Genomic DNA, 41,771 nt, shown 5'->3' with positions numbered 1-41,771 from the left:
GCCCCCCCCGCCCCCCCCCCTCACCACCCCAGCCGCCCCCCCCCCCCCCCCCGGTCCCCACTACCGGTCCGGCGGGGCGATCGCCTTTTGTGCGGGCTACTGCTGCGGCGGGGGTGGCGGCTGGTGCTGCCACGGCTGCCCCTGCTGCGGGGGCTGCTGCCCCTGCCCCTGCTGGGGGCCGGGCTGCCAGGGCTGGCCGGGCTGGGGCGGCTGCTGTGCCTGGTGCGGCGGCTGCTGCCAGCCCTGCTGCGGTCCGGGCTGACCGGGCTGTCCCGGCTGTCCCGGCTGGGGGTAGCCGCCGGGCTGCTGCGGCGGCCCCTGCTGCGGATAGCCGTACCCGTACGGCGGCGGCTGCTGGCCCTGCTGCGGCTGCTGAGGCGCGTACGCCCCCGGGTAGGGCTGCTGACCGTGCCCGGGCAGCGGCGGGGCCTGCTGCGGCGGCTGGGCGCCCTCCCCGGCCGTCCACAGCCCCTGTGCCTGCTGCGCGCGGGAGAAGTCCTCGGCGACCATGGCGGAGAGGTTGAAGTACGCCTCCCGGGTCTTCGGGCGCATCATGTCGAGGTCCACCTCGGCGCCCGCCGACAGATGCTCGTCGAACGGCACGACGACCACCCCGCGGCAGCGGGTCTCGAAGTGCGACACGATGTCCTCGACCTTGATCATCTTGCCGGTCTCGCGGACCCCCGAGATGACCGTGATCGAGCGCGACACGAGGTCGGCGTAACCGTGCGCGGACAGCCAGTCGAGCGTGGTGCTCGCGCTGCTCGCACCGTCCACGGAGGGCGTGGAGATGATGATCAGCTGGTCGGCGAGGTCGAGCACCCCGCGCATCGCGCTGTAGAGCAGACCGGTGCCCGAGTCGGTGAGGATGATCGGGTACTGCTTGCCCAGGATGTCGATGACGCGGCGGTAGTCGTCGTCGTTGAACGTCGTCGAGACCGCCGGGTCCACGTCGTTGGCGAGGATCTCCAGCCCGGAGGACGACTGCGAGGTGAACCGCCGGATGTCCATATAGCTGTTGAGGTACGGGATCGCGGTGACCAGGTCGCGGATGGTCGCGCCGGTCTCACGCCGCACCCGGCGGCCGAGCGTGCCCGCGTCGGGGTTGGCGTCGATCGCGATGACCTTGTCCTGGCGCTCGGTGGCCAGGGTCGAGCCGAGCGCGGTGGTCGTCGTGGTCTTGCCGACGCCGCCCTTGAGGCTGATCACCGCGATGCGGTAGCACGAGAGCACCGGCGTACGGATCAGCTCCAGCTTGCGCTGCCTCTCCGCCTCCTCCTTCTTGCTGCCGAGCTTGAACCGCGAACCGACGGCGTTGTTCTTCTTGGGCTTCTGCTTCCCGCGGATGAGCCGGTCGGACGACAGCTCGACCGCCGCCGTGTACCCGAGCGGGGCGCCCGCGTTGCCCTGTCCGGCACCCGGCCGCTGGTCGGGCGCGGCGGCGGGCCAGCCGCCGCTACGGGGATCGGCGGCGGGGGCGGCGGCGTCGGGGCGCGGGTAGGCGTAGCCGTCCTGCGGCTGTGGCGGCTGCGGCTGTGGCGGCTGGTGGTGCTGCGGGGCGGGCGCGGGCGGCGGGTACGGCCCCTGGCCCTGCTGGGGGCTGGGATACGGCTGCCCCGCGTCGGGACGCGGATAGCCGTATCCGTCCGGCGTGGGCGCCGGAGGCTGCCCGGGCGCACCGGGGTGCGGGTAGCCGTACTGCGGTGCCTGTGGGGCCTGAGGCGCCTGCGGGGGCGGCGGTGCCTGGGGCCCCTGCGGGTTCTGCTGCGCACTCTGCGGCCCCTGGGGACCCTGGGGCCCGTGCGGACCCGGCGCGGCGGGGCCGCCGTGAGGGTAACCACCCTGCGCGGGGGCCGGGTTCGGCGCCGGGGGCTGCGGCCCGGGCGGCCCGGCGGCCGGGCCGGGGGCGGGCTGGCCCTGCGGGCCCGCCGCCGGCGGCGCCCACGGCCCGGTCTGCGGCGGCAGCGGACCACCGGCCGCGCCGGGCCCGCCCGTACGCTGCTCCGGAACCGGTGCCGGACCGCCGCCCGTACCGCCCGACTCCGGCGCGGCGGGCTGGAAGTCGGGCGGCAGCGGCGGCAGCCCGGACTGCGGAGCGGCGGGCGGTGCCCAGTTGTTGCCCGTCTCCTGCGGCGCCGTGGAGCCGGACGCCCCGTCCTGCCGCTCGGCCTCGGCGCGCTCCTCGGCCTCCCGGCGCAGCGATGCCGCGGAGAAGCGCATGGTGCCCTCGCTGCGCACGTCGCCGCTTCCGGCCTCGGCGTCACCGTCCGACCCGGCGGCGGCTTCCGCGTCGGCGGCCTGCTTCCGCTCCGCGATCTCGCGCCGCATCGAGGCGGTGGAGAACCGCACTGTGGAGTCGCTCGGCACGCCGTCGCCCTCGTCGGCGCCACTGTCGGCACCGGCACCGGTCTCGGGGGTGGCATCGGGGGCGGCGACCGGCGGGGGCGCGGCGGGCGCCAGCGCGTAGTCGTCGTCCTCGTCCGCGGCGGCGTCGGGAAGATCGGAAGCGTGCTGCTCGACCCGGTCGCCTTCCGGCGTGCCGTCAGCCGGGGCCGGAGCGGCCGGGCTTGCGGCGAAGCCGGACAAAGAGGGTGTTCCGTCGGCCTCGTCGCCCCGCGATCCGGCCTCCGCGTCCCCCGCGTCCTCCGCGGTCCCGTCCGGCGCGGCCTGGTGCACGGAGGCATCAGCGGGCGCGGGCTCGACGGAAGGCGCCTCTGGCGGAGGCGTCCACGTCTGGAAGCCCTCCGGCTCCGGCGGTCCGGGCACGTGCACCGGGTTGCCCACCGGCGGCGGAGGAGGCGGCGCCGCCCCGCCCCCCGTGTCCGCCCCGGTCCCCGCGGCGGGTGGTGCCGACGGCGAAGCGTTCTGCGTGTACCAGGCAGGTGGCGTGTAGTCGATGGTGAACTCGCCGGTGTGCTCGGTCTCGGCGTCGGACCGATCATCGCCGGGTGTGGTTCCGCCCGTGCGGATCTCGTCCCGATCGCTGCTCACAATGCCTCCTGGTGTGGTCGAACACCCTTGAAATTCATGGCGAGGCCGATCTGTTGCCGATCGCTACTGTCGTCCGACCGTTCGGCTTTCCCCTTTTGCGGCGCCGGGGACACCTGATCAGGTTCGTCACCGTGCGCACACCAAGCCTAATCACCATGAGGGACCCTATGGCAGGCCCGTCCCGGTACTCGCCCTGTCCGCTACCTCACGGTCTTCCGGAGGGACCGTGACCGGGCCGCACTCGACAACCGCTGGACCACCGGGTAGGGGCTCATGACCTGCTGATAATCGCACGACGGGGGTCGAGATTCTGCCGCCGCGTACCCGTCGGCAGGGCGAGAGGGCGGAAGACGAGGCGCTCCGGGAAACAAACGCCGCGTACAAGGCGACAGCAGCGGAACGAGGGCAACCGCGGCGGAAACCGATGGACTGCCCGCACCCCGGCAGGGACGCCGCGAAGGAGACGCTGGCCTGTGCCCCGGCTGCGGTCCTCCCCGAAGGAAAGGGGGCGCACCGCACGGTGTCCGCCCCCTCAGCACTTCACCGAACCGGCTCAGCGCACGTCGAACTCGCCGTCCCGCGCACCGAGCACGAACGCACGCCACTCGGCCTCCGTGTAGCGCAGCACCGTGCCGGGGTCGGCGGAATTCCGCATGGCCACGGCCCCGTTCGGAAGATAAGCGATCTCCACACGTTCTTCGGTGGTGCTGTCCGGCGCGCTGTGCCACGTGACATCGGAGATGTCGAGCGCGTACAGCTCAGCCTTCTCTTTGGCGTCAGCCATCGGTGGAGAATCCCTTCCCGTTACTGCGGGTGCCCGCACCCGCACAGACCTTGTCGACAGTCTCATCCACCCTGCACGCGGCGGCAATCGAACACCGTCAGTCCATCCGGCGGGCCGCCCCCAGCAGCCCGGATTCCACGTCGGTCGGATGCGTCGCCACGTATACCCGCGACTGACGATCACACCAAAGAGTGACTCCGTCCGGCAGAGCGGACAGCGACTCGACGTCTGCCGACGGCAGCCCCATGATCCGCCCGACCTGGGCGGCCTCATCGGGCGACACCCGCTGGATGCCGACCAGGTCGGCGTTCTCCATCAACCGCGGGGCGACCGGGCTGAGGTACGGCAACAGCGTCAGCACCGACTGCCAGGGAGCCGACGTCACCCGCCCGCGGGGCGGACGCATACCCGCGTCACGGATCACCAGGACCGGGCTGCCGATCGAGGGTCCCTGCGGTGGCACCCGGCCCACGTCATGAAGCGTGAGGCTCTGATGGCCGCTGTTCGCCGCCTGCGCCAGTGAGGTCCACATGTGCTGGCGACCGGTCTCGACGGTGACCCGGGCGCCCGTGGCGACCGTGCGCAGCCCGAGCACGTGCGCCGTCCACAGCCCCCCGATCAGCACGACGTTGAAGGGCATGGGGCGGTGCAGGCCGAGCACCGCCGGTTGGTCACGCGCACCGACCCCGATGATCACACCGTCGTCGCCGACGGGCAGAGACAGCGCGTCGAACTGCTCGGGCGACAGCTCGTGCCGCTGCCGCCGCGGCCCGATGAGCCCGAACCCCCTCCGCTGCCTGCGCGGTGCGGTGGCCGCCTGACCAGGGGCCAGGCCGGGCCCTGCCGCCGGGGCGGGCGACGGCCCGTTGAAGACGCTCGTGGGCGTGGCCATCAGCGGGTCCCTCCCAGGGGCAGAGTGGCGAGTACACCGGGTACCTGCTCGCGATCCAGCCGTACGAGCCCCATCCGCACCCCGCGGGCGGTGCGCTGCAGCTCCCGCCGCAATGCGACCAGGTCATCCGCGCTGCGGCCGGTGATCCGTACGTGCCCGGCCACCGTCGGCGCGTGCCGACCGCCCTGCGTGCCGCCCCGGCGCAAGGTGAGGCTCAGGGTCGTCGCGAGCGCGGGCAGCGAGGTGAGCAGCGCCGCCAGCTGCGGCAGCGGCGCGCCCCCCGGCCCCAGCTGTGGCCAGCGGCCGATCCAGTACGTGGTGTGCCAGCGGTCGTCGCAGCGCCAGGCCCGTGCGCTCTCCAGCGTGCGCCGGTTGTGCGTGTTCGTCTGCCGGGCCTGGGCGGTTGCCCTCGGATTCACGCTCGCCGCGGTCGCGACCGCGGCGGTCACGCCTTCCTCCGACAGCAGCGTCACGCCGAAACCGGCCCCTTGGAGCCTGCTCGACAGCTGATCCGCGGCACGCAGCACGCACCGCTGTGCGCCTTCCATGCCCCCGCCGCGCGCGGCGACGGCCTCCGGGCACAGCTCCGGGTCGAACTTCAGAGCCACCCAGGTCAGACGGACCGACGGCGCGCCGGTCCGCTCCTGCAGCGGCCCGTAGTTGCGCACGGGGACGGTCTGCGCCGACAGGTCGGGCGTGGGCGCGGGCAGCGCGTGCTGCACGATCTGCACCGACTCCAGCAGAATCCCGTCCACGTCCATGGCGTCGCGCAGCAGTGCCATCGGCAGCGGGCGCTGTGCGCGCGGCGGACGCAGGGGCGAGTCCACCGCCTCGACCCGCAGCACGGTGGTCAGGAAGGTGCCGTCCCCGACCAGGCCCACCGCGCGCCGCTCCCGGTCGGTGAACGTAAGGGTGCGCAGAGCCGGTTCGCACTCCACGGCAGGTGTGAAACCGGGGTCCGTGTCCGAGTCGACCGGCTTCGCGGCCTGTCGCTGCCGCCTGCGCAGCGCACCCGTGGTGCTGAGCCACTCCGGTACCGGCTGCTGATGGCGGTGGACCACGGCGAGGAGGACGAGGACCACGCCGACGACCGCGGCGGGCACCACGAGCAGCTTGTCGACGACCCAGGCGACGAGCACGAGCGCGGCGGCCACTTCCACCAGCACGAGCTGCTGCAGCCGCAGGGGGCCCATGCTGCCGGGCCGGGACATCAGCCGCGGGGTGACGGAGGCCGGGGCCGTCGCCTGCGGGGGAGTGGGGGCAGATGATCCCGAGCCGTATCCGGTCGGTGTTTGTCGGCCGGACGCGCTCCTCGCGCTGCGTCCGCGCGTGGCGGCAGCCATCCCCGTCAGCCCCTTAAAGTCTGAAACCCGCCCGAACAGCCCGGTCGTTGGGTGTGCTCACGAGTGTCCCCGGGCTACATGAGTCAATTCACTACCGGCATAGTAGAGGGTCGGTACGACACCAGGACCGAGGGCAGGCCACCTGACTACCGAGGCCGAAAACCGGGGAGAAGCGGCTAAACATGGCATCACGGCGGGATGAACTCAACGCCTATACCTTTGCGAAGAAGCGGACAGTCGCGGCATTTCTGCAACCTACGCTCAGCGGTACCGAGGAGGGCGCGCCGCGTCCCCTGCGGGCGGCTCTCCCCGGTGTCATCGTCGGTGCCCTGATTCTTGCGGGGTTCGGGGCCTGGGGGATGTTCAAGCCGGTCGCGCCCAAGGGCTGGGACGATGTCGCCTCGCATGTCATCGTGGGCAGCGACTCGACTACCCGCTATGTCGTCCTCAAGACCGACGGGAAGGTCCAGCTCCACCCGGTACTCAACTTCGCCTCCGCCAAGCTCCTCCTCGAGCCGGGAAAGTCCGGCATCCTCAAGGTGAAGGAAACCGAGCTGGACAACGGGCACATCCCGCGCGGCCCCACCATCGGCATCCCGTACGCACCGGACCGCATGCCGACGTCCGATGAGGCGAAGAAGCAAAAGGCGTGGGCGGTTTGCGAACAGCCGGGCGGCAATGGGAAGACCACGCAGAAGGCGGTCTTCGTCTTCTCGGAACGCGATCCCAAGCTGAAGAAGCTCCGTGGCCCCCAGGCGCTGCGGGGCGGCCAGGCCCTCTACGTAGAGGGTCAGGACGGCGCCCGTTATGTGGTGTCCCCGAACGGCACCAAGTACCTGATCGGCGGCCCGGACTGGAAGCAGAAACCCACCGCGGACACGAGTCTCCTGCTTCGCTCGATCTTCCATGACGGCGCCCGGCCCCAGCGGGTGACCAGCGACTGGCTGGCCACCCTCCGGGACGGCTCCCCCATCGACTTCCCGCAGGTCCCCGGCTCGATCGGCGGTGACGCCGGAATCCCGAGCCTGGGTGAGCGGGCCAACCGGGTCGGCATGGTCATCGAAGCGCCGAGCGGAACCGGAACGCAGAAGTACGTGGTGCTGCGGGACAAGGTGCAGCGCGTCTCGGAGTTCGTCGCCAAGCTCCTGATGCGCAGCAAGAGCTCCATCAACGACGCGAGCTCGGCGGTGCGGGTGAAGCCGGGCTCGTTCAACCCGGACCCCGACGAGTTCTACGGCACCAACCACTGGCCCGGCGAAATCCCGGATCAGTCCAACTCCGTCAATGGCGCGGCGGGCGGGAGCGCCCGCGACACCAGCTGCAACATCTTCAACGGAGTGACCCCCGAGGGCGATCCGAAGCTGACCACCTGGGCCGGCACGAACTTCCCCGCCACCATCCCGGACGGCGCCACCAGTGCCTACGTCACCCCGGGCTCGGGGCTCCTCTACCGCCAGGTCACCGGCCGCCAGATCAAGGACGGCCCGGTCTTCCTGGTGACGGACACCGGCCTTCGCTACGCGGTTCCGTCCAACAACGACAGCGATTCGGGGAAGTCCAAGATCGGCGGGGAGGACAAAACCGGGAAGGCCGCGACCGCCGAGTCCCAGCAGGATGTGAACAGGGCCCAGCGGAGCCTCGGTTACGAAGGCGCGAAACCCGTTCCGGTGCCCGCCAACTGGTCCGGATTCCTGCCGACGGGGCCACGGCTCGACTACAACAGCGCCAGGCAGCCGCAGGGGTCGTGAGACATGGGGCACTCGATGAACACGAAGTCGGTGTGGAGCGTGACCAAACCATTCGCTCTGTCGGCGGCCATGCTCCTCACGGCGCTGACCACGGCAGCCGGTCCGCCCCCGGCGCCGCACGTCCAGGACATGTCCCTCGCGGGCAGCGGTGAATGCACCTACCCCGCCAAGCAGATCAAGGGCACGCCCTGGTCGCTGCAACGCGTTCTTCTCGACCAGCTGTGGCAGGACACCAAGGGGAAAGACGCCGAGGGCCGTCCCGTCAAGGTCGCGGTGATCGACACCGGGGTGGACAACACCAACCGGCAGCTCAAGGACGCGGTCGACACGAGCGACGGCAGCGAGGTCCGCAAGGGCGGCAAGAAGAGCCTTTCCAAGGGGAAGAAGGGCGACGGCACGGACGATTCGGTCGGCCACGGCACCAAGGTGGCGGGCATCATCGCGGCACGCCCTCACTCCGGCACCGGATTCGTCGGCATCGCACCCGAATCCAAGATCATTCCGATTCGGCAGAACGACGAAAAGGGGTCCGGCACCACCGACACCATGGCCATCGCCATCGACCGGGCGGTCGCGGCGGGGGCCGGTGTCATCAACATCTCCCAGGACACCGTCAAACCGCTCGAAGCCAACAACAATCTGCAGCGGGCGGTCCAGGACGCGCTGAACAAGAATGTCGTCGTGGTCGCCTCGGCCGGAAACGACGGGCTCGACGGCAAGGTCAAGGAGACCTACCCGGCCGCCTACGACGGCGTTCTCGCGGTCGGCGCCTCGGACCGCAACAACGAGCGCGCCCCGTTCTCCCAGTCCGGTGACTTCGTCGACGTGGCGGCGCCCGGTGTCGAGATGGTCTCCACGGTCCCCAAGGGCGGCCAGTGCGTCGACAACGGCACGAGCTTCTCCGCCCCCTACGTCGCCGGCGTCGCCGCCCTGATCCGGGCGAAGCATCCCGACTGGAAGCCGCGCCAGGTCGTCGCCCAGATCGGGCAGACAGCCGAACGCGTGGTCAACCACCATGACCGGTTCGTCGGTTGGGGTGTCGTCGACCCCGTCCGCGCCCTCACCGAGGACGACGCCCCCCTCGACCGCGTCACCCCCGACAAGGGAGCCGCCGACAACGTCGACGCCCCCGACGGTGCGCCCATGATCCTCGGCGAGACCCCCCAGGAGCGGAAGGAACGCCTCGCGACCTACACCCTGGGCACCGCCGCCGTCCTCGTCGCCTTCCTCGCGGGCTGCGCGGCGGTCGTCAACGAACGAAACCGCCGCCGCCGTCCGTCCGCCGCATCTGAGTAGAAGTACTCATGGCGATGTCCGAGGGTGCTTATACATTGGATTCTTCGTTGTCGGCATGACGAAATGCGACATGGCGGGGCAATTGGGTGATGGATGTGGTCGTCGATATCGCCGGAGTATGTAACGGAAGTGTCGAAGAGTTGCCGCCGATACGTAGTTGGGGCTGGGCTGTTCGGGGGATACAGTGCTGGATGGGCGACGTGACGTCGCACGGGGAGGACGGGGCTGATGAACGGGGAGAGTCGTGGGTGAGGCGGGGGCACGGCCTGGACTCAACGTCGGCTCGGGCATATCGAAGAAGGCCGAGACGCTGGCCTACTTCAAGAAGCAGCTCGACAAGATGCTGAAGGACCTCGAGGAGTCGCCGGCGGCGAAGAGCGCGATCAGTCGGCATCGGATCGCGGCGGCGGCCTACGGGAAGTTTCCAGCGGCTGAAGAACTGGCGGGGAGCTACCAGAAGGTCCACACCCGTCTCGAAGAACTCTCACAGATCCTCGGTGACCAGCTCGAAGCGCTTGGCGTCGCCGTTCAGATTTCCGATCGCGGCTACGACAGTATCGATTCCGAGCAGGCAGCCCGGCTGCGAGAGATCCACAAGCGCGCGCAGAACTACTACGACAAGACGGATCCTCAGCAGGGGCGGTCGGCCGACGACGCCAACGCTGCCGGTACGGGCACGGGCAAGAGCGGTACGTCGGACGAGACCTTCGGCTAGTAGCGGGGAGTGGGGGCAATGGCAAGCTCGGACTTCGAGGGCATGTCTCTTGCGGAGCTGCACGCGTTGGTCGCTGACGCCGACCCGGACAAGCTGACCAGCGCGGGGACCGCGGTGGGTGACGCGAGCCCCAGGATCGACGCCATCGGGCTCGGCCTGCGTGGGTACGCGGAGCGGGTGGAATGGGACGGCGAGGGGGCGGATGGGTTCCGCGACTGGACGCGTGAGTTCGCCGGCGAGGTCATGAAACTCGCTCAGTACGCGGCGGTTGTGGGCGATCAGATGGCCGCGGCGGGCCAGGCGTTGAGGGAAGCACAGAAGGCCGTCCCCAAGCCGGTGGACGTGGCCGAAGCTCATGGGGACCCCGACCTGGACGACGCGCTCCAGAAGGACGCGACGACGAACAAGCAGGCGGCCATTCATCAGCTGGAGCGGGTGACCTCGTATTACCGGTTCGCGAATGATGAAATCAAGGCGCGGGAGGAGCCGAGGTTCAAGCCGCTGGCCTTTCCCGACGATCACCTGGACGTGGGCCAGGCATACGGTTCATCTCCCGGGGCCGAAACCTACGCGACAGCTTCGGATGCCAAGGTTCAGCCGGATGGGTCCAGCGTCTCCGAACCTCGGACTCGTGTTGCTCAGGACGCTGGCCAGGACACCCGTACTGCCATTGACGGGGCGAAAACTCTGACGCCGCCGGACGCCGCCGAGCGACGGCTTGGCGACGCTCCGCCGACTAACCGTCCTCCAGAGACGCGACGGGAAGTGACATTGCCGCCCGCGCCAATGAGGCCAGGGCCACCCACTTCAACCGCGAAGCCGCTTTCGCCGCGTATCGGCCCCACCCCTAGGAGTCTTGGTCCTTCGGGTGAAAAGCCCATTACCAGTACGTCAATCCCCAGGGGTCCCGTCCTGCCTCGGACCGGGAACACTGAGGGGATCGTCGGTGGGAAGCAGCGTCCGTTGAACAGTGGGCCGAGACTGCCTCGTTCGACGGTGATCGGTGAAGAGAGAACGTCGATGCCACGAGGGCCGGTAGTGGGTGGCGGTCCCCCCAACACCCGGGGCGGACAGTCGATTACGGGTAGATCCACGCCGGAACGTCGGCTTACCTCGGAATCCGGTGGACAAGTGAATCCGCCGCGGACTCCGTTTGTCTCTGAGGGGGGCAGGCCCGGCAGTCCGGCGACTGATCGGCAGGGGTCGGAGCGCCGCTCGGTTTTGGAATCCGGAGGTTCCGTCGCGAATCCTCGTAACTCCAGCCGGGGTCGAACTGAGTTCACTCCCGGTGGCGCGGGTCTTGTCAGGGGAGGCCAGGCAGGAACGCCAGTCCCCTCATCACGCATCAGCACAGCTAGGGCCGATCACGAGACGGGCGAGGCGCCCGACTACCTGGTCGAAGATGAAGAGACCTGGACTCTGGGGCGGCGTGACACTGTTCCTCCAGTTGTCGACTAGCGACATGAGTTCCGCAGTAAGTTGAGGAGAGCCACACGCCATGCCGATCCCGATTCGAGCCGCGCGGAGTAACGCGCAGCGCTCGCTCGTACTGCTTACGGCGGCACTGACTTGTTGGGCTGGAACAGCCCCGGCCGCATCGGCTGAAGACGTGCGGTCCCGTCAGTGGTATCTGGACGCCATGAAAGTTGACCAGATGCAGGAGGTGGCGACAGGAAGTGGCGTGACTGTCGCTGTTGTGGACAGTGGCGTTGACCGTGGGGTTCCGGAGCTTCGCGGGCGTGTTTTGAGCGGTAAAAACATGATGGGTAATTCGACAAACACCGCTGATGATACCGAGGGGCACGGCACGCGAATGGCCTCCCTTATTGCGGGAACGGGGGCCAGTGGCGGAATTCAGGGCGTGGCTCCTGATGCCAAAATTCTCCCTGTAAAGAATCAAGCGGGGAAGATATTTGCCGCCGATGAGGTAATGGGTAAATCCATCCGGTTTGCGGTCGATAATGGCGCCAAGGTGATCAACATTTCGATGGGCGCTCCGGGACCCAGCGAGGACGCCCCTTATACCAGGCGTGCGGTTGATTATGCCATGTCGAAGGGAAAGTTGATTTTTGCTTCGTCGGGAAATGATGGAGACCAGAGCAATGAGTCCGGTTATCCTGCAAATATTCCCGGAGTGGTCGGCGTAGGTGCGGTGAATTCCAGTGGTGCTGTGGCCAAGTTGTCCACCTTTGGTCCCCAAGTAGCCTTGGCGGCGCCGGGCGAAGATATTCCAGGGCGTTGTGAGGGCATGAAGGCGCTCTGCAACACTAAAGGGACAAGCCCGGCCGCTGCCCTGGCATCCGCGTCCGCCGCACTCATCTGGTCGAAGCATCCCAGCTGGACCAACAACCAGGTCCTCCGGGTCATGATGCAAACTGCGAACAAGCCAAAGGGAAAGGTTCCGAGCCGGTACATCGGATACGGCATCATCCGACCCGCTCAGGTCTTGCTCGACGGTAAGGGGAAGCCGGGCCCGGCGGACGTGAACCCGCTGCTCGAGCGCGAGGGGGCGACCACGCCGGACCCGTCCCCTTCCGCTTCGAAGTCTGGCGGCACCCAACCGCAGCCATCCGATTCGAACAACCAGGCTTCCGATCAGCAGGCAGGTAAGGAAACCGCTGCTGACGCCAAGTCGAGCGAGGGTGGCAATACCGGTCTTTGGGTCGCCTTGGGAGCGGGGGCTGCCGTCGTGGTTGCTGCCGTGGCCGTTGTCATGGTGAGGCGCCGTGGCAGCCAGTACTGACATCGCCTCGCTTTCCGTAAGCGAAACACGTGCGAATGGCGAGCGAGGGGTTGCTGCTTCCCGCCGGACTCGGTAGGAAGCTCTGACAGGGTGAGTTGAGGTAAGAAACCCCATCTCGACTCACCAACACATCATGGGGGAAGGTGGAATATGTCGGGCTCTCAGCACGTTAGCGACGCAGCATTCCAGAGCTTCGAGGCGTCAATCGAGCAGATTGGCTCCGAGCTCGCGACCAACTTGAAGACTCTGGCGAATGCCGTTGCCACGGTAGAGGCGGCCTGGAAGGGTGACGGCGCCAACGCGTTTCAGAAGGCGCAGTCGGATCTGAATCTCGACCACGAGGCTCTGCAGAAGTTGATCAAGGGCATTCATGAGGCAGTGGTTCTCACCCACCGCTCCAGTGGTGCCAACGACGGCGAGATTGCAGGAAAGCTCCAGAAGGTCGACGTCAACGGTAGTGCCGCCGGCGGACAGCTCGACCCTGGCAGTCAGTCTACTGGCATTAGCAAGATCGATCTGTACGGTCAGTAAAGACTGAACGCGGTCGTCGAGGTCCTCTAGGGCCAGGTCGATCGACACATCCGACACAACACCGGAGATGGCATGGACCTCAAGGTCAATTACAGCTCAATGGACTCGACCGCCAGCGACATCGAAAAGGGCGCGCAGGTAGTGCGCAAGCAGATCGATGACATCGTGGCTGCCGTGAAGAAGGTTACCGACGGCTGGGAGGGCGAAGCCCACACGATGATGCTGGCGGCTGAGAGGCAGTTCAACGCCAGGGCCGCCCACATCGATCACACCCTGAAGCACGTCGCGAAGCTCCTGCATGAAAGTAAGGCGGACTACCACCTTACTGACAAGAAGTCGGCCCAGATGTTCGAGGACATCACGTTTTGAGCCTGTCTGGGGGTGGGCAACCGTCGCACGGTTGCCCACCCCCTTTTCTCAGTTCACCGGCGGCCTGAGCTCCATCATGGAGTCTGGAGTCCGCTACAGCCGTGGCGCTTGGCGGACTGCTGAGCGAACGCCTTCAGTGTGGCTCGCTCGAACGCGGGGTCGGGCTTTTTCAGGGAAGGTTCGCCCTGCGTCCTCCAGGAGAGTCCCGACAGGGTGTAGAGACCCGTACCCAGGCCCTCCGGGCAGCGGGCATTTCCGTAAGCGCGGTGGGTTTTCGCGTCGGCACCCGAGTCCTCACCGGCGCCGAGGGAATCGTGGAGCTCGAAGCTCGACGATTTGTCGCGCACGTTCTTGGCGAAGCTCCCGTAGAGGGCGGTCAGCCTGTACGCCGGCTCGCCCTTCGCGTTGTTCAGGTAGCAGTCCTCCGCTGGGGAAGTCGGGTCAACGGGGGCTTCCGCAACCGACTCCAGCTTGTGGCCCTTGAGGTTCAGCTTGGCCACCGCGGAACAGGTTCCCTCGGCCTGGGCGACCGGGGTCGGGTTCTGCGGCGGGTTGGGGGCGATTTTCTTGATGACGTTGCCCGAGGGGGCGTCGCAATTGAACTTCTCGTCAGCGCTCTTCGCTATGCCGCTCGTCACCCGGGCGAAGGCCGCGCGGCCTTCGCCCGGGTTCGCGGGATCGAGGAGGTTATCGAATGCGTAGGTGCTGACGAGGAGACTCTCGCCCTTCTTGTTGCGGCATCCGAGCTCCATGCCGCCGTACAGACCTTCATCCGACACCACGGTGCCCGGCCACCCTCGCCCCATGGGGACGGCGCCACCGCCGACAGCGGTGAGGGAGTCGTGCTTGATGGCCGATGCCACCCGCTCCGCCTGTGAACTCCAGTGCATGTCCACCGTGATGGTCTTGCCGTTGTCCGGGTCTTCGACATAGCAGTTCGTGATGCGCCCGTCCTCACCGCCCGGGAAGTACCGCGTGGTATCCGACTCGGCGCGGACGTGGTCGCTGCCAAATCCCGTGCGAGCTTCGTCCTTCGGAACGACACCTCCGCAGGCCTCGTTCAGGGACCTGCCGTCGCGCCACTTCGCGTAGCCGCCGGTGAAGTAGAAAGTGCCACCGGCGATAGCCACCAGGCAGACGGTGATTGCCGACCCGATGCTGAGCCGACGCTGTACAGAGGTCTTCACAGGGGTGTTTCCCCAGGACCAGTTCTGTTACTGCTCGGGCAGCCAGCCCACCTGGGTGAGGGGAATGCCCCGCTTGCGGGAGACGAAGTAGCCGCGGCCCGGGGGCATGGGGCGGGGGCGGATGCCGCCGAGGACGTCGCCTTCGCCGGGGTCTCCTGACAGCACCATTCCCTGGGCGCCGAGTTCCTTCACCCGCTGCATGAAGGACTCGAACATCGAGCGCGACGCACCCGCCGAGCTGCGGGCGATGATGAAGCGCATGCCGACGTCGCGCGCGAAGGGGAGGTTCTCCGTGAGGACGGACAGGGGGTTGCCGCTGCCGCTGGAGACGAGTTCGTAGTCGTCGACGATGACGAAGAACTGGGGGCCGCTCCACCAGCTGCGGTCCCGCAGTTGCTGCGGGGTGATGTCGGGCTTCGGGGCGCGCCGTTCCATGAGGCTGTTCAGCGCGCCGGCGTGGAGTTCCAGTGCGGAAGCGATCGGCGCGTATTCCAGAAGGTGGCTGTCGGGGATGACGCCGAGCAGGGAGCGGCGGTAGTCGCCGACCACGATCTTGGCCTCGTCCGGACCGTACCGTTCGGTGATCTGCTTGGCGATGAGGCGGATGAGGGAGGTCTTGCCCGATTCGCTCTCACCGAAGATGACGAAGAAGGGGTCGGTTTCGAAGTCGACGAAGACCGGCTCGAGGTTGTTCTCGTCGATACCGATCGCGATGCCGTGCTGCGGGTATTCGAAGCCCTTCGGGAGTTCGTCGGCGCGGAGCTTGCGCGGCAGCAGGCGGACGCGGGGAGCGGATGCGCCGGACCAGGCGGCGCCCACGGCGCGGACCATCTCCGCGGTCGCGTCCGTCATGCCGTCGGGGTCATGGCCGGTGTCGATGCGCGGCTGGGCGCCCATGAAGTGCAGCTTCTCCGGCATCTGGCCGCGACCCGGCACGCCGGCCGGGACGTTCGCGGCGACCTTGCGGTCGAACTCCGAGTCCATCGTGTCGCCGAGGCGCAGCTCCAGGCGGTTGAGGAGCTGGTCCTTGAGCGATGCCCGGACCTCCATGTTGCGGGAGGCGGTGATGACGATGTGAACGCCGTAGCCCAGGCCGCGGCCGGCGATGTCGCTGACGATGCCTTCGAGCATGTCGTACTCGGCCTTGAAGTTGGCCCAGCCGTCCACGACCAGGAAGACATCGCCCCACCCCTGGTTGGCGTGCTGCCCGGCCGCCCGCTGCCGCCGGTAGGTGCTCATGGAGTCGATGTTCTGGGTGCGGAAGTACTCCTCGCGGCGTGCCAGGACACCGGCGACCTCGGCGATGGTGCGCCGCACCTTCTCCGGGTCCAGGCGCGAGGCGATTCCGCCCACGTGCGGCAGGTCGGTGACGGTGCTCAGGCCGCCACCACCGAAGTCGAGCCCGTAGAACTGCACTTCGGCCGGGGTGTGGGTGAGGGCGAAGGCCGAGACCAGGGTGCGCATCAGGGTCGACTTGCCGGACTGCGGGCCGCCCACCACCAGCATGTGGCCGGCGGCTCCCGAGAAGTCGCGGTAGAGGATGTCGCGGCGCTGTTCGACCGGCTTGTCGATGAGGCCGATGGGGACGACCAGCCCGCCGGGCCGGGCGTAGTCCGCCGACTGCAGACCACGCTCCGGGGTCGTGGCGAGCGGCGGCAGCAGTTCGTCCAGGGACGGGGCCTTGTCCAGGGGCGGCAGCCAGACCTGGTGGGCCGGCTGTCCCTGTCCTTCCAGGCGGCCCACGATCACGTCCAGGACCGTTTCGGCCAGCGCGTCGTCTTCCTGCCGGGCCGGGTTGATCAGCGCCGCGGGGTCGGGCGTCGTGTACGTCACGGGGACGGCGCCCGCGGTGAAGAGCACCGGCCGCCGTTCGACCGGCAGCGACGAGCCGTCCAGTTCGGTGCGGGTACGGGTGCGGTAGGTGCCCGAGACGTACGCCGCCTTGAAGCGGGTCATCTCGTCGGTCCCGAACTTCAGGTAGCCGGAGCCGGGCACGGACGGCAGGTGATAGGCGTCCGGTACTCCCAGGGCCGTACGCGACTCCGAGGCGGAGAAGGTACGCAGACCGATGCGGTACGAGAGGTACGTCTCCAGACCGCGCAGCCGTCCCTCCTCCAGCCGCTGTGAGGCCAGGAGCAGGTGCACGCCCAGCGATCGGCCGATACGGCCGATCTGGATGAACATTTCGATGAAGTCCGGCTTCGCCGTCAACAGCTCACTGAACTCGTCGATCACCAGGACGAGTGAGGACAGCGGCTCCAGTGGAGCTCCGGCGGCACGGGCCTTCTCGTAGTCATGCACGTTCGCGTAGTTGCCAGCCGACCTCAGCAGCTCCTGACGCCGCTGAAGCTCACCGCTGATCGAGTCGCGCATGCGGTCGACCAGCGTCAGGTCGTCCGAAAGGTTGGTGATGACCGCCGCCACATGGGGGAGTTCGGACATCCCGGCGAAGGTCGCGCCGCCCTTGAAGTCCGCCAGAACGAAGTTCAGGGTCTCCGACGAGTGGGTCACCGCGAGACCCAGCACGAGGGTCCGCAGCAGTTCGGACTTGCCGGAACCCGTCGCGCCGACGCACAGACCGTGCGGGCCCATGCCCTCCTGGGCGGCCTCCTTGAGGTCCAGCATGACCGGTGAGCCGTCCTCCGTGATGCCGATCGGCACCCGCAGCCGCTCGGCCAGGGAGCGCGGCCGCCAGGTGCGGGACACGTCCACGGAGCCCGCGTCCCCCAGCCCCAGCAGATCGGTGAAGTCGAGGTTGGCGAGCAGCGGCTCGTCGTCGTCGCCCCCGCCCATACGCAGCGGGGCGAGCTGACGCGCCAGTGCTTCCGCGGCCTCCGCGGACAGCAGGTCCGGGGTGCCGTCGTATGCCGCGACCTGTGAAAACAGGTGCAGCTTGCCCGGGCGTACGACGACCGACAGCCCGCCGCGCGGCTCGTCGAGCTCACCCGCCACCACCTCGATGACGGTCACCCCCTGCAAGCCTTCGGGCGCTGCGAACATCGAGTCCGGCGGCACGATCCCACCGTCCAGCACGACCAGGAGATGCGGCTGGTCGAGGGCGGGCTGCGCGTCCCGGCTGAACCGGCTGCGTCCCTCCAGACGGCCCTGGAGCAGTTCTTCCAGCTCGGCCAGCGAGTCGCTGAAAAGCCGCCGCGAGCCGGCGCCGTCGACCGCGCCCGCCACCTGCACATGCGGGAGCCACTTGGTCCACTCCCACTGTTCCGCCGCCCCGCGGGCGGCGACCACCGCGATGACCAGGTCCTCCGGCGAGTGCAGCGTGGCCAGCTGGGCGATGAGCGCCCGGGTGGCCCCGTGCGCGTACTCCGGCACTCCGGACACCGTCATGTGGTAGAAGGCGCGCAGCGAGACGGCCATGGGCATGCCGTCCAGCGACCCCTGGGTCGCGAGGAACTTCTGCATCGCGCCCGCCGTCAGCGGCTCCAGATCGTCGACGGTGGCGGTGTCGGGGGCGACCAGGGGAGTGGCGAGCTGCTGCGGTCCGAGTCCGACGCGCATCTGGCCGAAGTCCTTGTCGGTCAGACGCCGTTCCCACACCCGGCTGCCCTCGGCGACGACTGCCCAGAGCTGTTCGGGGGCGGGGTGCAGGTAGTACTGCGCGTCGCGCTGCCGCCGCGCCGTCTTCCGTACCGTTCTGCGGGTCTGCGCCAGGTACTTGAGGTAGTCGCGGCGCATGTCCGCCATCTGGCCCTGGGAGCCCCGCCGGTGCCGCATGATCATCGCGATGGTCATGCCGAGCGTGGAGAACATCATCATCACGCCCATGATCTTCATCATGGGCTGAGCGCCCGGCATGAAGAAGTAGACCATCGACGAGCCCATGCCGAGTGTCGGCAACAGCTGCATCAAGATGCCCTCTTGCTGCCCGCGCGGCAGTTCCGGAGGCGGTTCGAGGCGGAGTTCCTCGGTCGGCACCTCGGGCGGCAGAGCCCGCGGCTGGCGCTTGACGACGACCTGGCTCACCGAATCCCTCATCCCTCAGCGCGGCGGGACAGTTCTCGTCCGGCACCCCCGTGGCGACGGCCTCCCTCCGCGAGGGGTGATCCTATCGACGTATTGGCTGCACGGCCCGGGTAGGGTGGCCGCCGCGCGCACGTAATACGAGCGAGGCGGAAAACCGAACGAGGGGGACCTGAAAGTGAGTACGTCCGCTACGACCGGCTTCTGCCGAGTCACTGTGGTGGCTCCCGACAGCCGGATCGACGTCGCCCTTCCCGAGGACGTCGCCGTCGCCGACGTGTACCCGGAGATCCTGCGGCTGACCGGCCAGACCCAGCCCGCGGGTACGCCCACCGGATACCACCTCGTACGGCGCGACGGCACGGTCCTGGACAGCTCCCGTTCCCTGACGGCCCAGCAGGTGCTCGACGGCGAGCTGCTGTCCCTGCGCCCCTTCGCCGACTCGCTGCCGCCCGCCGTCTACGACGACGTCTCCGACGCGATCGCCTCTGCCGTCACCCGTGACCGGACCCTGTGGAACGACCAGTTCCTGCGCGCGTCCGGTCTCTTCGGCGGCTCCCTGCTGCTCATCCTCATGGGCTTCGTGCTCTGGTTCGCCGACCCCGTCAAGCACGACATGCACAGCCTGCCGGGCATCATCGCCGCGGCCGTCGGCGCTCTGCTGACCGCGCTCGCCGGGGTGCGGGCCCGGGTGTACGAGGACCGCGCGTCCGCCATCGCGCTCGGGCTGGGGGCGCTGCCCCACCTCATGATCGCGGGATCGGGCCTGCTGGCCCTCGAACAGGGCGAGGGGATCGGCCGTCTGCAGTTCCTGCTCGGCTGCGTAGCCGTGCTCGTCGGTTCCGTCGCCCTCGTCGCCGCGATGCCGGGCGGTGACGCACCGTTCGTCGCGGCCGTCTTCGCCTCCAGCGTCGGCACCGTCGCCACGTTCTGCGCGATCCTCACCGAAGCCGATCCCACCGGGACGGCGGCCGTCTGCGCCGTCGTCGCGATCGGCGCCGTCGCCTTCCTGCCGGGCCTGTCGGCGCGCGTTGCCCGGCTGCCCATCGGATACGCGGCACCCCACTCGGCGACCGACGAAAGCCTGGAGCCGAACAACGCGAACAACGTCCACGCCGCGGAACCCCTCGACGCCGAGCGCGTGGCCGCCCAGGCCCGCCGCGGCCACGAGATGCTGCTCGGCCTGGTCGGCGGCTGCTCGGCCGTCGTCGTCGGAGCCGCCGCCGTCCTGGGCTTCTCCGACAACATGTGGGGCCAGCTGCTGGCGCTCGCCTCCGGCCTCGCGATGCTGCTGCGCGCCCGCCTCTTCCGTTACACCACCCAGGTCGCCGCCGTCCTCGGCGCGGGCCTGGTCTCCCTCGGCCTGCTGGTGCTGGGGCTGTCCCTGAACCCGCCGGCCGACGCGGTCCTCAAGCTGATGACCGAGAACGACCGCGGGCCGCTCGACATCCGCACCATCTGGCTGGCCGCGGCCGTCACGGTGGGCGCCGGTCTGCTCCTGGCCATCGCGCTGATCATCCCCAGGGCCGGGATGTCCCCCTTCTGGGGCCGTCTCTCCGACCTCGCCGAGAGCGCCTTTCTGCTCTCCCTGGTCCCCCTCTGCCTGGCGGCGCTGGACGTCTACAGCACGGTGCGCGGGCTGACCAGTGGCTGATGGGCGCCGCCTCCCCCTCGGCCACCGCGGGGGGCGCGTGTGGAACCGCTGAGCCAGGACGATCCGCGGCGGCTCGGGCCGTATCACGTGATCGCGCGGCTGGCTCCGGCAGCGGGGGAGATCACCGTGGCCACCCGCCAGTTCATCGCGCGCGGCGCGGACGGGGCCCGCACCGTCGTGGTCACCACCCCACTGACGGAACTCGTGGACGACGCCGCCCATCGGGCGCGTTTCCTGGCCGAGGCGGAGAGCGCACGCCTGCTCGGCCGCGCCCGGCGGTTCCCCTGGCTCGCCCCGGTGGCGGAGGTCTCGGAAGCGGTCGGCGGACCCCCGTGGAGTGCGTCCCCGTACCGCCCGATGGTGCCGCTGCCCGCCGCGCTGGAGGCGTGCGGAGGCCCGCTCCCGGTCCGCACCGTGTGCGCGCTGGGCGCGGCCCTGGCCGAGACGCTGGCCGGGATTCACGAGACGGGCGCCACGCACGCGGGGACCGCGCCGGGCACGGTGTTCATCACGGACGACGGTCCCCGGCTGTCCGGATTCGGCGCGGTACGGGCCGCGGTCCCGGAAGGCAGGGAGCGGTCCGGCGTCCCGGGGCTGTCGGCGGACACGCTGCCCCCGGAACAGCTCGGGGGCGGGCGGCCGCGCCCCCTGGGGGACGTCTACGCGCTCGGCGCGGTCCTGGCGTACGCGGCAACGGGGCGGCTGGAGCCCGAGGCGGACGCCCTGCCGGAGGAGTTGAGGGGCACGCTGAGGTCATGCCTCGCCCCCGACCCGGCCGACCGGCCGACGGCGCAGAGCCTGCTGGACGAACTGATGCGAGGCGTCCGCCACGCCCCGGCCGCGGCGCCCGCCGCTGGACCGCAGGCCCCCGCGGGGGCGATGCCCACGGTCGTGGACGGCGCGGCGGCCGGTCCGCCCGCGCGGAGCGGCGGCCCGGGGGCGACCGAGCTGGACGGCGGTGGCATGAGCCGGGCCGCGGGCGCGCTGGGGCCGGGCTGGCTGCCCGCACGGCTGGTCGTCGCGCTGGCGGAGCAGTCCTCGGCGGTGCTGGCCGCGGAGATCGAAGCGGCAGCGGAGAACGAAGCGGCGGAGACGGCCTCCCCACAGGAAGGGGCGGCACCCGCCGGCACCGGCCACACGCCCATGCCCGAGCAGACCACCGCCGGCCGGCGCGGCACGGTCGGCATTCCGCATCCGCCGACCGGTGTGCCCAGCCGTCCGGACACCGCCGACGGCCCCGGGGCGCGGGACAGAGCCCGCCCCTCCCGGCGATCCCTGCTCCTCGGGGCGGCCTGCGGTACGGCGGGCGTCGCCGCAGGAGGCACCGTGGTGGGGGTGGCGACGGCCGGGGACGCCCCCGCACCGCTCACCCCGGCCGAGCGTCTGGCAGCGGCGCACCGCTCCCGCCGCCGGCTCGCGGGCGCCCCGCCGACCCCGCTCTGGCGGTTCGACGCCGACGGCGGACCGCTTGCGGACGCCCCGCTCATCTGCGCGGACCAGACCGCTGTCATCGCGACCGGCGAGGGCGTCACCGGGCTCGATCTGCGTACCGGGAAGCGGCTGTGGACCAGGGACGACGTCCGTGCACGGGGGCCGCTGAGGGCCGTCGGCAAGAACCTGGTGCTCGTCCCGGGAACCAAGATCGCCGCTCTCGCTCCCCGTACCGGAGACATCGAGTGGGAGCCGGAGGAATTCCGCCCCGGCGGCCGGACCCCGTACGCCGCTCTGCTCGCGGCGGAAGGCGGCACCGTCTGGATCGCCGCCGAACGCCGGGGCGGGGGCGACAGCCGGGTCCTGATCGCCTACGACCTCACCCGGGGCAAGGAACTGTGGACCAGCCCGCTGCCCGGCGGCTTCGACCAGGGCTACCTGATGAAGGACGTCCTCGTGGCGCGGGGCAAGGAGTTCATGGCGTTCGACCGCACCCATGGGGCGCGGCGATGGACGCGCTCCTACAAGGGCGTGACGGCCGGACGGCCGGTGACCACCGACAGCGGCGGCACACTCATCGCCTCGGTCAGCTCCGATCTGTGCGGCTACGACGTGGCCCGTGGCGGCGGGCCCTCGTGGACCGTACCGGCGAAGGGCGAGGTCTCCTACAAGCATCTCGCCGACTTCGGCCCTCCGGTCGTCCACGGGGACACGGTGTACGCCACCGATGGCGCCTACGCGGTCCACGCGCTCTCGGCACGGACCGGTGCGGTGCGGTGGCAGCGCGTCTACGGCCTCGTCACGAAGGCGCTGTCCGGAGCACGCACGCCCGATACGACGGTGAGTCCTTCCGGGCACACGGTGCTGATGAGCAATGACGTGGAAGTCGACGCCATCGATGCCGAGGACGGCACTCTGCGCTGGCGCTTCACGGACAGCGGCGCCGCGGGAGCCAAGGGGATCGTGGCGCGTCGCAGAGTCGCGCTCACGGACGATCTGGCCGTCGTCGTCAGTGGAAAGAGCGTCTATGCCCTGCCGCTGCGTTGAACCGCGGCCGTCCTGGAGGAGTGAATGAGTGTGCAGGCGGCCGAATCGGCGCGGCTCGGCCCGTTCCGTATCGTCGGCACGGCTGATGCCCACGCCTGCTTCGACGGTGCGCGTCGCCGTATCGCCCGGGACGATCGCACGGGCCGCACGGCCGTGTTGCTGCTGCCCGCCGTAGAGCTAGCAGAGGACCCGGGGTACCGGGTGCGGTTTCGCGCGGAGGCCGAGAACTCCCGTCGGCTCACCGGCTTCTGGGCGGCCCCGGTCATCGATATCGCTCCGGCTCATGAGGACCTCCCGTGGGTCGCCTATGACTGTTTCCCCGCTCTGTCGCTCGAAGAGGCGCTCGCCGCGTCCAAGGGGCCGTTGCCCGAGCCCACCGTGCGTGCGCTGGGCACGGTCCTCGCCCAGGCCCTCGCCGGTTGGCATGCGAGCGGGCTGGTGCACGCGGGGATCTCGCCCGCGACCACCCTCCTGATGGCGGACGGTCCGCGGCTGACCGGCTACGGACTGGTGCGCGCGGCGGCGTTGGACGGCTCCGAGCGCGCCCACCCTCCCGGAGTCGACCCCTTCAGCCTGCCGCCCGAGCAGCGAGGGGGTGGCCGACCCCGCCCGGCCGGAGACGTCTACGCGCTGGGCGCCGTGCTCAGTTACGCGGCCACGGGACGCGCGGATCTCTCGTACGCATCACGGGCGGCATTGCCGGAGGCGATGGGCGGCCTTATCACCGCATGCCTCTCGGCCGACCCCGAAGCGCGCCCGCAGCCGGTCACCGTCGCCCGGGAACTGAGTGCCTCATGGTCCGCGGACGCCTCGGGCGGACTGCCGACCTCCGTTGTGGCAGCCCTCGGCGAGCTGGCCGCGGCATATCCCGCGGAGCCCCCGGGGAGCGGCGCCGAGGCTGCGACCGAGCCGCGCACGGCAGCGCGGCCGGGTCCCTCCCGGCGCGCTGTGACGATCGGTGCCCTCTCGGGTGTGGCCGGACTCGGTCTCGGGGCGGGCGCGGTCGCCGGATGGCGGGCGGCCGGGGAGGAGCCGGGGCCCCGCGCCACGAATCTCCGAGGGATCGCGCCCGCTCCGTTGTGGCGATATGACTTCGGAGGTGAACTGCAAGAGGACCCGCTTCTCTGGCAGGGAAGGATCGCGCTCGTCAACACGCTCAAATCCGTGACTGCCCTGACGCTGCGGACCGGCAGAGCGCTCTGGTCACGCCACGATCTCTATCCCGATCCCCTGTCCACCATCGTGCTGCTCGGCGACGGAACGTTCATCTCTCCGGACACGTCCGCCTTCTCCGCGGTCTCGCTGAGCACAGGCCGGATCAAGTGGGTGGAGAGGCGATACAACGGTATGGACGCCCCCTCGGTCTCGACGTTTCTCGCGGCCGACAAGAACGCGCTGTGGTTTCTGATCCAGGGGAGCTCCGAGGAAGGGGCGTCAGCCGACGAATGCGCGGTGGTCGCCTATGACCTCAAAAAGCGCAAGGAGCGATGGCGCACTCCGCTGCCCGAAGCGTTCCAAGGCGACGATGGTGACACCGTCGCGTTCCTGCTCGAGAGCATGATCCTGGTTCCCAGGACTGGTGAGACCATGCACGACGGGCCTGTGTCCTATCTGGCGCTGGACCGCCGCAACGGCCGGAAGCTGTGGACCCGGACCTACCGGGGGGAAGACGATTCTCCCGAGTCGCGTCTGGTGACCCCCGGGAATCTGCTGATCACCTGCGACGGCGATGGCATGAGGGCCCACGACATCGTCAGCGGCAAAGAGCGCTGGCGGGTCAGGACGGGAAGAACGACGGCCGGTGCTCCGGTGATGCATGGGCGTTCGGTCTACGTCACCGATATGGACGCCATCACCTACGCCGTCGACGTACGCAGCGGAAAACCACGGTGGCGGCGTCGAAGTCCCGTGCCTCTCAACTCCTTCGGAACCTCGGGTGAGACCGCGGTGAGCCATGCGGGCACCACCGTCTTCCAGTCGACCGAAGCCGAGATCGAGGCGCTGGACGCGTCGAACGGTGCGCTGAAGTGGAGGTTCGCCCCTGCTGACAGAGAGCAGGCGACCGCCTTTCCCGGCCGCGTCGTGGGCACGGCACCCGGCATGGCCTTCGTTCTGAGTGACCGTGTCCTCTACGCGCTTCCGGTGGACTGATACCGATGGTCTCCCCACTCGCACATGACGATCCGCAGGCCATCGGCCCGTACACCCTCATCGCCCGGCTCGGCAGCGGAGGAATGGGCACGGTCTATCTCGGGCGTTCGGCCAAGGGCCGCACGGTCGCGCTGAAAACCGTGCACGAGCACTTCGCCGCGCGGACCGAGTTCCGCAGCCGCTTCCGCCTGGAGGTCGACGCCGCCCGGATCATCGGCGGGCAATACGGCGCTGAGGTCATCGACGCCGACTCGCTCGCCCCGACGCCGTGGCTGGCGACCGAATACGTCCTCGGCCCGCCGCTCGACGAGGCGGTGGTGCTCTGCGGTGTGCTGCCCGAATCCGCCGCACGCGTCCTGGGCGCGGCGCTGTGCGACGCACTCGCCCAGCTGCACCGCTCCGGCGTCGTGCACCGCGACCTCAAGCCCTCCAACATCCTGCTGACCGCCCTCGGTCCCAAGGTCATCGACTTCGGCATCGCCCGGGCAGCCGGAGACGACCGGCTGACCCGCACGGGCACGACGGCCGGAACACCCGCCTACATGTCACCGGAGCAGACGATCGGCGGCGAACACACGGCGGCGGGCGATGTGTTCGCGCTGTCCGCCGTGCTCGCCTTCACAGTGAGCGGCAGCCCGCCCTTCGGCAGCGGACAGCCTGCAGATCTGCTCTACCGGGTCCGGTACGCGGAGCCCGACCTGTCCGGTGTGCCGGACGGGCTGCGCCCCGTGCTGGCCCGAGGTCTGGCCAAGGATCCGGAGCAGCGCCCGAATACGGCGGAATTCAGGACGCTGCTCCATGACGGGGGCGGTGACTTCGCGGAGCACCTCCCGGACGGCCTGCTCGCGGACATTGCGCGGCGCAGTGCGGCCGTATGGGAGATCCAGCCCGCCCGACTGCCCGTACCGGAGGAGGAGTTCACCACTCTGACGTCCGCGTCGCGACGGCCCCGCGTCAGCCGCCGCGGGCTGCTCGCCGTCGGCGGCGGCGTGCTCGCCGCGGGCGGCGCGGCGGGTGCCTGGGGGCTGCTCGCCCGTGATGACGACAGCGCGGGCCCCTCGGGGGAGGGGCCGTCCCCGACCGCGTCCGGAGGAGCACCGCGCATGGTGTGGAAGGCCTCCGTCGAGGACCTCGGAGACGCGGTCCCGCTCCCGGTCGGCGACGACTTGGCCCTGGTTTCGGAGGGGGCGCTCCTCTGCGTCGACGCGAGGACCGGCGAGCGGCGCGCGGAGAGCGAGCTGGTGGGCGGCGCGAAGGCCGTACTGTCGGACGGCGAGCGGCTGTTCGCGTTGGACGGGAGCGACCCGCGGCACCTGGTGCCCATCGACCTCACCACGGGCAGCTTCCGGACACCACTGGCCCGGCTCGATGGCGTCGACGCGCTGGAGACGCGCCTGGTGATCGCCATTGGCCGATCCCTGGTTCTGGAGGGGAAGTCCAGCAAGAGCTGGGTGCGGATCGCCGTCGACTCCCGGACCGGCAAGCGGTTGTGGCGCCGCCCGATGCCCACTCCGGCGGACACTTTCGCCGACCTGATCGCGACCCCCATTGGCTCGTCGTTCCTCCGCACACAGGGGGCGTCGGCCTCCCTGATCGACGCCCGCACCGGGGCGACCCGCTGGTCGGTGCGGATCCCCAAGAAGTACTCGAGCGGCATCTCCACGGGGACGCGCCATGCCCTCTCCTCGGACCACCTGTTCCTCGGCACGACGGAAGTGCTCGCGCTGCGCCTCTCCGACGGCAAGATCACGTGGAGCTTCGGCAAGGGCCGGAAGTTCGGCGAGGATTACGACCCGGTCCTCCCCCACTACGGCCCGCCGATCTACAAGGGTGGCGTCGTCTACACGACGGAGCGCGATAACGGCCTCATCGCCCTGGACGCCCGCAGCGGCCGCCTGCTGTGGGAAGAGGACAAGTCCACCGCCTTGTCGCTCTCTTTCGGCGCCACCTCCGCCGTGAACGGGAACTACTTCTACGCCTCGCCGAACAACGACGCCCAGTGGATCGCCACGATCGACCTGCGTACGCACCGCGTGGCCTGGACCTTCCAGACCTCCTTCGGCGACCAGGGGTCTTCGACGATCATGACGCTCCCCAGGGCCAAGCGGCTCATCGTCGTGCGCGGCCCCAACGTGTGCGCTCTCCCACTCGACGAGTAGCGGTGGTCCATCCGCTCATCGACCATCCCCACCCCATTCCAGGAGCCCCATGAACCCCCTCGGCACCGGCGATCCCCTCCGCCTCGGCCCGTACCGCCTCACCGGCGTGCTCGGGGCCGGCGGGATGGGGCAGGTGTACCTCGGGCGGGACGCGGCGGGCCGGACCGCGGCCGTCAAGGTGCTGCGGCCCGAGCTGGCGCACGATCCGGAGATGGCCCGGCGCTTCCTGCGCGAGGCGTACGCGGCGCAGGCCGTGCGCAGCGGCGGGGTGGCGCGGGTGCTGGCCGCGCAGACCGAGGGCGGACGGCCGTGGATGGCCACGGAGTTCCTGGTGGGGCCCACGCTCGACCAGGCCGTCGAGCGGTACGGGGCGCTCGCCGAACCCGCCGTCAGGGCACTGGGCGCGGCGCTCGTGACGACGCTGCGGGAGATCCACGCGGCCGGGCTCGTACACCGCGACATCAAGCCGTCGAACATCGTGCTGACCTCGCGCGGCCCCAGGATCATCGACTTCGGTATCGCCCGTCCCGAGCACGGGCTCACCCTCACCACCACCGGACAGACGCTCGCCACCCCCGGCTACGCCGCGCCCGAACAGGTCCTGGGGCGGCGGACCGGGCCCGCGGGGGACGTGTTCTCCCTCGGCGTGGTCCTGGCGTACGCGGCGGGCGGTCGGTCGGTCTACGAGGGCGGGCATGTGGCCGCCGTGCAGTACCAAGTGGTGCACGGCGAACCGGAACTGGGCGCGGTGCCGGGGGACATACGGGCCTTGGTCACACCCTGCCTCGCCAAGGAGGCCGCGGAACGGCCCGCGCTCGACGCGCTCGCCGGGGCGCTGGCGCCGCCCCGCGGCGCCGGGCGCGCCTGGCGGACCGGGCCGCTCGCGGAGGACATCGCACGGCGCGAGAAGGACGCCCGCCGGATGGCCACCATGCCTGGCGACGAGCCGTCCCGCCCCACCCGGCGCAGGCTGCTCACCACCCTCGCCGCGGGCGGCGCGGTGCTCGTGGCGGGCGGCGGGGCCGGGGCGTGGTGGCTGTCGCGCGACGACGAGGCCGCGGCGGACGGTGCGCAGCCGTGGGACGCGAAGCCGCTGGCGAAGTACGACGAGGGCACCGCGCCCTCGCCCCTGTGGGGCCCCGTCGACCTCGGTCCCCTGAAACTCGCCGACCGGGCCGTGCCCGACCCGCTCCCCGTCCGCGACTTGGTCGTCGTCGCGGTGACGGACGGTCGGCTGCGCGGCTACGGCGTGACCGAGGGGAAGCCGCGGTGGACGACGTCGATCACCGGGCTGCGGGGACGGCTGCTGGCACTGGGCGACGAGGGTGTCCTCGCGGCCGACGCCAAGGGCGTGGTGCGGATGCTGAGCGCGAAGGACGGCACCCAGCGGTGGAAGGCCGAGGGTGCCGACGCGGCGGCGCTGCTGGCCGTGGACGAGAGCGCCGTCTATCTGGTCACGCGGGCGGGCCGGGTGCGCGCCGTCGGCCTCGACTCGCACCGCACCCTGTGGACGGCTCCGAGACCGGTACGGTCCTCCGGCAACAGCCCGGCGGCGGCCGCGGTGGCCGACGGACGCCTGGTGGTGTACGGCACCTTCGGCGAGGTGGTGGCTTTCGACACGGCGAACGGCAAGGTCGTCTGGGGGCCCGACAAGCGCGGCTCCACGTCCCTCCCGCCGGTCATCGTCGACGGCACGGTCTACCTGGGCGGGCGAAGCCTGGCCGCTCTGACGCTGTCGGACGGCAAGGAGAACTGGGCGCATGCCGCCGTCGGCGAAAGCGGGTGCAGCGCCCCGGCCGTGCGGAAGGGCGTCGTGTACACCGTTGACGGCACCGATCTCTCCGCACGCAAGGCTGATGGCGGGTCGGACCTGTGGACCATGCCCTTCGCTTCCCAGGACCACTCTCTGGGCGCCCCCGTGGCTGTGGGGAACAGCGTGTGGGCGGTGGCCGACGCGGAAGGCACAGGAGGGGTACAGGTCGCGGACGTCCGGGAGGGGAAGGCGGCTTGGCCCTATACCGCGGGTACCGTCGGCAACTGGCAGCCGGCCGCGGCCGGGAACCGCGTCTTCCTGCTGCACAACCGGACACTGACGGCCATGCCGGTGTTCTAGGACAGCCGCCTCAGGACAACTGCTTCACTCACCACCACACCGACGCGATCATTCGGAGACTCCCTTGGACAGCGACGCGCTGGACGCGTACATACGGGCCCGGCTGGCACTGGCCGGGGTCGACATCGACCAGCTCCCGGACGTGGCCGACCCCGAGACCGGCAGCCCGACCCGGGCCGTGATCATGGTGGCGCTGCGCGAGTTCGTCGCCACGACGCCCGGCGCGCTGGCCGAGTGGACGCCGCCGACGGGCGGCGTGGGCGGCGCGCTGGGGGCGGCGTACGCGCAGCAGGAGGCCGCGCCGCTCGCGTACCCGTCGATCACCACCGCCTGGACCGGGGAGGCGGACCGCTGATGGGCCGGGACCTCAACCGCCGTACGTTCCTCGCCGCTTCGGCCGCCGCCGGGTCCGGTGGCGCCCTGGCCGCGTCCGCCGCACCCGCCGCCGCGGCCCCGGCCCGTACGCCCGCGGGGCCCACCGCCCCAGCCCCGCCCGCCGTCGCCGTGCCCGACCTGCCGGTGCGGGAGGCGGCGCGGCACGACCCCACGGAGGCCACGCTCGCCGAGGCCGTCGTCCTGATCCGCACCGGGCGGCTCACCTCCGCGGATCTCGTCCAGGCGTATCTGGACCGCATCGAGAAGTACGACAAGACCTACCAGGCGTACGCCGAGGTGACCGGGAAGCAGGCGCTGCTCGCGGCCTACGCGGCGGACCGGGCGAACCGCGGCGGGGACGGAAAGGGCGGGCCGCTGGCCGGGGTTCCGCTGTGCGTCAAGGACAACTACTTCACCAAGGGCGTCCCCACCCGCGCCAACTCCTTCATCTTCGAAGACTTCGTGCCGGTCACCGACGCCACCGCCGTCGCCCGCCTCAAGGCGTCGGGCGGCATCCTGCTCGGCAAGGGGCAGATGGGACCGCTGGCCACCACCCGTGCCACCACGCCCAACGGCATGATCACCACCGTCAACGCCTGGACGCCCGACAATCCGCTCATCGACCCCGGCGGTTCGTCCACCGGACCGGCCTGCGCGGTCGCCGGACGGATGGCGTCGTCCTCCATCGGCACCCAGACCGGCGGTTCGATCGTCAACCCGGCCAACCGGCAGAACCTCACCGGCCTGAAGCCCACGATGGGCCGGGTCTCCCTGAACGGCGTCATCCCGCTCTCGTACACCCGGGACCACTGCGGACCGATCGCCCGCGACGCGATGGACGCGGCGATCATGCTGACGGTCATGGCCGGGCCGGACGCCGAGGACCCGCGGACCCAGGGCCTGCCGCGCCTGCCCCATCTGGTGCGCGCGGCCACCCCCGTGGTCTCGTCCAAGGGGCCCAAGGGGAAGGTACGGCTCCGTCGGCCCACCCGGATCGGCGTGCCGCCGGGCTTCACCGACGGCATCGCCCGGCGCTCGGCGCTCCTGGACACCCTGGCGGATCTGCCCGGCGTCACCCTCGTGGAGATCCGTTACCCCACCGACTGGTCGCTGCTGACCGGTAGCGCGTTCAACGCCGCCCGCCTGAGCGAGCGCGCCGAACCGTTCCGGCACTGGCTGCGCGAGGATCTGACGAAATTCGGCGTCTCGGTGCTGGGCTGGCTCCAGGGGCTGATGCTCTCCGGCGACGAGTGGATCACCGCGCAGCGCGCCAAGCACCATCTGCTGCGTGCGGTGCTCGACGGTCCGTTCGACCACTGCGATGTGCTGCTGCAGACCAGCCCGGTACCGTTCGACATCCTGGGCCTGCCGGAGATCGGCTTCCCTATCGGCTTCACCGCCGGTATGCCGACCGGCGCGATCCTGGGTGGCGCTCCGTACGAGGAGGACCGTCTGCTGGAGGTGGTCGCCGCCTATCAGGCGGTCACCGACTGGCACCGGCGGCGCCCGGCGGACCCGGCGCTGGAGCCCGTCAAGCGCGTCGTCCGCCCGCTGCTGGACGCCGTGGAGGCCGCGGCCGCCAGCGCGTAGCGACGGGGGCCACGGCATGCGCGGCGACGGCCTGGCGGACCCGGGTCGGGACACTGGTACTCTGTGTGCTGGCCGTTTGCGTACGCGCCCCCGGAGCCTTCCCCGAAGGCCCTGGAGACAGCGCCCAGCGGACCCCGCCTTCCGAGTCACGGAAGATCCCCTGAGACACCGACCAGGGGCACTCGGCGGCAGAAACAGAGAAACCAAGGAGTACGCGTGTCGCTCGACGCCGTTACGAAGAAGCAGATCATGACCGAGTTCGCCACGAAGGAAGGCGACACGGGCTCCCCGGAGGTCCAGGTCGCGCTGCTGTCGCGTCGCATCTCCGACCTGACCGAGCACCTCAAGACCCACAAGCACGACCACCACTCCCGCCGTGGTCTGCTGCTGCTGGTCGGCCAGCGCCGCCGGCTGCTGCAGTACCTGGCGAAGAAGGACATCACGCGCTTCCGCGCGCTGGTCGAGCGCCTCGGCATCCGTCGCGGTGCGGCGGGCGCCAAGTAAGTCGTCGTGAAGGGAGCGGCTTCCGCGTCAGCGGGCCGCTCCCTTTGCCGTACGCGGGCCCCTGAGCCGCGCCGTACGGCCATGTACGGAGCGTGTGTTGTCCACTACGTCCCGTACACGCCAGACCACACAGCCATCGTGATGACGGCTGAAGCTTTGTAGTCTGGTCCCAACAACTCCATAACGCACGAGGAGGAGCGCCTCATTCCCGCCGCACCGGCGCCATAGGAGCCGGTCCTCGGTAGTGGCTCCCGGAACTGGCAATTCCGGTGGCTTCGATCGAAGACCGGCCCGGCCGCCGGACAGCAAGGCCCAGAGGCGCTGCTCCACCACCGTCCACCGTCATACGGACGGGGACGCAGACGAGGAGATTTCCCTGGTGGAGAACGAGACCCACTACGCCGAGGCCGTCATCGACAATGGCACCTTCGGCACCCGCACCATCCGTTTCGAGACGGGCCGTCTGGCCCGTCAGGCCGCCGGCTCGGCCGTGGCCTACCTGGACGACGACACCATGGTGCTGTCGGCCACCACCGCTTCGAAGAACCCCAAGGACCAGCTCGACTTCTTCCCGCTGACGGTCGACGTCGAGGAGCGGATGTACGCCGCCGGGCGCATCCCCGGCTCGTTCTTCCGCCGTGAGGGCCGCCCGTCCGAGGACGCGATCCTCACCTGCCGCCTGATCGACCGACCGCTGCGCCCGTCCTTCAAGAAGGGCCTGCGCAACGAGATCCAGGTCGTTGAGACGATCATGGCGCTCAACCCCGACCACCTCTACGACGTGGTCGCGATCAACGCCGCCTCCTGCTCCACGCAGCTCGCCGGCCTGCCCTTCTCCGGCCCGATCGGCGGCACCCGCGTCGCCCTGATCAAGGGCCAGTGGGTCGCCTTCCCGACCCACTCCGAGCTGGAGGACGCCGTCTTCGACATGGTCGTCGCCGGCCGGGTCCTGGAAGACGGCGACGTCGCGATCATGATGGTCGAGGCCGAGGCCACCAAGCAGACCATCCAGCTGGTCCAGGACGGTGCCGAGGCGCCGACCGAGGAGCTCGTCGCGGCCGGCCTCGAGGCCGCCAAGCCGTACATCAAGGTGCTGTGCAAGGCCCAGTCGGACCTCGCCGCCAAGGCCGCCAAGCCCACCGGCGAGTTCCCGATCTTCCTGGACTACCAGGACGACGTCCTGGAGGCGCTCACCACCGCCGTCCGCGACGAGCTGTCCCAGGCGCTGACCATCGCGGGCAAGCAGGAGCGCGAGTCCGAGCTGGACCGCGTCAAGGCGCTGGCCGCCGAGAAGCTGCTGCCGCAGTTCGAGGGACGCGAGAAGGAGATCTCCGCCGCGTACCGCTCGCTGACCAAGACCCTGGTGCGCGAGCGCGTCATCAAGGAGAAGAAGCGCATCGACGGCCGCGGCGTCACGGACATCCGTACGCTCGCCGCCGAGGTCGAGGCGATTCCGCGGGTGCACGGCTCGGCGCTGTTCGAGCGCGGCGAGACCCAGATCCTGGGTGTCACCACGCTGAACATGCTCCGCATGGAGCAGCAGCTCGACACGCTCTCGCCCGAGACGCGCCGTCGCTACATGCACAACTACAACTTCCCGCCGTACTCCACCGGTGAGACCGGCCGCGTCGGCTCCCCGAAGCGGCGCGAGATCGGCCACGGCGCGCTGGCCGAGCGGGCGCTGCTGCCGGTGCTGCCGACGCGCGAGGAGTTCCCGTACGCCATCCGGCAGGTCTCCGAGGCGCTCAGCTCCAACGGCTCGACCTCCATGGGCTCGGTCTGCGCCTCGACGATGTCGCTGCTGAACGCCGGTGTGCCGCTGAAGTCCCCGGTCGCGGGCATCGCGATGGGCCTGATCTCCCAGGAGATCGACGGCGAGACCCACTACGTCACCCTCACCGACATCCTCGGTGCGGAGGACGCGTTCGGTGACATGGACTTCAAGGTCGCCGGTACCAAGCAGTTCGTGACCGCCCTCCAGCTGGACACCAAGCTGGACGGCATCCCGGCCTCCGTCCTGGCCGCGGCCCTCAAGCAGGCCCGCGACGCCCGGCTGCACATCCTCGACGTGATGATGGAAGCCATCGACACGCCGGACGAGATGTCCCCGAACGCCCCGCGGATCATCACCGTCAAGATCCCGGTGGACAAGATCGGTGAGGTCATCGGCCCCAAGGGCAAGATGATCAACCAGATCCAGGAGGACACCGGCGCCGAGATCACCATCGAGGACGACGGCACGATCTACATCGGTGCCGCCGACGGCCCGGCCGCCGAGGCCGCCCGCGCGACCATCAACGGCATCGCCAACCCGACGATGCCCGAGGTCGGCGAGCGCTACCTGGGCACGGTCGTGAAGACCACCACCTTCGGCGCCTTCGTCTCCCTGCTCCCGGGCAAGGACGGGCTGCTGCACATCTCGCAGATCCGCAAGCTCGCCGGTGGCAAGCGCGTGGAGAACGTCGAGGACGTGCTCGCGGTGGGCTCCAAGGTGCAGGTCGAGATCGCCGAGATCGACCAGCGCGGCAAGCTCTCGCTGCACCCGGTCATCGAGGGTGAAGACGACGACGACGCCAAGGACGACGAGGCGAAGGACGAAGCCGCCCAGTGACGTCCCGCGACGACGCGACGACGGCCCGCACCTCTTCGGAGGGGCGGGCCGTCGCCCGTACCCAAACGCTTCTCGCGGGCGAGAACGGCATCGGTACGGTCCGCAGGACCACGCTCCCGAGCGGCCTGCGCATCCTCACCGAGACCCTGCCGTCCGTACGCTCCGCCACCTTCGGCATCTGGGCGCATGTGGGCTCCCGTGACGAGACCCCCACGCTGAATGGCGCCACCCACTACCTGGAGCACCTGCTCTTCAAGGGCACCCGGCGGCGCAGCGCGCTCGACATCTCCGCGGCCATCGACGCCGTCGGCGGCGAGATGAACGCGTTCACCGCCAAGGAATACACCTGCTACTACGCGCGGGTGCTCGACACCGATCTGCCGCTGGCCATCGACGTCGTCTGCGACATGCTGACCGGCTCGGTGATCGACGCGGCGGACGTGGACGCCGAGCGCGGCGTCATCCTCGAAGAGATCGCGATGACCGAGGACGACCCGGGCGACTGCGTCCACGACCTGTTCTCGCACACCATGCTCGGCGACACCCCGCTCGGCCGCCCGGTCCTGGGCACCGTCGACACCGTCAACGGGCTGGGCCGCGATCAGATCGCCCGCTTCTACAAGAAGCACTACGACCCGACCCACCTGGTCGTCGCCGCCGCGGGCAACGTCGACCACGACGCGGTCGTCCGGCAGGTGAGCGACGCCTTCGAGCAGGGCGGCGCCCTCACCCGCGCCGCCGACGCGACCCCGGTCGCCCCGCGCGCCGGTTCCAAGGCGATCCGCACCGCGGGACGGGTCGAGCTGCTCAACCGCAAGACCGAGCAGGCGCACGTGATCCTCGGCATGCCGGGCATCCCGCGCACCGACGACCGGCGCTGGGCGCTCGGCGTGCTCAACACGGCGCTCGGCGGCGGCATGAGCTCCCGGCTCTTCCAGGAGGTCCGGGAGAAGCGTGGCCTCGCCTACAGCGTCTACTCCTACAACTCCGGCTTCGCCGACTGCGGCCTCTTCGGCGTCTACGCGGGCTGCCGCCCGAGCCAGGTCCACGACGTCCTCAAGATCTGCCGCGACGAGCTGGACCAGGTCGCGCGCGACGGCCTCACCGACGAGGAGCTGCGGCGCGCCATCGGCCAGCTCTCCGGCTCCACGGTGCTCGGCCTGGAGGACACCGGCGCGCTGATGAACCGCATCGGCAAGAGCGAGCTGTGCTGGGCCGACCAGATGTCGGTGGACGACATGCTCGCCCGCATCCAGTCGGTCACCCCGGACGAGGTGCGCGAGGTGGCCCGCGATGTACTGGGGCAGCGTCCTTCGCTGTCGGTCATCGGCCCGCTGAAGGACAAGCAGGCGGCCCGGCTGGACGAGGCCGTCGCCTAGCCGACGGAATCGAAGGAATCCCAGGAAGTCTCAGGAAGAGGAACGATGAGCAAGCTGCGCGTGGCCGTCCTCGGTGCCAAGGGCCGGATCGGTTCCGAGGCCGTACGAGCCGTCGAAGCCGCCGAGGACATGGAGCTGGTCGCCGCGCTGGGCCGGGGCGACAAGCTGGAGGCCATGGTCGAGGCGGGCGCCGAGGTCGCGGTCGAGCTGACCGACCCGGGCTCGGTGATGGGCAACCTCGACTTCTGCGTACGCCACGGCATCCACGGCGTCGTCGGCACCACCGGCTGGACCGACGACCGCCTCGCGCAGCTGCGCGGCTGGCTCGACGGCTCGCCCCGCACCGGCGTGCTCATCGCCCCGAACTTCTCCATCGGCGCCGTGCTGACCATGCGCTTCGCCCGCCAGGCCGCCCGCTTCTTCGAATCCGTCGAGGTCATCGAGCTGCACCACCCCAACAAGGTGGACGCCCCCTCGGGCACCGCGGCCCGCACCGCCCAGCTGATCGCCGAGGCCCGCCGTGAGGCCGGCCGCGCCCCGCAGCCGGACGCGACGGCCACGGGTCTTGAGGGGGCGCGGGGCGCCTCGGTGGACGGGGTGCCGGTGCACTCGGTACGCATGCGCGGGCTCCTCGCCCACCAGGAGGTCCTGCTCGGCGGCGAGGGCGAAACCCTCACCATCCGCCATGACTCCCTTCACCACAGCAGCTTCATGCCGGGCATCCTGCTCGGCGCGCGGCGCGTGGTCACCACCCCCGGCCTCACCTTCGGCCTGGAACACTTCCTCGATCTGGACTGAGGGCACACCGGTGCGCGCAAAGATCACGTATTTCGTTCTCGCGGCCGTCCTGGTCGTCTACTTCGTACTGGTCGGCGACCGCGGGGTGCTGCTCATCCGGCAGGGCACCCCGGTGACCATCGCCTACGGTCTGGCCGTCCTGGTGATGCCGCTCATCGGCGTCTGGTTCCTGTGGCAGACCACCCAGTTCGCGCGCAACGCCGACCGGCTCGCGCGCGAACTGGACGCCGAAGGCGGCCTTCCGGTCGACGAGCTGGTGCGGACGCCCGGCGGGCGCATCGACCGCGACTCGGCGGACGCGGTCTTCGCGAAGCGGCGCGCCGAGACGGAAGGCGCGCCGGAGGACTGGCGCTCCTGGTTCCGGCTCGCCGTCGCGTACCACGACGCCCGCGACACCGCCCGCGCCCGCAAGGCGATGCAGCGCGCCATCGCCCTCCACGACGGCAAGCCGGTCCGGTCCGGGAACAGCGCCTAGCGCCGGTCCGCCCACCCGTCGAGAGCGTCGGCGGCCGCGGCGAATGCCTCGGGGCGCCCCAGGAAATCGGTGTCATGGCTGGTGACCAGGGTCAGCGGGGCGCCGCCCGACGTCCGTCCGGCGAGCACCGCCTGCCCCTGCACGGTGCGCGGAAGGCCCAGCACACGTACCGGCTGCTGGGCCGTACGTATCGACGCGACGTCCTGCCAGGGGAGCGTCGTGGACGAGAACAGACCGGTCCGCCGCAGCCCCCGCTCGCTCACCCGGACGCCCGCCCCCACCAGCCGGAACGCGAAGGCGATCACCAGCGCCGCCGCGACGGCGCACACTCCTGCCGTGGACCCGGAGCCCGCCAGGACGATGATCAGCGCCGAGAAGAGGAGATACGAGGCGAGGAGCAGCAGCACCGCCGCCCCGCCGACCTTCCAGGGACCCGGCCGGTACGGACGGCGCCAGCGCTCCGGGTTCTCGTAGGTGACATCGGCATACGTGACGTCGACATGCGAGAGCGGGGCCCCTTCGGGCCCCGCTCGGTCGTCATCATGCGCGCGGTCGGCTGTCAGGAAGGGCAGGGGCACGAGATGTCCTCACTCACACACACGTCCGGTGGTCTGTGCTGAGCGAGGCTATCTCAGCACAGCTCAGCGCCTGTGCGATGCCTCCTGCACTTGCTGCTGAGTGGGGTGCGACTGACTGTCGAGCGCGGGCATCCCGAACATCAGAGCGCCGACGAAACCGGCGACGATCGTCAGTCCCATCAGCGTCCGGCCGGTTATCTCGGACCGGGACGCCCTGGGGCGGGGAGGAGGGGTGACATTACTGCGGTAGCGGTCGGCTTCGGCGACGAAGGCGAACGGTACGGGCTCTCGCCGGCGGAACATGAGCGGGCTCTCCTTGGAACCTCGAGCGCGGGCACTTCAGTGTGTAGGACGTGTGAACGGCCTTTCTGGTGCCCTGTTTCAAGAACTTCAGTCAAAATTTTCCGCGGGGGAGTACGGAGGCCCCCGCATGGGTCCGTACGGACGCTCCCGCGGGGTCCGGTGGAGCGGACCTGTCGGTGGTGGCCCGTAAGCTGGGGCCCGCCCCGAGCGATGCGATATGGAAGGACCCGTCGGTGAGTGAGACCCCCGCCGAGAGGCCGGTCGAGACCGAGAAGGCCAGTTTCCGCAGCGATGTGACCGTCGAGCTGGTGAAGCACAGCGCCGCCGACTCCGACGTCCTGTGGGCCGCGCGGGTATCCACCGCGGGTGAGCAGTCCCTCGAGGAGCTGACGAAGGACCCGGAGCGCTCCAAGGGGCTGATCAACTACCTGATGCGCGACCGGCACGGCAGCCCGTTCGAGCACAACTCGATGACCTTCTTCATCAGCGCCCCGATCTTTGTCTTCCGCGAGTTCATGCGGCACCGGGTGGGCTGGTCCTACAACGAGGAGTCCGGCCGCTACCGCCGTCTGGAGCCGGTCTTCTATGTGCCCGGCGAGGACCGCAGGCTGGTCCAGCAGGGCCGCCCGGGCAAGTACGAGTTCGTCGAGGGCACCCCCGAGCAGCACGCGCTGACCGGCCGCGCGATGGAGGACGCCTACCGCCAGGCGTACGAGGCGTACCAGGAGATGCTGGCCGCCGGGGTCGCCCGCGAGGTGGCCCGCGCGGTGCTCCCGGTCGGCCTGTACTCCTCGATGTACGCGACGTGCAACGCGCGCTCGCTGATGCACTTCCTGGGTCTGCGCACCCAGCATGAGCAGGCCGCCGTGCCCTCCTTCCCGCAGCGGGAGATCGAGATGGTGGGGGAGAAGATGGAGGAGGCGTGGGCCGGGCTGATGCCGCTCACGCACGCCGCCTTCAACGCCAATGGCCGGGTGGCTCCGTAGCGCGAGCGAGGTGTCCGTATTGCGGCGTTTCGAGAAGTTCATCTAGGCTGAACAAAGGGGCCCGGCACTGCTTGAACCCCCGAGCAGGCAGTGCCGGGTCCTCTTCGGCGCCGCTCTTCCGCCGCCCCGAGGGAGCGCTGCGGGGCGCGCTACGAGTAGCGTGGTGCCCATGGCACCGACATCCACATCGCAGACCCCTTTCGGGCGGGTGCTGACCGCCATGGTCACGCCATTCACCGCTGACGGAGCGCTCGACCTCGACGGCGCCCAGCGGCTCGCCACTCATCTGGTGGACGCCGGCAATGACGGCCTGATCGTCAACGGCACCACCGGCGAGTCCCCGACCACCAGCGATGCGGAGAAAGCCGAGCTCGTACGAGCCGTGGTGGAGGCGGTCGGCGACCGCGCCCACGTCGTAGCCGGAGCCGGTACCAATGACACCGGGCACAGCGTCGAGCTCGCCCGCGCGGCGGAGCAGGCGGGTGCCCACGGCCTGCTCGCGGTCACGCCGTACTACAGCAAGCCCCCGCAGGAAGGCATCTTCCTCCACTTCACCGCCATCGCGAACGCCACCGGCCTGCCGGTCATGCTCTATGACATCCCCGGCCGCAGCGGCGTCCCGATCAGCACCGAGACCATGGTCCGGCTCGCCGAGCACCCGCGCATCGTCGCCAACAAGGACGCCAAGGGCGACCTCGGGCGTGCCAGCTGGGCCATCGCACGCAGCCGCCTCGCCTGGTACTCCGGCGACGACATGCTGAACCTGCCGCTGCTGTCGGTCGGCGCCGTGGGCTTCGTCTCCGTGGTGGGCCACCTGGTCAGCCCCGAACTGCGCGCGATGCTCGAAGCCCACCTCCAGGGCGACGTCGCGAAGGCAACGGAGATCCATCAGCAGCTGCTCCCCGTCTTCACCGGGATGTTCCGCACCCAGGGCGTCATCACGTCGAAGGCCGCGCTCGCCCTCCAGGGCCTGCCCGCGGGGCCGCTGCGCCTGCCGCTCGTCGAGCTGACCCCCGACGAAACGGAACAGCTCAAGCGCGATCTTGCCGCTGGCGGGGTACAGCTCTAGTCAAAGAAGCGACAGTCGCACCTTCATACTTCACAACTGCATAGAGACACATCAGCAAGTGCACGAATGTCACGCGCGCCATGTGCCCCAGGGGGCATGTGGCGTGTGTGGTGAGGAGAGTCTTTTGAGTCATCCGCACCCTGAGCTCGGCTCGCCGCCGAAGCTCCCGGAGGGTGGCCTGCGTGTCACCCCGCTCGGCGGCCTCGGCGAAATCGGCCGCAACATGACGGTCTTCGAATACGGTGGACGGCTGCTGATCGTCGACTGCGGGGTGCTCTTCCCCGAGGAGGAGCAGCCCGGAGTCGACCTGATCCTGCCGGACTTCACGTCCATCCGGAACCGCCTCGACGACATCGACGGCATCGTGCTCACCCACGGGCACGAGGACCACATCGGCGGTGTGCCGTTCCTGCTCCGCGAGAAGGCGGACATCCCGCTGATCGGCTCCAAGCTCACCCTCGCACTGATCGAGGCGAAGCTCCAGGAGCACCGCATCCGCCCGTACACCCTCGAGGTGGAGGAGGGGAATCTGGAGCGGATCGGCCCCTTCGAGTGCGAGTTCGTGGCGGTCAACCACTCCATCCCGGACGCCCTCGCGGTCGCCATCCGCACCCCGGCCGGCCTGGCCGTGCACACCGGCGACTTCAAGATGGACCAGCTTCCGCTGGACGGCCGTCTCACCGACCTGCCCGCCTTCGCCAAGCTCGGCGAGGAGGGCATCGACCTGCTCCTGTCGGACTCCACCAACGCCGAGGTGCCCGGGTTCGTCCCGCCGGAGCGGGAGATCTCCAACGTCCTGGGCCAGGTCTTCGCGAGCGCCCAGAAGCGCATCATCGTCGCGAGCTTCGCCAGCCATGTGCACCGCATCCAGCAGATCCTCGACGCGGCCCATGAGTACGGGCGCCGAGTGGCCTTCGTCGGCCGCTCGATGGTCCGCAACATGGGGATCGCCCGCGACCTGGGCTATCTGCGGGTCCCGGCGGGCCTAGTGGTGGACGTGAAGACCCTCGACGACCTCCCGGACGACGAGGTGGTGCTCGTCTGCACCGGGTCCCAGGGCGAGCCGATGGCCGCGCTGTCCCGGATGGCCAACCGCGATCACCAGATCCGCATCGTCCCGGGCGACACGGTGATCCTCGCGTCGTCGCTCATCCCGGGCAACGAGAACGCGGTCTACCGCGTCATCAACGGGCTCACGCGCTGGGGCGCGCACGTCATCCACAAGGGCAACGCCAAGGTGCACGTCTCCGGCCATGCCTCGGCCGGTGAGCTGCTGTACTTCTACAACATCTGCAAGCCCAAGAACCTGATGCCGGTCCACGGCGAATGGCGCCATCTGCGCGCCAACGCCGAACTGGGCGCCCTGACCGGGGTCCCGAAGAACCGTTGTGTCATCGCCGAGGACGGAGTGGTGGTCGACCTCGTCGACGGCATCGCGAAGATCACCGGCAAGGTGCAGGCGGGCTATGTGTACGTGGACGGCCTCTCGGTCGGCGACGTCACCGAGAGCTCGCTGAAGGACCGCCGCATCCTGGGCGAGGAAGGCATCATCTCGGTCTTCGTGGTCGTCGACAGCACGACCGGCAAGATCGTGGGTGGTCCGCACATCCAGGCCAGAGGCTCCGGCATCGAGGACGGGGCCTTCTCCGCGGTCATCCCGAAGATCGAGGACGCACTGGCCAAGTCGGCTTCCGACGGCGTCGCGGAGCCGCACCAGATCCAGCAGCTCGTGCGCCGCGCCGTCGGCAAGTGGGTGTCCGACAGCTACCGCCGGCGCCCGATGATCCTCCCCGTGGTGGTCGAGGTCTGACGCGACCTCAGCTCCAGGAGGCGCTGAACCCCGGGCGGGGCTCCCCGATTTGCATCGGGGAGCCCTGGAAGTAGTGGATCTTCCCCTGCTGCACATACTCCTTGAACTGGGCGAGGGTCGGCGACGGGTCGCTGCCGTTGAAGCCGCCGATGGCCATCACC

General features: G+C 70.0%; 29 protein-coding genes. 21 read left to right on the top strand and 8 right to left on the bottom strand.

What is annotated here, in order from left to right; translation table 11 throughout:
* Positions 1-96: 96 nt before the first annotated feature.
* The 4 genes from ABZ370_RS43340 to eccE form a co-directional block, all read right to left on the bottom strand.
* The gene (locus ABZ370_RS43340) at positions 97-2,991 is read right to left on the bottom strand and encodes an SCO5717 family growth-regulating ATPase (RefSeq protein ID WP_358633909.1); all 2,895 of its coding nucleotides are present in this window, start codon (positions 2,989-2,991) and stop codon (positions 97-99) included.
* Between the two features lie 553 nt (positions 2,992-3,544).
* Positions 3,545-3,775 carry a DUF397 domain-containing protein gene (locus tag ABZ370_RS43335; RefSeq protein ID WP_358633906.1) on the bottom strand — a complete coding sequence of 77 codons (231 nt, stop codon included), beginning with the start codon at positions 3,773-3,775 and terminating at the stop codon, positions 3,545-3,547.
* Between the two features lie 97 nt (positions 3,776-3,872).
* Positions 3,873-4,667: a hypothetical protein gene (locus ABZ370_RS43330; protein WP_358633903.1), complete on the bottom strand. Its 795-nt coding sequence runs from the start codon at positions 4,665-4,667 to the stop codon at positions 3,873-3,875.
* Positions 4,667-6,010, bottom strand: a complete 1,344-nt coding sequence (eccE, locus tag ABZ370_RS43325) for a type VII secretion protein EccE (RefSeq protein WP_358633900.1) — start codon at positions 6,008-6,010, stop codon at positions 4,667-4,669. The genes ABZ370_RS43330 and eccE overlap by 1 nt, the downstream gene beginning before the upstream one ends.
* Before the next feature lie 182 nt (positions 6,011-6,192).
* Between eccE and eccB the strand changes: the two genes are divergently transcribed.
* The 6 genes from eccB (at position 6,193) to ABZ370_RS43295 (ending at position 13,412) form a co-directional block, all read left to right on the top strand.
* The gene (eccB, locus tag ABZ370_RS43320; protein WP_358633897.1) at positions 6,193-7,758 is read left to right on the top strand and encodes a type VII secretion protein EccB; all 1,566 of its coding nucleotides are present in this window, start codon (positions 6,193-6,195) and stop codon (positions 7,756-7,758) included.
* Positions 7,759-7,761: 3 nt separating this feature from the next.
* On the top strand, positions 7,762-9,054 hold the full coding sequence (gene mycP, locus ABZ370_RS43315) for a type VII secretion-associated serine protease mycosin (protein ID WP_358633894.1): 1,293 nt from the start codon (positions 7,762-7,764) through the stop codon (positions 9,052-9,054).
* A 244-nt stretch (positions 9,055-9,298) separates the two neighbouring features.
* Entirely contained in the window at positions 9,299-9,769 is a 471-nt protein-coding gene (locus ABZ370_RS43310; RefSeq protein ID WP_358633891.1) for a hypothetical protein, read from the top strand.
* 1,498 nt (positions 9,770-11,267) lie between these two features.
* Positions 11,268-12,512 (top strand): S8 family serine peptidase, encoded by a 1,245-nt coding sequence (locus tag ABZ370_RS43305; protein WP_358633888.1) that lies wholly within the window; start codon positions 11,268-11,270, stop codon positions 12,510-12,512.
* Positions 12,513-12,662: 150 nt separating this feature from the next.
* Positions 12,663-13,043, top strand: coding sequence for a WXG100 family type VII secretion target (locus ABZ370_RS43300; protein ID WP_358633885.1), 381 nt, complete (start codon positions 12,663-12,665; stop codon positions 13,041-13,043).
* Positions 13,044-13,115: 72 nt separating this feature from the next.
* The gene (locus ABZ370_RS43295; protein ID WP_358633882.1) at positions 13,116-13,412 is read left to right on the top strand and encodes a WXG100 family type VII secretion target; all 297 of its coding nucleotides are present in this window, start codon (positions 13,116-13,118) and stop codon (positions 13,410-13,412) included.
* 74 nt (positions 13,413-13,486) lie between these two features.
* Here ABZ370_RS43295 and ABZ370_RS43290 read toward each other — a convergent pair whose 3' ends face one another.
* Together ABZ370_RS43290 and eccCa are read right to left on the bottom strand one after the other, a co-directional pair.
* Positions 13,487-14,599, bottom strand: a complete 1,113-nt coding sequence (locus ABZ370_RS43290) for a hypothetical protein (protein WP_358633879.1) — start codon at positions 14,597-14,599, stop codon at positions 13,487-13,489.
* A 27-nt stretch (positions 14,600-14,626) separates the two neighbouring features.
* Positions 14,627-18,580, bottom strand: a complete 3,954-nt coding sequence (eccCa, locus tag ABZ370_RS43285) for a type VII secretion protein EccCa (protein WP_358633876.1) — start codon at positions 18,578-18,580, stop codon at positions 14,627-14,629.
* Positions 18,581-18,755: 175 nt separating this feature from the next.
* On the opposite strand from eccCa, the gene eccD reads away from it, so the two are divergent.
* From eccD to ABZ370_RS43225, 12 genes are all read left to right on the top strand, one after another.
* Positions 18,756-20,231 carry a type VII secretion integral membrane protein EccD gene (gene eccD, locus ABZ370_RS43280; RefSeq protein ID WP_358633874.1) on the top strand — a complete coding sequence of 492 codons (1,476 nt, stop codon included), beginning with the start codon at positions 18,756-18,758 and terminating at the stop codon, positions 20,229-20,231.
* A 39-nt stretch (positions 20,232-20,270) separates the two neighbouring features.
* Positions 20,271-22,709 carry a PQQ-binding-like beta-propeller repeat protein gene (locus tag ABZ370_RS43275; RefSeq protein WP_358633871.1) on the top strand — a complete coding sequence of 813 codons (2,439 nt, stop codon included), beginning with the start codon at positions 20,271-20,273 and terminating at the stop codon, positions 22,707-22,709.
* Between the two features lie 24 nt (positions 22,710-22,733).
* The gene (locus tag ABZ370_RS43270; RefSeq protein ID WP_358633868.1) at positions 22,734-24,860 is read left to right on the top strand and encodes a PQQ-binding-like beta-propeller repeat protein; all 2,127 of its coding nucleotides are present in this window, start codon (positions 22,734-22,736) and stop codon (positions 24,858-24,860) included.
* A gap of 5 nt (positions 24,861-24,865) precedes the next feature.
* Positions 24,866-27,019 (top strand): PQQ-binding-like beta-propeller repeat protein, encoded by a 2,154-nt coding sequence (locus ABZ370_RS43265; RefSeq protein ID WP_358633865.1) that lies wholly within the window; start codon positions 24,866-24,868, stop codon positions 27,017-27,019.
* 49 nt (positions 27,020-27,068) lie between these two features.
* The gene (locus tag ABZ370_RS43260) at positions 27,069-29,132 is read left to right on the top strand and encodes a PQQ-binding-like beta-propeller repeat protein (RefSeq protein ID WP_358633862.1); all 2,064 of its coding nucleotides are present in this window, start codon (positions 27,069-27,071) and stop codon (positions 29,130-29,132) included.
* A gap of 64 nt (positions 29,133-29,196) precedes the next feature.
* Positions 29,197-29,487, top strand: a complete 291-nt coding sequence (locus tag ABZ370_RS43255; RefSeq protein ID WP_358633859.1) for a hypothetical protein — start codon at positions 29,197-29,199, stop codon at positions 29,485-29,487.
* Positions 29,487-31,097, top strand: a complete 1,611-nt coding sequence (locus ABZ370_RS43250) for an amidase (RefSeq protein ID WP_358633856.1) — start codon at positions 29,487-29,489, stop codon at positions 31,095-31,097. Before ABZ370_RS43255 ends, ABZ370_RS43250 begins: the two co-directional genes overlap by 1 nt.
* A 216-nt stretch (positions 31,098-31,313) precedes the next feature.
* Positions 31,314-31,601 carry a 30S ribosomal protein S15 gene (gene rpsO, locus ABZ370_RS43245; RefSeq protein ID WP_358633853.1) on the top strand — a complete coding sequence of 96 codons (288 nt, stop codon included), beginning with the start codon at positions 31,314-31,316 and terminating at the stop codon, positions 31,599-31,601.
* Positions 31,602-31,980: 379 nt separating this feature from the next.
* Positions 31,981-34,212 carry a polyribonucleotide nucleotidyltransferase gene (locus ABZ370_RS43240; protein WP_358633850.1) on the top strand — a complete coding sequence of 744 codons (2,232 nt, stop codon included), beginning with the start codon at positions 31,981-31,983 and terminating at the stop codon, positions 34,210-34,212.
* Positions 34,209-35,591 carry a pitrilysin family protein gene (locus ABZ370_RS43235; RefSeq protein ID WP_358633847.1) on the top strand — a complete coding sequence of 461 codons (1,383 nt, stop codon included), beginning with the start codon at positions 34,209-34,211 and terminating at the stop codon, positions 35,589-35,591. Before ABZ370_RS43240 ends, ABZ370_RS43235 begins: the two co-directional genes overlap by 4 nt.
* A gap of 45 nt (positions 35,592-35,636) precedes the next feature.
* On the top strand, positions 35,637-36,389 hold the full coding sequence (dapB, locus tag ABZ370_RS43230; protein WP_358633844.1) for a 4-hydroxy-tetrahydrodipicolinate reductase: 753 nt from the start codon (positions 35,637-35,639) through the stop codon (positions 36,387-36,389).
* Positions 36,390-36,399: 10 nt separating this feature from the next.
* On the top strand, positions 36,400-36,864 hold the full coding sequence (locus tag ABZ370_RS43225; protein ID WP_358633841.1) for a tetratricopeptide repeat protein: 465 nt from the start codon (positions 36,400-36,402) through the stop codon (positions 36,862-36,864).
* Here the strand turns inward: ABZ370_RS43225 and ABZ370_RS43220 are convergent.
* Together ABZ370_RS43220 and ABZ370_RS43215 are read right to left on the bottom strand one after the other, a co-directional pair.
* Entirely contained in the window at positions 36,861-37,442 is a 582-nt protein-coding gene (locus ABZ370_RS43220; RefSeq protein ID WP_358633838.1) for a PH domain-containing protein, read from the bottom strand. The genes ABZ370_RS43225 and ABZ370_RS43220 overlap by 4 nt on opposite strands.
* 63 nt (positions 37,443-37,505) lie before the next feature.
* A complete protein-coding gene (locus ABZ370_RS43215) occupies positions 37,506-37,745 on the bottom strand; it encodes a hypothetical protein (RefSeq protein WP_358633835.1) in 240 nt (79 codons plus the stop codon).
* Between the two features lie 233 nt (positions 37,746-37,978).
* Between ABZ370_RS43215 and thyX the strand changes: the two genes are divergently transcribed.
* The 3 genes from thyX (at position 37,979) to ABZ370_RS43200 (ending at position 41,610) form a co-directional block, all read left to right on the top strand.
* Complete coding sequence (thyX, locus tag ABZ370_RS43210) at positions 37,979-38,731, top strand: FAD-dependent thymidylate synthase (RefSeq protein ID WP_358633832.1); 753 nt, start codon at positions 37,979-37,981, stop codon at positions 38,729-38,731.
* Positions 38,732-38,900: 169 nt separating this feature from the next.
* The gene (gene dapA, locus ABZ370_RS43205; RefSeq protein WP_358633829.1) at positions 38,901-39,800 is read left to right on the top strand and encodes a 4-hydroxy-tetrahydrodipicolinate synthase; all 900 of its coding nucleotides are present in this window, start codon (positions 38,901-38,903) and stop codon (positions 39,798-39,800) included.
* Positions 39,801-39,924: 124 nt separating this feature from the next.
* Positions 39,925-41,610, top strand: a complete 1,686-nt coding sequence (locus tag ABZ370_RS43200) for a ribonuclease J (RefSeq protein WP_358633826.1) — start codon at positions 39,925-39,927, stop codon at positions 41,608-41,610.
* Positions 41,611-41,771 lie beyond the last annotated feature (161 nt).

The organism is Streptomyces sp. NPDC005962 (assembly GCF_040629205.1).
GTDB lineage: Bacteria > Actinomycetota > Actinomycetes > Streptomycetales > Streptomycetaceae > Streptomyces.
Note: the sequence above shows the minus strand (reverse complement) of the source record. Positions and strands in the feature narration are given on the sequence as shown.

Excerpts from the sequence above, each read along its gene's own strand:
- ABZ370_RS43335 (WP_358633906.1), bottom strand. The coding sequence starts at position 3,775 with ATGGCTGACGCCAAAGAGAAGGCTGAGCTGTACGCGCTCGACATCTCC.
- ABZ370_RS43330 (WP_358633903.1), bottom strand. The coding sequence starts at position 4,667 with ATGGCCACGCCCACGAGCGTCTTCAACGGGCCGTCGCCCGCCCCGGCG.
- eccE (WP_358633900.1), bottom strand. The coding sequence starts at position 6,010 with ATGGCTGCCGCCACGCGCGGACGCAGCGCGAGGAGCGCGTCCGGCCGA.
- eccB (WP_358633897.1), top strand. The coding sequence starts at position 6,193 with ATGGCATCACGGCGGGATGAACTCAACGCCTATACCTTTGCGAAGAAG.
- mycP (WP_358633894.1), top strand. The coding sequence starts at position 7,762 with ATGGGGCACTCGATGAACACGAAGTCGGTGTGGAGCGTGACCAAACCA.
- ABZ370_RS43305 (WP_358633888.1), top strand. The coding sequence starts at position 11,268 with ATGCCGATCCCGATTCGAGCCGCGCGGAGTAACGCGCAGCGCTCGCTC.
- ABZ370_RS43300 (WP_358633885.1), top strand. The coding sequence starts at position 12,663 with ATGTCGGGCTCTCAGCACGTTAGCGACGCAGCATTCCAGAGCTTCGAG.
- ABZ370_RS43295 (WP_358633882.1), top strand. The coding sequence starts at position 13,116 with ATGGACCTCAAGGTCAATTACAGCTCAATGGACTCGACCGCCAGCGAC.
- ABZ370_RS43270 (WP_358633868.1), top strand. The coding sequence starts at position 22,734 with ATGAGTGTGCAGGCGGCCGAATCGGCGCGGCTCGGCCCGTTCCGTATC.
- ABZ370_RS43265 (WP_358633865.1), top strand. The coding sequence starts at position 24,866 with ATGGTCTCCCCACTCGCACATGACGATCCGCAGGCCATCGGCCCGTAC.
- ABZ370_RS43260 (WP_358633862.1), top strand. The coding sequence starts at position 27,069 with ATGAACCCCCTCGGCACCGGCGATCCCCTCCGCCTCGGCCCGTACCGC.
- ABZ370_RS43250 (WP_358633856.1), top strand. The coding sequence starts at position 29,487 with ATGGGCCGGGACCTCAACCGCCGTACGTTCCTCGCCGCTTCGGCCGCC.
- dapB (WP_358633844.1), top strand. The coding sequence starts at position 35,637 with ATGAGCAAGCTGCGCGTGGCCGTCCTCGGTGCCAAGGGCCGGATCGGT.
- ABZ370_RS43215 (WP_358633835.1), bottom strand. The coding sequence starts at position 37,745 with ATGTTCCGCCGGCGAGAGCCCGTACCGTTCGCCTTCGTCGCCGAAGCC.
- dapA (WP_358633829.1), top strand. The coding sequence starts at position 38,901 with ATGGCACCGACATCCACATCGCAGACCCCTTTCGGGCGGGTGCTGACC.